We start from the raw sequence: 57,671 nt of genomic DNA on the forward strand, positions 1-57,671 counted from the left end.
CCGCCCCCTCGGCGTGGATCGCGTCGGTGAGCCTGCGCAGACCCGGCACCACCTCCGGCCGCATCCACAGCTGACCGCGCTCGGTACGCCCCTCGGGCTGCACCGCGCAGTACGCCACGGTCGTCATACCGACCCCACCCGCAGCGGGCCGGCGATGGAAGTCGATCAACGCGTCGGTGACCAGCGCCTGCGGGGTCCGCCCCTCGAACGTCGCGGACTTGATGATGCGGTTACGCAACGTGATCGGACCCAACTTGGCCGGTTCCAGTACATCGGGATGAGTGGGGCTCATGGTCTGCTCTCCGGGTGGCGGTGATCGGGGTTGGTCAGTGCCGCGGGCAGAAGACCTGGATCCCAGCCGGCACGTGTGTTACAAAATATGAATGCAGAATTTCAATTCGGCGGGTGATTCTAAGCACACTTCGCCCAACGCCTCAAGGGTCGGCCGCGGCGAATCCGGTACCCGGACCTCGGTCGATCGGAAGTCACCGCCGACCGAGCGGGTCGTCCAGATCCTCAACCTGCTGGCAGACGCGCCGCGCGAACGGCTCACGCTCACACAGGTCTCGGCTGCTCTCGGCCTGAACAAACCCACCTGTCTGGGTATCCTCACCGCGCTCACGGATGCGGAATTCGTCACTCGAGACGACGCGAAGTCGTACGGACTCGGCCCCGCGCTGTTACGCCTCGGGTCGGCCGCCGAATCCGGCCTTGCCAACCTCGATCTGGTTCGCCCGCTCATCACCGATCTGCACGACCGCCTGGGTGTCAGCTGCGTCCTCAGCGCCGTCCACGAGGGCCAGATCGTGATTCTCGACAGGCTCGGCGCTGCCATGATCGGCGACCGCCGTGACCTCGTCGGCGAAAGACTGCCGCTGGCTCCGCCCCTGGGGCTGGTGAACATCGCATGGGAGCACGACGCTGTGGTCGATGCGTGGCTCGGCCGGCCGTCACTGATCCCCCTCGCGACTGGCGACGAAAAGGTCCGCGCGATCATCGCCGATGGACGCCAGCGCGGCTACATCATCGAATGCCTACCCACGTCGAGCACCTCGACCGTCGTGCTCGCCAGCCTCCTGTCCTCAGGAATGCCGCAGCGAGTCATCGACGAACTCTGCCGACACCTCCCCGCGACCGACTGGTCCGAGTACCTCGCCACGATCCCACGCGATGCGACCACCACCCCGGTCGCTCACATCAGTGCCCCCATCTTCGATCGGCACGGCGCCCAGCAATACACCCTGACCCTGGTCCCCGAACGCGCCGACGCCACCCCGGCCCAATGCCGGGAGTGGACCACAGCACTCCTCGAGACGACGCGCCAGGCCACCATCGCCCTCGGCGGCCAGTAACCGAGTCTCGCTGTACCACTCGTGCACGGCGAATTCTGCAAAGTGTCTGACCCGCACCAGGCTTCGACCGGACTTCAACAACGAACACCGGGAAGGCGTCCCCGGCTCAGCGGCCAGCAGCAGCTGCAGGTTCATGGCCTACTTGTCCGAGCCACCTGGGATTCTCAAGATCTTCCACGACGCATGCCCGCCCCGACACCGTAAACGTATGACCCAGAACGAGATCGCCGAGATCGTTGGCGTCGGACGCATCGCTCTATCCGGGCGACTCTGGGTCAGGGCCAGGCCGGCCAGGAGCCAGTAGGCGGGACCACGATGGCGTGTGGGTTTCGCGTCCGTGAGCTATTGAGGCTCCGGTCCCTGTCTGCAACCGGAGGCGGACTAAGCTGCTGGGCGATGCCTGTCACTGTGCCGCGCGATCTTCCCGCCAGGGCCATCCTGGAGGCGGAGCGAATCTTTGTCATGTCCGACGAGCGTGCTGGACACCAGGATATTCGCCCTATGCGGATCGCCATCTTGAATCTGATGCCGATGAAGGTCAGCACCGAGACGCAGCTACTGCGGTTGCTCAGCAATACTCCTCTGCAGATCGAGATCACCCTGCTGCACATGGCCAGCCATGTCTCGCGTACCACCTCCGCAGAGCACCTCGAATCGTTCTACTCAACTTTCGATGACGTGGCCCACATGCACTTCGACGGCCTCATCGTCACCGGGGCGCCGATCGAGAAACTCGACTTCGAGGACGTCGACTACTGGCCGGAGATGACCAAGATCCTCGACTGGTCCCGCAGCGCCGTGCAGTCGACTCTGCACGTCTGCTGGGGTGCGCAGGCGGCCCTCTACCACCACTACGGTGTCCGCAAGCACGAAGTTCCACAGAAAATCTCCGGTGTATTCTCCCATCGAATCACTGGCGCGCGATCGCCGATCGTCACCGGGTTCGACGACGAGTTCCTAGCGCCGCACTCACGGCACACCGATGTCCACGCCGCCGACATCGAGGCCACCGGTGAGGTCGACGTGTTGGCGGTGAGCGAGGAGGCCGGAGTCTACTTGGCAGCCACCGCGGACGGCCGCCAGGTCTTCGTGACCGGTCACCCGGAATATGATGCGGACACCTTGGCACGTGAATACCGCCGCGACAGCGAGCAAGGACTGCCGGTCCCAGCTCCGGCGCACTACTTTCCCGGCGACGACCCCACCGCCATCCCACTCAACCGATGGCGCGGCCACGGGCACCTGCTGTACTCCAACTGGCTGAACTACTGCGTCTACCAGGAGACACCGTTCATTCCAGGCGAGGCCTGACCGGCTAAGCCCGTTCCCTCGGAGCTAGAGCTCTCGTGGTGACATGGGGATCTTCCTCTCAATCGGAAGACCCGACTGTCAACAACCTCCATCAGTTTTAGATCGCCGCACATCCCTCTCCCGCCTGGCACTCAGTGCCCGCCCTCCCGCTGCGCTGCTGCGGAGTGGTGGTAACTTACCCCCGCGCCATATCCACGAACCGCGAGTAGTGCAACTGGTGCGCGACGGTGATGGTGGCCGTCGGACCGCCGCGGTGCTTGCCGAGAATGATGTCGGCCTCGCCGCCGCGCGGATCGTCGCGCTCGAAGGCGTCGGGACGGTGCAGCAGCATGACCATGTCGGCGTCCTGCTCGAGCGAACCGGACTCGCGGAGGTCGGAAACCTGGGGGCGCTTGTCCGTTCGCTGCTCGGGACCACGGTTGAGCTGACAGATCGCGATCACCGGGACCTCGAGTTCCTTCGCCAGCAGCTTGAGGCTTCGGGAGAACTCCGAGACTTCCTGCTGACGGGACTCGACCTTCTTGCCCGACGACATCAGCTGCAGGTAGTCGATGACGATCAGCCGGATGTTGTGCTTCTGCTTGAGCCGGCGTGCCTTCGCGCGGATCTCCATCATCGTCAGGTTGGGGGAGTCGTCGATGAACAGCGGCGCCTCGCTGATCTCGCTCATCCGCCGCGCCAGACGCGTCCAGTCGTCGTCGGACATCTTGCCCGAGCGCATGTCCGAGAGCTTGATCTTCGCCTCCGCCGACAGCAGACGCATCACGATCTCGGTCTTGCTCATTTCCAGCGAGAAGATGACGCTCGCCATGCCGTGCTTGATGGAGCACGACCGCATGAAATCCATACCGATTGTGGAGTTGTGCGTCGGCACCATCGACCGACCGGCGAGATACAGGTGGTCGGCGTTGTCGACCTCGACGCACCGCACGGGCACGCTGTCGATCTTGCGGATGTCCACGATGTACCGCGAACCGATGCGGGCCGTGCCACCGGCAGCACGACGCTCCTTGTGCAACAGCGCCTTCCGCGGCAGACCGAAGACCTCGTCGTCCGCGCCGAACGTCAGCGTGAACGCGGTCGACGACGCTTCGGTGCGCCCGCGCACCGGCTTGGTGCTCGTTTGCACGCGGTACCCGAGGCTGACCACAAGTTCCGCGACGTCGCGGACGAGACGCTCGTTGGTCCCCGTGAACTGCACCGAGCCACCGTGGGTGACGGTGCCGTCCGTGTCGAGCAGGCCGGCCAACAGCGCCCGGCGCTGCGATTCCGAGGCACGCAGGTACTGCGTCGGAATGTGCTTGTCGCCCAGCACGCCGAGGGTGCGTAGACGGGATCGGACGCTACCGACAGTGTTCCGGCATGTCTGGCACATCCGCAGGCCGATCGACTTGCCGCCGCAGACCGGGCACGTGGGTGCCGGAACCGGCGCGGACACGAAACGGGCCTTACCGCCGCAGGATTGACCACATGTCCGCACCTCGCTGGTGAGGGGTACGAAACTCTTACCGCACACAACACAATCCCGAGCCTCGATCGGCTCTTCGGGCGCAAGCTTGAGGCTGTAGCGCATCCGAGCGGTCTCCGACGGCACGGCTACCAGTCCCTCGGCCTCGATCATCATGATGATCTCGGGGTCCGCGGTGGTGAACTGCGACGCGTCGGAGGTGCCGTCGCCCAGCCACGCGCCGAGCGTGTACGGCGGCATGAGCAGATCCTGTGCAGGCAACTGCAGCGGCTCGGTATTCGTCACCGAGTGATTGATCCGACGGTCCGCCGTCGCGCACCGCAGCGTCGTGGCGATCTCGCCCGTCGTCCGCACCTCGGCGAAGGTGCGCTGACTCTTGTATCCGTTGCGGCCGGTGGCCGCCTGCTGGGCGGAGCGCCGCGAGGCCCGCGTCTCCGTCAGCCACTGATGCTGCTCGTCGGCGACGATGACGGTGCCGTCCGAGAACTCCACCTCGTAGCAGGGCCGACCGGTCATGACGTCGGTGGCCGCCACGACGGTGGTGGGCTTGCCGTGCGCGTCGATCAGCTGATCGCCGACGCCGACCTCGCCCATCGTGGTCCAGCCGGTCGGCGTGGCCAGCGGGGTGTCGAGGGCGAGGGCCTTACCGACACCGGGCCGCGCCGCCACGATGATCATCTGACCGGCATGGAGGCCGTTGGTGATCTCGTCGAGCTCGCTGAAACCGGTGGGCACGCCGAGCGAGATGCCGCCGCGGCTGGCGATGGAGTCGATCTCGTCCATCGTGGGCTGCAGCAGCTCCTCGAGCGGCATGAAGTCCTCGGTGGTGCGGCGCTCGGTGACCTCGAAGATCTCGGCCTGCGCCCGGTCGACCACCGCGGCGACGTCCTGACCGTCCGCGCCGGAGTAGCCGTACTGGACGATGCGGGTGCCGGCGTCGACGAGGCGGCGCAGCACCGACTTCTCCGCGACGATCTCCGCGTAGAAGGCGGCGTTCGCGGCGGTGGGGACCGTCTGGGTGAGCGTCACCAGGTAGGGGGCGCCGCCGATGCGACGCAGTTCGCCGCGGCGGTCGAGTTCCGCCGACACCGTGACCGGGTCGGCCGGCTCGCCGCGGCTGTACAGGTCGAGGATCGCGTCGTACACCGACTGGTGGGCGGGGCGGTAGAAGTCGCCGGGCCGCAGCACCTCGAGGACGTCGGCGATCGCGTCCTTGCTCAGCAGCATGCCGCCGAGCACCGACTGCTCCGCGACCATGTCGTGCGGAGGCTGCCGCCCGAACTCCTCGCTCGGCTCCTCCGGGGGTCCCGGGTACTCGGAATGACCACGATCATCTACAACCGCCAACGCGACCGCCCTTCCACGCGACGCCGTCCGACGTCGTCGCGCACTGCACGACGACCGGCACGGAAGACGCCTTTCACACTCTTTGTACCCGTGTACCCCGACAAAACCGTGCCGCCTCGCGGGCGGCCGAGATACATGCTCGCGACGACGTTAGGGGCCGGACAACCCAGTCACCAAACCCACCTGTGTACACAGCTGTGGATGAATTGGGGAGGTGCGAGGTCAGGATGTTAACCGCCTGGGGAAAACTGGGGACAACCTGGGGACAGATGAACATCACACTGAACAATCCCCAGGTAGACGGCAGTTTTTGATTTCACACCCCTGTGGATGGAAAGTCATTCGGCGTGTCGTTCCGGTTGACAACCCGGGCGTGTTGGGTAAACAGCCACCCAATCCAGGTATGGCACAGGTCACAGAATCGGCGCCGAGTGGCGGATCCATCCACAGCCCGTCCCCAGCAGCACGAACGGCCCCGCGGACATGAAGTCCGCGGGGCCGTTCGATCGAACGGGTCGACTAGGCGGCGACGACGTTCAGGTGGAACTTGGCGGCAACCTCGGGATGCAGGTTGACCACGATGAGGTGCTTGCCGGTGGCCTTGATGTGGGCCTTCGGCAGCTCCAGGTTGCGCTTGTCGACGACCGGGCCGCCGGCAGCCTTGATGGCGCCTGCAACGTCGGCCGCGGTGACGGAACCGAACAGCTTGCCCGAGTCACCAGCGGTCTTCACCGACAGCGACACACCCTCGAGACCCTCGATGGCAGCCTTGAGCTCCTTGGCGTGATCGAGACCACGGACCGCGCGCGCCTCCTGGGCGCGACGGATGCCCTCGACCTGCTTTTCGGCGCCACGGGTGGCGACGATGGCCAGGCCGCGCGGGAGCAGGTAGTTACGGCCGTAGCCGTCCTTGACCTCAACGGTGTCGCCAGGCGCACCGAGGTTGTCCACGTCAGCGGTGAGGATCAGCTTCATGTCGTCCCTCCCTTTCCTTAGCGGGCCGTCGAGACGTAAGGCAGCAGGGCCACCTCACGCGAGTTCTTCACGGCGACCGCGATGTCCCGCTGGTGCTGGACGCAGTTGCCGGTGACACGGCGGGCGCGGATCTTGCCGCGGTCGCTGACGTACTTACGCAGCAGCGTCGTGTCCTTGTAGTCGATCTGCGTGTTCTTTTCCTTGCAGAACGTGCAGACCTTCTTCTTCATAACCTTGTCGCGCAGCGGCGGCTTCGGCATGTCTATCTCCGTTTTCTGGATGTTCCGATTCGATACGGATCAGAACGGCGGTTCGTCGTCCGAGCCCTGGGAGCCTCCGAAGGAGCCCGCCTGCGGCGCGCTGCCCCACGGATCGTCTCCGCCCTGGCTGTAGTTGGACGCCGGACGTCCGCCGCCGGATCCGCCGGAAGAACCACCGAAGCCACCACCGCCACCGCCTCCGCGGTTGGCCTTGTTGACCTTGGCAGTGGCGTAGCGGAGCGAGGGGCCGATCTCGTCGACCTCGAGCTCCACGACAGTGCGCTTCTCGCCCTCACGGGTCTCGTACGAGCGCTGCTTGAGCCGTCCGCTCACGATCACTCGCGAGCCGCGGGTCAAGCTCTCCGCGACGTTCTCCGCAGCCTCGCGCCAGATGTTGCAGCGCAAGAACAGCGCTTCGCCGTCCTTCCACTCGTTCGTCTGACGGTCGAAGGTGCGGGGCGTGGACGCGACGGTGAAGTTCGCGACCGCGGCACCCGCGGGGGTGAAACGAAGCTCGGGATCAGCCGTCAGGTTTCCGATGACGGTGATTACGGTGTCGCCTGCCATGTGGTTCCTCCTGCTGTGTGTGGAGTTCCTGTTGGTCCAGAGCCTAGGTGCTGGTACCGACTACCAGCGGCCGTGCCCGGATCAGACGGGAATCACTTGCCGTGGCGCAGGACCTTCGTACGCAGCACCGACTCGTTCAGACCCAGCTGACGGTCGAGCTCCTTGACGGTGGCCGGCTCGGCGGTGATGTCGATGACCGCGTAGATGCCTTCAGCGTTCTTGGCGATCTCGAACGCGAGACGACGCTTGCCCCAGACATCGACCTTGTCGACACTGCCGCCGTCCTTACGGACGACATTGAGGAACGTATCCAGCGACGGGGCGACAGTGCGCTCGTCCAGGCTGGGGTCGAGGATGACCATCAATTCGTAATGACGCATAAGACCTCATCACCTCCTATGGACTGTGAAACGGCCACGGACTGTCCGTGGCAGGAGGGTCGTTGCGTCAGCAACCTTTGCAGGGTACACGAGTGGCCTGTGACCTGGGAAATTGATCTGTGGGCGTGCCTCCGGCAGCCGCCGATCCCACATCGGCCCCGGATCGCCTTACGCTGGAATGCATGCGGACGGCGACCGGCTTCCGAGCCGGAACGATGGTCACGATCCTCACCGCCTGCCTGCTCACCCTCGTGTTCGCGTACCTGGACAAGGCCCGCTGCGCCGGTCCGCCGTTCGCCGCCGACGGCCGCAGCCTGATCTTCGACCGGATCCGGGACCGCGACGTCTGCTACTCCGACATCCAGTTCCTGTGGCTGGGCCGCGGCATCGACCAGCACCTGTTCCCGTACACCGGCGGGATCACCGGCGACGGCCTGCTCGTCCCGGGCACCGTCGAATACCCGGTGCTGAGCGGGCTCCTGATGTGGATCGGCGGCCTCGGCGCGCACACCGACGCCGCCTTCCTGCTGCACTCGGCGCTGCTGCTGGCGCCGTTCGGGCTGCTCACCGCCTGGCTGCTGGGCCGGCTCGCCGGCCGGGCGGCGCTGCTGTGGGCGGCCGCGCCGCCACTGGTGATGTACGGCTTCCACAACTGGGACCTGCCGGTGGTCGCGACGTCGGTCGGCGCGATCGCGGTGATGGCGTCGCAGCGGTGGTCGCTGCGCACCCGCGGGACGCTGGCCGCGGTCCTGCTCGGCGCCGGGTTCTGCCTCAAGCTCTATCCCGGCCTGTTCGTGCTGCCGCTGGCGCTGTACGTCCTCACCGCCGGACGCCCGCGGGGCCGCCTCGACGTCCGCGGTGCGGCCGCGGTGATCGCGGCCGCCACCGGGACGGTGGTGGCGATCAACCTGCCGTTCGCGCTCGCCGACTACCCCGGCTGGCGCGCGTCGTTCACGTTCCAACTGCAGCGGCAGGCCGATCTCACCAGCAACAGCATCTGGTACTGGGGGCTGCGGCCACTGATGGGCGGCGGCCGTCAGGGCTCCGACGCCTACCACCACCTCGTCGGCATCGCCTCGCCGGTGCTGCTGTTCGCGGCGCTCGGTCTCGCACTGTGGCTGGGCTGGAGGCGATTCGAACGGGAGGGCGTCTACCCGTGGATCGGGGTCAGCGGCGCGATGCTGTGCGCGTTCGTACTGCTGCACAAGGTGCACTCGCCGCAGTACACGCTGTGGCTGATCCCGTTCCTCGTCCTGCTGCGCGTGCCCTGGTCGCTCGTCGGCGCCTACCTCGCGGCCGACCTGACCCTCGGCATCGGCGTGTTCCGCTGGTTCGACGCGCTCACCCGATCCGACGCCGCCACAGCCGAATTCGTCGTCAAGCTCGGCGTGTGGAGCCAAGCCGTGCTCCTCGTGACGTTCTTCGTCCTGCTGCTGCGGGTGCCGTTGCGCCGCACCGTCGACGCGCCGGCGTCTGCGGCGCAGCGGTCACCCTCCGACGCGCGCCTTCTCGTCGGGCGCACCGGCTGACGCCCGTTCCGGGATCTTCGGTCGCAGCCACGCCGGCAACCACCGCGGCGGCGCGTCCTCGGCCTGGTCGAGGACGCCGCCGGCGGGATCGTCGATGAAACCGAATCGCACCAGGTCCTCCGACGGCCGGTAGATCTGCCGCAACACCAGCACGCACAGCATGACGACGGCGAGGTCCCGGATCAGGACGGTCCCGGTGAACCACACCTCGGGCAGGCCCTTGTTCGAGACGCCGAGGTAGTACATCATCCGCGGCACCCAGACGAGGGCGTCGATCGTCATCCACGCCAGCAGGATCCGACGGTGGGGGAGGGCCAGGACCGCGAGCGGGACCAGCCACAGCGAGTACTGCGGGCTCCACACCTTGTTGGTGAGCAGGAACCCGGCGACCAGCAGGAAGCACAGTTGCGCCACCCGCGGGCGCCGCGGGGCCGTCAGCGCGACGTAACCGATGCCGACGCAGACTGCGGCGAACAGCAGAAACGACACGGTGTTCAGCACGCTCGGCGACTCGCCGGGTGCCAGCGGACCGTCGAACCCGGCCCATCCGGTGAACGACGCGATCACGTTGTAGATCGAGTCGGGATCCGCCCCGCGCTCGGAGTTGAGCCGGAAGAACTCCGCCCAGCCGCGCGGAAACAGCAGCGCGATCGGCAGATTCACCACCAGCCATGCGGCCAGCGCGGCGAGCGTGGACTGCCACCACGCCCGCATCTTCCCGGCCCGCAGGCACAGCACCAGCAGCGGGCCGAGCAGCAGCAGCGGATACATCTTCGCGGCGCCGCCGAGGCCGAGCAGGACGCCCGCCAGCACCGGGCGTTTCCGCGCCCAGGCCAGCAGGCCGCCGGCCGCGAAGGCGGTCGCCAGCGGGTCGAAGTTGGTGAAGGCGTGCACGATCACCAGCGGCGAGCACGCGACGAGCGCGGCGTCCCACACGCGCCTACCGGCCAGCAGCGCGCTCGCCCACACCGTCACCAGCCACGCCATCGCCAGACCGAACGCGACGACGTTGAAGTAGATGACCACCTGCAGGCCGCCGGGCAGCCACGGCGTCGCGTGCCACGCCTTCGCGACCACCATGGAGCCGTACTGGTACAGCCCCGACAGCACCGGGTACTCCATGTAGCGGCGCTGCACCGAGCCGTCGGATCTGGACTCTTCCCACCACTTCTTGTACGGGAAGGCACCCTCGTCGAGGTGCTCGGCGCCGTAGAGCGGGACGGTGTCGGAGTAACACATCGCGACGTACTGACGGTTGCCGCCCCAGTCCAGTCCGAGGGCGCCGTTGGCGCCCACCGGGCCCTGCTGGATGCAACCCGCCTTGCTGAACCAGCCGAGGCTCAGGAACACCACGGCCAGCAGCAGGATCACCCGCATCGGCGTGAAGAAGCGGGTCCGGCCGATCAGCGCGTGCCGACCGACCGGACCACCGATCGTGGACGTCAGCCGCGCGGTCAGCGGATCCGTGTGGCCCGGCACGTCCCGCCAGTCCGCGGACCGGCGATCGGCGGCGAGCGGTGCCGGTGACACCAGCTCGACGCCGTCGCGGGTTTCTGTGCTGCCCGTTGTGTTGTCGGCCACTCCGCGAGGCTACCGGGAACGGTTACCCGGCGGGCACGGGCTGCGGGGCGAACCGCAGCTGGCCCTGACCCTGCCCCTGGCCCTGGCCGGTCGGCGGCTCGTCCGGCTCCGTGGTGGACGAGTCCGGTGTGTCCGTCGGCGACGACGGGGTGGTCCGGCCCGGCACGACGCCCGGAATCGGGATCGTCACGCCCGGCAGGATCTCCACGTTGGTCGTGGTGATCTCGATCGGCGGGAGTGTCGTGGTCGACTGCCCGGAGCTCGACGGGGCCGCCGACGTCGTCTTCGGCGCGGCCGGTGCCGAGTACTCCGGCACACCGGCCTGACCGGCGATGGGATCGGGCGTCGGGAACTTCTCGATGTCGGTGCCCTTCAGCGCGCCGTCCATCGTGGCCTTCCAGATGTCCGACGGCAGACCCGAACCGTAGATCATTCCGCCGTAGCTGTTCTCCAGCGGCAGACCCTCCTCGGTGCCGACCCAGACCGCCGTCGACAGCGACGGGGTGAATCCGACCATCCAGGCGTCCTTGTTGGAGCCGGTGTCGCCGAGCTGTGCGGTACCGGTCTTCGACGCCGACGGGCGTCCCCCGGCCAGCCCGTGCCCGCGCGAGTACGCGGCGATCGGGGTCATCGCGGCGGTGGTGTTGTCGGCCACGGCGGCGTCGATGCGGTCCTCACCGACCGGCGTGCCGCGGTCGAGCAGGACGGTGCCGTCGGAGGTGACGACCTTCTGCACGAAGTACGGCTCGTGGTACGTGCCCGATGCGGCCAGCGTCGCGTACGAGGACGCCATGTCGAGCGGCCGCGACTGGTACTGGCCCAGCACGATGCCGTTGTTGGGGCCGACGCCGCCCGGCTCTGTGAGCGTCTCGCCGACGCCGGGGAGCTTCTCGGGGATGCCGGCCTTGTGGGCCATGTCGGCGATGGCCTGCGGGCCGTCGTCCATCTGCAGCATCTGCCGGTAGAAGCTCGTGTTCAGAGACCGCTTGAGCGCCTCGGCGATGGTGCACGTGCCGCAGGACTCGCCCTCGACGTTGCCGATCGAGATGCCGTTGACCGTGAGCGGGCCGCTGTCGTACATCTGCGACAGCGGGATGCCCTGGTCCAGCGCGGCCGCGAGGCCGAACACCTTGAACGACGAGCCGGTCTGCAGGGCGGCCTGCGCGAAGTCGTAGCCGGTGCCGTCCTCACCGCCGTAGTAGGCGCGGACGGCGCCGGTGTGCGGGTCGACCGACACGACCGCGGTCCGCAGCTCCGACGGCTCGCCGTCCATGTACTTCTCGACAGCGTCGAGCGCCGCCTGCTGCGCCTGCGGGTCGATCGTCGTGGTGATCTGCAGGCCCTCGGTGTTGAGGTCCTGCTCGCTGATGCCCGCCGCCGACAATTCCTGCAGGACCTGCTGCTTGATCAGGCCCTCGGGACCGCCGCCGCCGGTGCCGTTGTCCATCTCCGCGATTGGGACGACCGGCGGGAACTGCTGCGCGGCGCGGTCGGTGGAGCTGAGTGTGCCGCTGTCGACCATGCCGTCGAGGACGTAGTTCCAGCGCGTCTCCGCGCCCGTCGGGTTGGATTCCGGGTCGAGGTTGGACGGCTGCTGGATGATTGCCGCCAACATGGCGCCCTCTGCGACAGTCAGTTCCTCGACCGGCTTGCCGTAGTACGCATCGGCGGCGGCGGCGATGCCGTAGGCACCGCGGCCGAAGTAGATGGTGTTGAGGTACGCGGCCAGGATCTCGTCCTTCGACCACTCGCGGGCCATCTTCGACGAGATGACCAGCTCCTTCATCTTGCGGGTGAGGGAGCGCTCGGAGCCGACCAACGCGTTCTTGACGTACTGCTGGGTGATGGTCGAGCCACCGCCGGCGCTCTCCCGGCCGAGCACGTTGTCACGCGCGGCGCGGGCGAAGCCGCTGATCGAGAAGCCGGGGTTGGAGTAGAACTTGCGGTCCTCGGCCGCGAGCACGGCGTTGCGCACGTGCACCGGGATCTGGTCGATCGAGACCTCGGTGCGATTGCCCTCCGGCGGCACGATCCGGGTGATCTCCGTCGACCCGTCCGAGGCGAGGACCGTCGCGACCTGGTTGGACTTCATATCGCCCGGCTTCGGGACGTCCGCGGCCACGTACGCGACCATGAACGTCAGCATCGGCACGATCAGGCCCAACGCGACGACCGCGTACGCGGTGCGGCGCGCGATCTTCCACTTGCTGGACTTGGCCTTCTTCTTCGGCGGCTTCGGCGGCTCACCACCGGATCCACCGCCGGGCTTGCGGCCGGTGGGCGGCGGGCCGGCCGGCGGACGGCCACCCGGACCGCGTCCTCCACCCTGCGCCGGACGTGCGCCCCCTGGGGCGGGCGCCCCCTGCTGGGGCCGACCACCCTGCGGCGGACGGCCACCCTGCCCCTGCGGCGGACGACCACCCTGCGGTGGGCGGCCACCCTGGCCCTGCGGCGGACGTCCGCCCTGACCCGGCACGGGTCCGGGGCGGCCTGCCGGCGGCGGGCCGGGGTTGCGACGAGGAGCCGGGCCCCCCATGGGACGGCCGGGCTGCTGCCCGGCCGGTCGTCCACTCTGCTGGGGCCCGCTGGGCCGGCGTGGTCCTGTGGGACGGCCGTCCTGCGGGTTGTTGGGGGAACTCACGTACGAATCTCCAGTAGTCGGGTGACTGCGGGCAGTCCTCGGTGACGTCGTGCTGTGGGCACAGCTTTCGGCTTCCTACTACTCACTCGCGGTGCGGCGGCGGGGAGAACGGGCCGAGGAGGTTCTCCTCGGCCGCTTCGGCGCCGGCACCGCACCGAGAACGTAGGACTGGACCAGATGGTTCCAGCTGCATGTGCGGCACACCTCGACCACGTGCACCGAGAATTCCTCCTCGGTTGCGGCCAGACGAACCAGTTCCTCGGGTGTCCGCGCCGAGCCCGACACCGGGCCCAGCTTGTCGCCGAAGACCCAGGACACGATGGTCAGTTCTTCCTTGCGACAGATCGGGCACATGACCTCGCTGCGGCGGCCGTGGAACTTCGCCGCACGCAGCAGGTACGGGCTCGCATCGCAGACCTCGCTCACGCCGGTCCGCCCCGAGTAGACCTCGGCGAGCAGGGACCGGCGCTGCAGCGCGTAGTCCACGACCTGCCGCTGTATCCGCACGGAGACCAGAGTACGTGCGTCGCCCGCCGACCGGGTGGGGTGGGAGTACGTGCACGTGGGGACCGACACAAGGTCTTGACACGTCGCAACTGGATCGGTTCGGACGCGGACGGTCGACATTCCGAACGGTTTCCTAGGATCGAGTGCGTGCCCGAGCAGGTTTCCCCCAGAACTCGCGCGCGCGACATCGACCGCGCCCAGACGTGCGGGCTCCTCGACGCCGGATACGGCGAAGGACAGCTCGACCCGACCGAATACGAGGCCCGGACCACGGCGGCCATGAAGGCCAAGACGCTCGGGGAACTCGACGCCTTGGTCTCGGACCTCCAGATTCCCGACCATCTCGTCGAGGCGGCCCGTGCTTCGGCAGCGGCGCCTCGACGGCGCGTTCCTGCACGCGGCGTGGCCGCCGGTGTCGCCGCGGCCGCGGTGATCGTCGGAATTGTGGTCTTGGTCACCCGCGAAGACGAACCCGCGCCCGAACCCGCCGAGGTTGTCGCCGCCCAGCAGGCTCCGGCGCCCGCGCCGATCCCGGCGGGCGAGCCGCAGCCGATGGTGATCGAGCCGATCGATACGGCGACCGCCGACGGGATCGCGGAGTTCCTGCGGCTGTTCCAGGCCAAGTTCGGCGATCAGGTCGTCGACGACCTGTACCTCGAACAGCGCCACGCCTCGTTCCAACGGATGCTTCCCGAGCAGCCGCATCGCGTCCAGCGTTGGGACTTCTACCGCGGTTTCGATCCGAGCGGTTCGCCGAGCTCCCGTTCGTCGGATACGGCGACGGTCGACCTCGCCGGCATCGAGATCGACCGGCTCGGGGACCTGATCCGGGAGGCGCCGTCCCTGGTGGGACTGCCGGCCGGACGGATCGACTACATCATCGTCCGCCCCGATCCGATCACCGCCGAACCCGAGATCGGCATCTACGTCGAGGATCCCGCGCTGCGCTCCGGCTACCTCTATGCGACGTTCGACGGTCGGGTCACCCACACGTCCGCCCCGACGCCCGAGGGAGGCTGACCGTGTCCGGCGCTCGTCGCCCGATCGCCGACTCGATGCGGCTGCGGGCCCGCGACTCCGACCGCGACGCTGTGCTGAAGGTGCTGGACGCCGCCTTCGCGAACGGTCAGCTGTCCGAGGTCGAGCACGAAGGCCGCCTCGAGTCCGCTGCGGCGGCACGCACCCTCGCGGATCTCGACGGGCTCGTGCGTGACCTGCAGATTCCGAGCGAACTGCAGGACTCGGTGCCCACCCCGCCGCGGGATCGGAGCGTGCGCTGGATCGCCGCCCTCGCCGCGGTGGCAGCCCTCGTGGTCGGAGGCGTCGTGGTCGCGTCCGGGCTGTCGGACTCGGGCAGCTCGGGCGACTCGGTGTCGTCGTCCGACACCGCGGCGAGTTCCGCGGACCTGACCACCGCTGCCGGACTCGGCCGACTGCTCGACGAGATCCCTCAGAAGTTCGGGGACTCCGTCGTCGACGAGCTGGACGTGTATCCCGAGTTCGCACAGGTCGAGCGTCAGGTGCCCGGAAAGCCCGGGATGTCGCAGTCGTACACGTACAAGGTCGACAAGGGCGAGGCACGGTTCGAGGAATCCGGTACTCCCTCGCCGCGAAGCGACAGCGAAGTACCGGTCGATCTGGCGCCCCTGCGCCCGAACGTGCCCACATTGATCGGCCTGCTCTACGGCGCCGATCGCACACTCGCCGTCGCCGATCCGACATCCACGCACATCTCGATCGAACAGGGCGAGCAGAGCCCGGAGGCCGAGATCTACCTGACCAACGCGGAACAGGGCACGAGCGGCTTCCTCACCATGGGTTTCGACGGCGAGGTCCGGGCCGTCCGCCGCGCCGACCGGTAGGCAACTCACGCCGATCTTCTCCGCCCGTGCGGGCCGCCGGTTCGGACGTGGTTGCTCGACATTCCGACCGGTTTCCTAGGATCACGGGCGTGTCCGGCCCCGCCTCTGTCAAAGCCCGCGCGCGCGACATCGATCGCGCCGAGACGTGTGGACTGCTGGACGCCGGGTACGGCGAGGGGCAACTCGACCCCGCCGAGTATCAGGCCCGAACCGCGCAGGCCATGCAGGCCAAGACGCTCGGGGAGCTCGCCGCCCTCGTCGCCGACCTGCAGATTCCCGAGCATCTCGTCCAAGCCGTGCGGGAGTCCGCGCCGGCACCCCGCAATCGTCTCCCGCGTAGCGCCGTGGCAGCGATCGCGGTCGCGGTCGCGGCGATCTGCGGGACGGTGATCTACACGAGTCGAGGCGACGACGCGGCCCCGGGCGCGACCGTCGCGGCCGCACCAGCCCCGGCCACAGCGCCGGTCGCCCCCGGCGAGCCGGAGCCGATCGTGGTCGAGGCGTACGACCCCGTTTCCCCCGACGGAATCCGCGACTTCCTGCGCCAGTACCAGGAGAAGTTCGGCGACCTCCAGGTGGACGACGTGATCTTCTACCCGACCTACGTGTTCCTCGCGCGGGCGGTTCCGGACCAACCGCATCGCGCGCAGGACTGGAGCTTCCGGGGCGGCTTCTCGAAGTCGCGGGGACTGGAGTCACGTTCCCTCGACACCGTCACGGTCGACCTCGCGGCACTCGACGTCGACCGACTCGCCGAGGTGCTCGCGACCGGACCCGGCCGTGTCGGCCTTCTGTCCGCCAAGGTGGAGCACATCTTCGTGCGCCCGGATTCGACCGACGACGTTCTCGTGTCGGTCCTGTTCGAGGACCAGGAGGAACGGACGGGCATGATCGACACCAGGATGGACGGCACCGTCGTCGACGTCTCGCCGGCCGAGGGGCGGTGAGCATGCCGAACCGGCGCAGCTTCGGGAAACCCGTGACGCAGATTCGCGCCCGCGACGTCGACCGCACCGCGGTGCGAGAGGCACTCGACTCGGCCTTCTCCGACGGCCAACTCTCACAGACCGAACACCGGAATCGGGTGGGGGCCGCCCGGTCGGCGCGCACCCTGGACGACCTCGATCGACTCGTCCGTGACCTGCAGGCGCCGCCCACACTGAGCGACACCGTCGCGTCGCAGCCGCCGCCACCGAGCACCCGCTGGATCGTCGCGGTGGCGGCCGCCGTCGTCGCAGTGTGCGGGATCGTGGTGGTCACCTCGGATCGGGATGTTGCCGGTCCGGCCGGCGCGGCACCCGCCACCGAGTTGATGACCGCGGCGGGGTTCGGGCAGATGCTCGACGACATCGCCCGGGGCCTGGGCGGCTCGCAGGTCGACCAGCTGACCGTCTACCCCGAGTACGCGTCGATCTCGCGCCCGGTGCCCGGGGCGCCCGGTAGCGAGCAGTCGTACACGTACGAGGACGGAAAGCTCACGGACGACGGCAGGTCACCCGGTCGCACCGAGGGCGTGCCCGTCGACCTGGCCGAGTTGCGTCCCAACGTTCCCCGACTGATCGGGCTGCTGTACGGCGCCGATCGCACACTCCGGGTGAGCGACCCGACCCAGATCTTCCTGGACGCGAAGCGCGGCGACGACGGGCCGGTCGTGAACATCCACCTGAAGAACGAGACCTCGGGCGCCAGTGGCTTCCTGACGGTCGGTTTCGACGGCGCCGTCCGCAGCGTCTACCGATCCGACCAGTAGGTCTCCGACCAGCAATTTCGCGGAACAGTGTGCCCGAATATATCGGTGCGATATAGTTGGCAATCGCATCTATCGGTTATGTTCGGGACACTCAGGGGGTGTGATCATGCTCGAGCTGGCAATTCTCGGGCTGCTCCTCGAGTCACCCATGCACGGATACGAGCTGCGCAAGCGGCTCACCGGGCTGCTCGGTGCGTTCCGCGCCTTCTCCTACGGTTCGCTGTACCCGACGCTGCGGCGCATGCAGTCGGACGGGTTGATCGTCGAGGGCGAGAACGAGGACGGCACCGTCAAGCGGCGGGCACGTCGCGTGTACGAGCTGACCCCCGCCGGCCGGAAGCGCTTCTCCGAGCTGGTGGCGGACACGGGGCCCCAGAACTACACCGACGACGGGTTCGGCGTGCACCTTGCCTTCTTCAGCCGCACCCCCGCCGAGGCGCGGATGCGAATTCTGGAAGGCAGGCGACGTCAGGTCGAGGAGCGCCGGGAAAGCCTCCGCGACGCCATCGGGCGGGCCACCGGGTCGCTCGACCGTTACACCCGCCAGCTCCATCAGCTCGGTCTCGAGTCGAGCGAACGGGAAGTGCGGTGGCTGAACGAGCTGATCGCCGCCGAACAATCATCAACAGCAACAGCACCCAAGAAAAAAGAAGGAGAACCCGACCATGGGTGAGAACAGCACCGCGGTGCGCGTAGCCATTGTGGGCGTGGGTAACTGTGCCTCGTCCCTGGTCCAGGGCGTGCAGTACTACAAGGACGCCGACGAGAACTCCACCGTCCCCGGCCTGATGCACGTCAAGTTCGGCCAGTACCACGTCCGCGACGTCAACTTCGTCGCCGCGTTCGACGTCGACGCCAAGAAGGTCGGGTTCGACCTGTCCGAGGCGATCAACGCCAGCGAGAACAACACCATCAAGATCGCCGACGTCCCGCCGCTGAACGTCCCCGTCCTGCGCGGCCCGACGCTCGACGGCATCGGCAAGTACTACGCCCAGACCATCGAGGTCTCCGACGCCGAGCCCGTCGACGTCGTGAAGGCCCTCGAGGACGCCGAGGTCGACGTCCTCGTGTCCTACCTGCCGGTGGGCTCGGAAGAGGCCGACAAGTTCTACGCGCAGTGCTGCATCGACGCCGGTGTCGCGTTCGTGAACGCGCTGCCCGTCTTCATCGCCTCCGACCCGGAGTGGGCCGACAAGTTCCGCGCGGCCGGTGTCCCGATCGTCGGCGACGACATCAAGAGCCAGGTCGGCGCCACCATCACGCACCGCGTGATGGCGAAGCTGTTCGAGGACCGCGGCGTGGTGCTGGATCGCACCTACCAGCTGAACGTCGGCGGCAACATGGACTTCAAGAACATGCTCGAGCGTGAGCGTCTGGAGTCCAAGAAGGTCTCCAAGACGCAGGCTGTGACGTCGAACCTGAACGGCCCGCTGTCCGGCAAGGTCCACGACCGCAACGTCCACATCGGTCCCTCGGACTACGTCGAGTGGCTCGACGACCGCAAGTGGGCGTACGTCCGCCTCGAGGGTCGCGCGTTCGGTGACGCCCCGCTGAACCTGGAGTACAAGCTCGAGGTCTGGGACTCCCCGAACTCGGCCGGCATCATCATCGACGCCATCCGCGCCGCGAAGATCGCCAAGGACCGCGGCCTCGGTGGCCCGATCCTGCCGGCGTCGGCGTACCTGATGAAGTCCCCGCCGGTCCAGATGGCCGACGACAAGGCTCGCGCCGAGCTCGAGGCCTTCATCATCGAGGCCTGAGTCTCTGCTTGAACCTCCTGTGGCGGTGGTCGATTCGTTCGACCACCGCCACAGGTGTCTTCGGGGGAAGCCTCTCCGGATAATCGGTGGTCGAGTGAATCCTCCGGTGCTACGGTGGCTTTCGTGGGCACTCTGAATCACTAGATCGGGACGCCGCGTCGAGCTTGCTCCGCGGCGGGTCCTGAGCGCGCGGACATCGGCACCCGGCTCGGCCGGGTCGATTGCGCGAGGGCACCTTTCCCCCGATCTCCCGGACACGTTCCGGGCGCAAGGAGCACGCCCATGCCCGTCTCCGAATTCTCCCTACGCTCCGTCTCGAAGCGCTACGGCGACCGCGTCGTCCTCGACGGTGTCGACCTGTCGATCCCGCCGGGCACGAAGGTCGGCGTCGTCGGCGACAACGGATCCGGCAAGTCGACACTGCTCGCACTCCTCGCCGGCCGCATCCACCCCGACAACGGCGAGACCCGTGTCGTCGCGGACGGCGGAATCGCTTATGCCGCACAGTCTCTGGACCTGAACGCGGGCGCGACCGTCCAGGACGCGATCGACCACGTCCTCCGTGACCTCCGCACCCTCGAGGCCCGGATCCGCGGTCTGGAGCAGCGTCTGGCCGATGCGGCCGACGACGACCTCCACGCCGCCCTGTCCGAATACACGGAGTCGACAGCGCTTTTCGAGAGCCTCGACGGGTACACCGTCGACGAGCGGGTCGATGCCGGCCTGCACGCGCTCGGGCTGCCGCATCTCGACCGGTCCCGGCGGGTCGGCACGCTGTCGGGTGGACAGCAGGCCCGGCTCGCACTGGCCGCCGTCCTGGCGTCCAATGCCGAACTGCTCCTGCTGGACGAGCCCTCCAACGACCTGGACGACGACGCCGTCGCCTGGCTCGAGCACCGCCTGATCGACCATCGCGGCACGGTGGTGGCGGTGACCCACGATCGCGTGTTCCTCGACCGGTTGACGCCGGTGATCGTCGAGGTGGCCGGGCGGGGCGTGCGCCGCTACGGCGACGGCTACGACGGATACCTCGCGGCGAAGGCCGCCGAGCGGCGGCGACGGGTGCAGGAGTACCGGGACTGGCGTCTCGAGCTCGACCGGAGCGAACACCTCGCCCGGGCGAATGCATCACGGCTCGAAGCGATTCCCCGCAAGCAGGAGAAGGCGGGATTCGGTCACGGCGCGTTCCGGGCACGCGGACGCGATCACGGGGCGATGGGGCGGATCCGGAACGCCAAGGAGCGGATCGACCGCCTCACGCGGGATCCGGTCATGCTCCCACCGGAACCGTTGCGGTTCACGCCGGCGCTGCCGACGGCGACCGCCCCCGCGCCCGAAGGCCCGCTCGTTCGACTGTCGGGCGTGCGTGTCGGGTCGCGGCCGGCGATCCCCGACCTGGAGGTGCAGCCCGGGGGTCGCCTGCTGGTGACCGGGCCGAACGGTGCCGGAAAGACCACGCTGCTCCAGGTGATCGCCGGCGAGATCGTGCCGGACAGCGGCGAGGTGCGCGCACCGACCAGGGTCGGGTACCTGCGGCAGACCGTCGGCTCGTGGCCCGGCGCGGTGACCCTGCTCGCGGCCTACGTCGCCGAGCGGCCGGGTCATCCGGACGATGCCGCGGCGGAACTGCTCTCGCTCGGGCTGTTCGTCCCCGACGACCTGCACCGGCCGCTCGCCGAACTGTCGTACGGTCAGCGACGGCGGCTCGAGGTGGCGCTGCTCGTCACCTGCGGCGCCGATCTGCTGCTGCTGGACGAGCCGACGAACCACCTGTCACCGGCACTCGCCGAGGAACTCGAGGACGCCCTCGGCTCGTTCGACGGCACCGTCGTCGCCGTCACCCACGATCGGCGGATGCGGGGACGCTTCCACGGCGAGCACCTGGCGCTGTGATCACCAGGTCGGGGAGACGCCGTTGCTGCGCAACCAGACCTGCGGGTCCACCTGGCGGCCACTGGGATCCCAGACCTCGAAGTGCAGGTGCGGGCCGGTCGACTGGCCGCGGTTGCCGACCGTCGCGATCTGCTGACCGGCGGCGACGCGCTGGCCGACACTGACGATGTAGGTGTCGACGTGACCGTACACGGTGATGGTGCCGTCGTTGTGCTGCACGCGCACCCACTGGCCGAACCCGGAGGCCGCGCCCGCCGAGATCACCTTGCCGGCGGCGGCGGAGTAGATCGGCGTGCCGAGGCTCGCCCCGATGTCGATGCCGTTGTGGTGGCCGCCGTCACGGGGGCCGTAGCTCGAGGTCAGTACACCGGAAACCGGCTGCACCACAGAAGAATTCGACCCGAACTTGTGGACGGATCCCGCCGACTGGGCGGGCTGCGGGGACGCGGACGCGGTGGCGACGCCGAGTTGCGTCCCGCCGACGAGGAGGGATCCGGCGATGGCGACGAATGCTGCCGTCTTCAGCGAACGCCGGCGAATACCGGACTTCGACGGATCGATATTGCGAGTGGAATTGTGCGATGACTGGTGGTGCTTGCCCACGGGTGTTACCTCATTTGTGACTTGCTCATCGGCCCGAGGAGGGTTCTCCCAGGAGGCCCGTCACAAAAGAGTAACGAAGCTATATCGATCCGTCGAGTGTTATCGAATTTTTATCTTTACCCGATATAAACCGACCGGTTTCGCGAAAGGTCCAGGTCAAGCCGGTTTCGTCGGCGAACTAACGACGGCGGGGAATTCGGCTCACGCCATTTTCGCAACCACCGACAATGGCAGCACCTTCATTGCCACGGACAGCGGCGCCCACGGCCACGCCGGGACATACGCCTTGTTCGGTTCCTTCTCGATGGCCGCGGCCAGGGCCCGGCAACCGGTCTCGGTGTCGACGATGAACGGCACCTTCTTCACCTTCTCGTTGATCTCCGACCGGATGAAGCCGGGGAAGACGGTGGAGACGTCGATGCGGGTCTTCGCGAGGTCGGCCCGCATGCCCTCGCCCAGGGCCGCGACACCCGCCTTCGACGCCGCGTAGGTGGTGAGGTTGCGGGGCATCCCGCGCATCGCGCTCATCGACGAGATCAGCACCACGTGGCCCGAGTTCCGGGGGCGGAACAGCTCGAGCGCCGCCTCGCTCTGCGCGAGCGCGCCGAGGAAGTTGGTGCGGGCGGTCGCCGCGTTGGCGCGAAAGTAGCCGGTGCCCAACGGCTGTCCCTTGCCGAGGCCGGCGTTGACGATCACCCGGTCCAGGCCGCCGAGTTCCTCGTCGAACTCCCGGAACACGCCGAACACCTCGTCGTGGACGTCCACGTCGAGCTTGCGAATCGCGACGGTGATCTGCGGATGCGCGGCCAGCAGTTCGTCGCGCAGTTCCTCGAGCCGCTCGATGCGGCGGGCCGCGAGCGCGAGATTGCGTCCCCGAGAGGCGAATTCGCGGGCCATACCGCGACCGAGCCCCGAGCTGGCGCCGGTGATGAGAATGTTCCTGCGCGGCGTGCGGCTGCCCACTACTTGCCCTCCGTCATGGTGTCGATCAGTTCGTTGCAGCGGGTGTCCAGGTATCCCACGGCGATCCAGAAGTGCTCGAACGCCGGGTTGGTGGTCTGCCCGTGGTGGTAGCGGTAGTAGATCTGCTGCGCGATCACCGCGAGCCGGAACAGCCCGAAGACCTCGTAGAAGCCCCAGTTGTCGATGGGTAGACCCGTTCGCTCGCCGTAGTATTCGACGATCTCGCGGCGGGTGAGCATGCCCGGCAGGTCCGACGGCTGACGCTTGGTGGCCAGCATCATCGGGTGGTCGTCGGCCTGTACCCAGTAGGCCAGGCTCGACCCGAGGTCCATGAGCGGGTCGCCGACGGTCGCGAGTTCCCAGTCCAGCACGGCCCGCGGCGTCAGGTCGTCGCCGAGGACGACGTTGTCGAGGCGGAAGTCGCCGTGGATCACCGCCGACGCGACGTCCGCGGGTCGGTTGTCCGCGAGCCACTTCGTCACCCGCGCGAAGTCGGGAACGTTGTCGGTGCGGGCGGCCGCGTACCGCTTGGTCCAGCCCGCGACCTGCCGGGCGACGTAGCCTGTGCCGCGGCCGAACTCGTCGAGGCCCGACTGCGCCGGATCGACGGCGTGCAGTTCGATCAGCAGGTCGACCACCCGCAGGCACAGCTCCCGCGTGTTCTCCGGGGTGAGCCCGAGTTCGGCCGGGGGAGCGGACCGCAGGATGGTGCCCTCGACGCGCTCCATCACGTAGAAGTCGGCGCCCAGCACCGCCGGATCGGTGCATAGGCCCACCATCGTCGGCACGTGCGGATACACCGGCGCGAGCAGCGACTGGATGCGGTACTCGCGGACCATGTCGTGCCCGGACGCCGGCTTGGCCCCCGCCGGGGGTCGGCGCAGCACCAGGTCGCGGTCCGGGTAGCGCAGCAGATACGTCAGGTTCGACGCGCCGCCCGCGAACTGGCGCACCTCGGGCACACCGCTCGACTCCCCGGAGGTGTTGTCCCGCAACCACCGGGCGACGGCATCGACGTCGAAGGCGTCCTCGTCGCGGACGGCGCGGGCGTTGCCCGGAAGCTGTGCGGTCACTGGTACTTGCCCAACTCGAACCGTGCCACCAGGCCCTGGTGCACCTCGTCCGGCCCGTCGGCGAGGCGCAGCGCCCGCGCCACCGTCCAGGCGCCGGCGAGCGGGAAGTCATCGGACAGGCCTCCGCCGCCGTGGATCTGGATGGCGAAGTCGATCACCTGCTGCGCCACGCGGGGTGCGGCGACCTTGATCTCCGACACCGCGGACCGGGCGCCGGCGATGCCCTGGGTGTCGAGCAGCCACGCGGTGTTGAGCACCAGCAACCGCAACTGGTTGATCGCGATACGGGCGTCGGCGACGCGTTCGCGGTTGCCGCCCAGGTTGATCAGCGGCTTGCCGAATGCGACGCGCTCGGTGCCGCGACGGATCGCCAGTTCGAGCGCCGCCTCCGCGAGGCCGACCAGGCGCATGGCGTGATGCACCCGACCCGGGCCGAGCCGACCCTGCGCGATCTCGAATCCCCTTCCGGGACCGGCGACGATCGCGTCCAGCGGCAGTCGGACGTTCGTGAACGACACCTCGCCGTGGCCGCCGGGTTCGTCGTAGAAGCCCATGGTCGACAGCATCCGCTCGACCTTGACGCCGGGGGTGTCGATCGGCACCAGCACCATCGAATGCCGTTGATATTTGTGCACTTCCGGATCGGTGAGGCCCATGAAGATCAGGATCTTGCAGTCCGGGCTGCCGATGCCGGTGCTCCACCACTTGCGGCCGTTCAACACCACCTCGTCGCCCTCGACGACGGCGGTCGCGGCCATGTTGGTGGCGTCGGACGACGCGACATCGGGTTCGGTCATGCAGAAGGCGGAGCGGATCTCGCCGTCCAGCAACGGCTTCAGCCAGCGCTCCTTCTGCGCGGCACTGCCGTAGTGGTAGAGCACCTCCATGTTGCCGGTGTCCGGGGCGTCGCAGTTGAAGACCGCGGCGACGAAGGGGGAGCGGCCCATCTCCTCGGCGAGCGGCGCGTACTCGACGTTGCTCAGGCCGGCGCCGAGTTCGGCGTCGGGCAGGAAGAGGTTCCACAGTCCCTGCGCGCGAGCTTTGGCCTGCAGTGCGCGGAACTCGTCGGACACCTGCCACATCGCGGCGCCGGACACGTCGGCGCGCTGCGCGAACTGCGCCGCCCGCTCGGCCCGCAGGCGTGCCTCGACCGGGGCGACCTCGGTCGCGATGAACTCGCGCAGACGGTCGAGGTATTCCTTCGACCGCGCGCTCTGGGCGAAATCCATGCCAGCCTCCGTGACGTCGACTAACTGAGCATTGCTCAGTTAACCTAAACGTAGACTTGCCTCGCAATCAAGATCCTGGACGGTGTCATCTCGTGTCGACCGAAACCGCAGCCCCCCGGCGGCGGCTCCCGCCGGAGGAGCGCAAACGGCAACTGGTCGCGATCGGCCTGCAGGAGCTGGCGACGCGCCCCATCCACGCGCTGTCGATCGACCAGGTGGCCGAGAAGGCCGGCATCTCCCGCGGCCTGCTGTTCCGGTACTTCCCGACCAAGCACGACTACTACGTCGCGGTCGTGGGCGCGGCCGCCCGGCGCCTGCTGCGCGCGGCGGTCGCCGATCCCGACGACGCGTCCGGTGAGCCGCTGCGCGCCGTCGTGTACGCGTTCGTGTCGTTCATCGACCGGCACGGGGCCAACTACCAGTCGTTCTTCCACGGCGGCTTCGGCGCCGACCCGCAGATCCGGGAGATCCGCGAAAGCATGAAGAACACCATGGTCGCCCGCACCCTCGAGGCCACCGGTACCGAACCGACGCCGGCCACCCGCCTGCTGCTGCGCGGCTGGTGGTCGATGGTCGAGAGCCTCGCCATCGACCGCACCGCCGAGCCGGTCTTCACCGTCGACGACGTCGTCGACCGAGCCCTCGCGGCGCTGCCGATCCCGCACGGCCGCTAGGCCTGTCCGGCGGTTCGGTCGTCCGGCGGTCCGGGGAGGCTCTAGCGTCGACGCCTGTGACCGAACCCTCCCAGCACCTTCGTGCGACGGCCGAGGCCTACGACGCCGTGGCCGTTCGTTACGCCGAGTTGGCGCGCGACGAACTCGACTCCCTTCCGCTGGATCGCGCGGTGCTGGCGGCGTTCACCGAACTCGCGCGGGACACCGACTCGGGGCCCGTCGCCGAACTGGGATGCGGCCCCGGGCGAGTGACCGCGCACCTGCGGGACCTGGGGCTCGATGTCTTCGGCGTCGACCTGTCACCGGTGATGGTCGAGTTGGCCCGCGACACGTACCGAGACCTGCGATTCGAGGTCGGCTCCATGGATGCGCTGGACCTGGCCGACGGCACGCTGGGCGGCATCGTGTCCTGGTATTCGGTCATTCACACCCCACCGCGGGACCTGCCCGCGTACTTCGCCGAGTTCCGGCGGGTACTCGCGCCCGGCGGCCACCTCCTGCTCGCCTTCTTCGAGTCGGAGGGCGAGCCGGTCGCGAGGTTCGACCACCGGGTGACGACGGCCTACCGGTGGCCGATCGACGGTCTCGCCAGGCTGGCCGCCGAAGCCGGATTCGTCGAGGTCGGCCGGATGCTGCGCGAGCCCCGCGCAGACGAACGGTACCGCCGGGGCCATCTGCTGATGCGCAGCTGCAGCCGACTCCCGTGATCAGCGCACGACGAGATCGGTGTCGGTGGCGCTGAGGGCGATCGGCGCAATCCGCTTGTCGCGCATCCAGTCCCGAACGAACGCGTCGAGCACCGGATCGCCGCCGCGCGCGTCGAACGCCGCCTGCGGGATCTCGATCGCACCGACGAGATGCCGTGGCTGCGAATCGAGTCCGGCGCCGCGCGGCGCGAACCGCAGACCGTCCGCGGTGTGCACGATCACCGGGATCCGGGTGCCGTCCGGCGCGGTCACCGTGGCCCCGCGCGTGGTCGCCACCGGATCGAAGTGGTCGATCGAGAGCCGGTACCCGGACGGACCGGCCTGCAGCCCGACCTGGTCGAGCAGGCGCGGATCGAGGATGGAGTACGGCAGCACGCTGTCCACGAGGACCTGACCGTCCACCCACGCGTCCCGCGACGGCAGGGTGGTCGACAGGTTCCACGGCGCCGGCGGCGCCAGCGTGTCGGCGGACCGATCGCGCTGCGAGTTCTCCAGCGGCGTCCCGGGCAGGTCCGCCCCGGTCGCGGCGAACTCCCACGACGGCGCGTTCAGGTGCTTGTGCCAGAAGCCGGTGACGCCGCCGCGGCTGCCGGCGACCCGCAGTTCCCGCGCGTCGGGACCGACGCCGGTGGAGTGGACGCTGATCGCCGAGGTGATCTCGCCGGGAATCTTGGGCTGACGCTTCCAGTCCTGTGCGGGCAACTGGATCGCGGCGTACCCCTTGAACCACGACTCGAACGCCGAGTTCGGCGCGGTCGGCCTGCCCGTCTGGTCGTCCCAGCTGTAGCGGAAGAAGATGGAGTCCGAACCGGATGCGTCGGGATCGAAGTTCCGCGTGTACATGTCGCCGTACTTGTTGACGACGAACGTCGTCGACGCGGACGACGACAGCGCCACCGACCGGAACCGGCCGCCCAGCGGACCCCCGATCTCGTAGCTGTCGTCGATAGGCAGCCACGGGTCGGCGTACGTGATGCGACTGCCGTCGCCCGTCAGCGACGGCACCATCGTCATCTTCGCCAGGCCGTAGTAGTGCAGGCGGCCCGCGACGTCCGCGTAGGTCTGGTTGTCCCACGGCGACGCGACGCTCAGCGCCCACTGCCCGGCCTCCCCGCCCAGCAGCTTCTTGCCGCCGCCGGTCCAGATCGGGGCCCCGAACGCGGACGTCCAGTTCCACGTGAGCGGGGTCTGCGACGCGTTGTCCATCGTGTAGATCCAGCCGTCGGCGTCGATGGCGGCCAGTTCGTCGTCGTCGGCCGAGATGCCGACCAGTCGATTGCGCAGGCACTCCGGCAGCGGCGCGTACCGCCACGGCTCGGTGTTGCCGCCGGTCCATGATCGCGGCCGGGTCAGCAGCGCGCCGTCGACCAGCGAGAAGTCCCAGAACTTGTTGAACTGTGTTGTCTGCGTCCGCAATTCGACCGATGCCGGGGCGTGGTCGCCGACGAAGACGGGGAGGTTGGCGAGGCCGTCGCGCGCCCCCATCGAGGGAAGGCCCGGAGGCAACTGCGCGGTGCCGAACGGGACACACGACGGCGGACCCGACGCGGTGTCCGCGGCGGCCGATGGTGCCGTCGCCAGCAGACCCGTCACTACGGCCACGGACACCACGGGGGCGCCGAGACGGGACAGGAAACGCTTGCGATGGGCACGATCTCTCACGCCCTGGAATATTGCCGCGTCAGGACCGGTCGTTACATTTCGGACAAAAGTGTGATCCAGACCATGGGTGTGCGCGGATCAGCGAATCACGAGATCCGCATCCGTGGCGCTGAGGGTGATCGGCGCAATCCGCTTGTCGCGCATCCAATCCCGGACGAACGCGTCGAGCACCGGATCGCCGCCGCGCGCGTCGAACGCCGCCTGCGGGATCTCGATCGCACCGACGAGATGCCGTGGCTGCGAATCGAGTCCGGCACCGCGCGGCGCGAACCGCAGACCGTCCGCGGTGTGCACGATCACCGGGATCCGGGTGCCGTCCGGCGCGGTCACCGTGGCCCCGCGCGTGGTCGCCACGGGATCGAAGTGGTCGATCGAGATCCGGTACCCGGACGGGCCGGCGTGCAGCCCGACCTGGTCGAGCAGGCGCGGATCGAGGATGGAGTACGGCAGCACGCTGTCCACGAGGACCTGACCGTCCACCCACGCGTCCCGCGACGGCAGGGTGGTGGACAGGTTCCACGGCGCCGGCGGCGCCAGGGTCTCGGCGGACCGATCGCGCTGCGAGTTCTCCAGCGGCGTCCCGGGCAGGTCCGCCCCGGTCGCGGCGAACTCCCACGACGGCGCGTTCAGGTCCTTGTGCCAGAAGCCCGTCGACCCGTCGCGGCTGCCGGCGACCCGCAGTTCCCGGGCACCCGGCCCGACCCCGGTGGAGTGCACGCTGATCGCCGAGGTGATCTCGCCGGGAATCTTGGGCTGATGCACCCAGTCCTGCGCCGGCAACCGGATCGCCGCGTAGTCCCGATTCAGGTACTCCGCGAACAGGTTGGGAGCAGTGGGCTTTCCGCCCTGGCTGTCCCAGCTGTAGCGGAAGAACACCGAATCCGAACCGGAGGCGTCGAAATCGAAGTTGCGCGTGAACATGTCGCCGTACTCGTTCGTCACGAACGTCGTCGACCCCGCCGACGACAACGCGACCGACTGGAACCGCCCGCCGAGCGGCCCGCCGATCTCGTAGCTGTCGTCGTTCGGCAGCCACGGGTCGGCGTACGTGATCCGACTGCCGTCACCGGTGAGCGACGGCACCATCGTCATCTTGCCCAGCCCGACGTGATGGATGCGGCCGTCGGCGTCGACGTAGGTCTGGTTGTCCCAGGGAGACGACACGCTCAGCGCCCAGGTGCCCGGCGCCGGCCCGGCGACGCGCTGCCCCGACCCGAACCACAGCGGTGCGCCGAACGCCGACGTCCAGTTCCACGCCAGCGGCGAGTGCGACGCGTTGTCGAGCGTGTAGATCCAGCCGTCGCCGTCGACGGCGACCAGTTCGTCGTCGTCCACCGAGATGCCCACCAGACGGTTGCGCAGGCACTCCGGCAGCGGCGCGTACCGCCACGGCTCGGCGTTGCCGCCGGTCCACGATCGCGGCCGGGTCAGCAGCGCACCGTCGACCAGCGCGAAGTCCCAGAACCGGTTGAACTGCGTTGTCTGCGTCCGCAGTTCGATCGACTTCGGTGCGCCGTCACCGACCAGGACCGGCAGCATCTCGAGCCCGTCGCGGGCACCGGTCGACGCCATCCCCGGGGGAAGCTGCGCGGTACCGAAAGGTACGCAGGAGGCCGGGCCGGTGGTGGGGTCGGCACCGGCGACCGGCGCGGACACCAGCAGCCCGGCCACCGCCACGGCGCCCGCCAGCGGCGCGCGCAGACGAGACACCGACAACACACGACGACGCGCAGGTTCGGACACGACCACGAGTAGACCCTCCGTTCATTGAAACTTCAATCAGAGATAGGCCACGTACGTCGTGGAACTTGACCCATGTCACTACCGCGGGTCGCCCCTCGGATCACCCCGGCAGGGTGATCTTGACGCCCGGCAGGATCTCGATGACACGGGGACCCGGCGGCGGAAGAGCCGGCAGCTGCAGCTCGGGCGGCAGGCCCGGAACCGGTGCGTTCGCCGCCGGGGCGGGAGCGGTCGTCGTCGGGCTGACGCCGGTGAAGGCCGGCACACCGGCCTGGCCACCGATCGGATCGGGCCACGGGAACTTCTCGACCGGAACGTCCTCGAGCGCGCCGTCCATCGTCTTCTTCCAGATGTCCGCCGGCAGACCCGAGCCGTACACCAGCCCGCCCCAGCTGTTCTCGATCGCCTTCGCGTCGGCCGTACCGACCCACACCGCCGTGGACAGCTGCGGCGTGTAGCCGACCATCCAGGCGTCCTTGTTCTTCCCGGTGTCGCCGAGCTGCGCGGTCCCGGTCTTCGACGCGGACGGGCGGCCGCCGGCCAGCCCGTGCCCGCGCGAGTACGCCGCGATCGGCAGCATCGCCTGGGTGACGTTCTCGGCGACCGCGGCCTCGAGCCGGCGCTCGCCCTCCGGTGCCGGACGGTCGAGCAGCACGACACCGTCCGCCGTCACCACCTTCTGCACGAAGTACGGCTGGTGGTAGATGCCCGACGCCGCCAGCGTCGCGTACGCCGACGCCATGTCGATCGGCCGGGACAGATACTGACCCAACACGATTCCGTTCTCCGGCGGTCCGCCCTCCTGCGTGAGCGTCGGGTACTGCCAGCCGGGAACCGTCTCGGGGATGCCGGCCTGGTGCGCCGCGTCGGCGATCTTCTGCGCGCCGTCCTCCATCCCCAGCGTCAGCCGGTAGAAGCTGGTGTTGAGCGAACGCTTGAGCGCCTCCGCGATGGTGCACTTGCCGCACGATTCGCCCTCGACGTTGCCGATCGTCACGCCGTAGACGGAGAGCGGGCCGCTGTCGTACGTCTGGGACAGCGGTATGTCCTGCTGCAGTGCGGCGACCAGACCGAAGACCTTGAACGACGACCCGGTCTGCAGGCCCGCCTGCGCGAAGTCGAAGCCCTTGCCGTCGGTGCCGCCGTAGTAGGCGCGCACCGCCCCCGACCGCGGGTCTATCGACACCACGGCGGTGCGCAGGTTCTCCGGTTCGCCGTCGAAGGTGTCGGCGACGGCCTCGATGGCGGACTGCTGCGCCCTGGGGTCGATGGTCGTGGTGATCTGCAGGCCCTCGGTGTTGAGGTCCTGCTCGCTCACCCCGGACGCCGCGAGTTCGCGCAGCACCTGCGTGCGGATGAGGCCCTCCGGCCCCGGCGCCTCGCCCGAGTCCGCGGCCGGGGCGGAGGGCAGCACCGCCGGGAACGCGATGGACTGGCGCTCGGCCGGCGGCAGCGCCGACATCGACACCATGCCGTCGAGCACGTAGTTCCAGCGGGCCGTCAGGGCTTCGGGGTTCGTGACGGGGTCGAGGCTCGACGGGCTCTGGATCACCGCGGCGAGCACGGCCGCCTCGCTCACCGTCAGGTCGGCGAGCGGCTTGCCGAAGTACGCGTTGGACGCGGCCGCGATGCCGTACGCGCCGCGACCGAAGTAGATGGTGTTGAGGTACGCGGCCAGGATCTCGTCCTTGGACCACTCGCGGGCCATCTTCGACGAGATGACCAGCTCCTTCATCTTGCGGCTCACCGACCGCTCGGATCCGACGAGGGTGTTCTTCACGTACTGCTGGGTGATCGTGGAGCCACCGCCGGCGCTCTCGCGGCCGAGCACGTTGTCGCGCGCGGCGCGGGCGAAGCCGGAGATCGAGAAACCGGGGTTGGAGTAGAAGTCGCGGTCCTCGGCCGACAGCACGGCGTTGCGCACCTGCACCGGGATCTGGTCGATCGAGACCTCGGTCCGGTTGCCTTCCGGCGGCACGATCCGGGCGATCTCGGTGGCCCCGTCCGACGCCAGGATCGTCGACACCTGGTTGGTCCGCATGTCGCCCGGCCGCGGAACGTCGGCGTCCCGGTATGCGACACCGAACGCGACGAGCGGTGTGACTATGAGCAGGACCAGCACGCACAGGCTCACGTACAGCGCGATCCGGCGACCCTTGCGGCGAGGTTTGCGAACTTTGGCCTTCGGGTTCGCCCCGGCCTTGTGCTTGCCGGTGTTGCCGGTGTTGGTTGAATTCACAATCAAACTTCCGTCTCAATAGTGCACTTGACACGAATTTTCACACTGGTCGGTACCTTCGAGCCACTTTTGGCACGACACGCGGCCCGCCGCAAACCCGTCGGACGAGTTGACAGCGGGCGTCACCTGCGGCAATCTCCATTTCACTATTGTTGTAGTGAAATGGAGATTCGATGGTCGAGTTCCACATCAACCGTCGATCCGGGATCCCCGCCTACGTCCAACTGGTCCTCCAGGTGAAGCAGGCGCTGCGCCTGGGAGACCTGAGGCCGGGCGACCAACTGCCCACCGCGAAGGAAGTGGTCGGGGCCGTGACGGTCAACCCCAACACGGTCCTCAAGGCGTACCGGGAACTCGAGAACGAAGGGTTGGTGGAGGCCCGACCGGGTCTCGGCACCTTCGTCACCCAGTCACTGCTCAAACCCGGGATGGCGGAGCGCAACGCGCTGCAGACCGCCCTGGCCGACTGGGCGCGTCAGGGCGCGGACGCCGGACTCGAGCGCTCCGACCTCGAGGCGCTCGTGGCGGCGGCATTGGACAACGAATTCGGTGAGGACACAGGGGGGTTCACGTGAGCGAGACGATGACGGCAGCGCTGAGGCTGCACGACGTACAGAAACGATTCGGGCGCAACGAGGCGCTGCGGGGGTGCACGTTCGACGTCGAACGCGGCAGCGTCACCGCCCTCGTCGGCGCGAACGGCGCAGGCAAGTCGACGCTGATGTCGATCGCGGTGGGCCTGCTCGAGCCCGACGCCGGGGAGGTGACCGTGCTGGGGCGCCGGCCCGACCGCCGCGGCATCTGCCCGGGACTCGCCTACGTCGCGCAGCACAAGCCGCTGTACCGGGGCTTCTCCGTCGCGGACATCCTGCGGTTCGGCGAGAAGACCAACACGACGTGGGACGCCGCGTACGCCACGCAACTGGTGACCGAGGCACAGATCCCGCTGTCGGCGCGGGTGAAGACGCTGTCCCCGGGCCAGCGCACCCGAGTCGCCCTCGCGCTCGCCCTCGGGCGGCGCCCCGACGTGCTCCTGCTGGACGAGCCGCTCGCCGAACTCGACCCGCTCGCCCGACGCTCCGTCGTCCGCACACTCATGGAGGACGCCGCCGACCGCGGCACGACGATCGTGCTGTCGTCGCACGTGCTGTCCGAGGTCGCGGAGATCGCCGACCGACTCGTGATCCTCGGCTCCGGCAAGGTCCGCCTGTCCGGGGCGCTCGACGACCTCCTCGACGACCACTACCTGCTCACCGGCACCGCCGACCCCACGCCCGTGATCGGCGCCGGCGCGCTCGTCGAATCGCATCAACGCACCCACCTGGTGCGCGGCGCCCGACCCGCGCCGGGCGACGGCTGGCGCGTGGAGGCGCCGAACCTGGACGACATCGTCCTGGCCTACCTGACCGAAACCGACGGAGCCGCAGCATGATCTGGAGCACTTGGCGGCAGCATCGGACGACGATCGTGGCCGCGGTCGGCGGAATCCTGGCCTTGGCGGTCGTGGCGTTGGTCTGCGGCGCGCTCGTACGGAAATCCGAGAACCCGGTGTTCTACGGCAGCGGTCTCGGATGTTTCATGGGGGAGCGGTCCGCGGAATGCTTGGCGCAGGCGGCTCTCACCTACCTCGTGCTCGCGACCGTCGTGCTGCCGGTGGTTCTCGGCGCACTCGTGGGTGTCACCGTGTTCTCACCCGACATCGAACGCGGCACCCATGTTCTCGGACTCTCACAGTCGGTCAGTCGGTCACGCTGGTACTGGACGCGCATTCTCGTGGTGTTCGTACCGATCACGATCGCTATGACGATCCTCGGAGCGGTGCTCGAATGGACTCGCTCCGTCGGAATCGAATCGAACTTTGCGTACGTGAGGCAGGGCGTGTGGGGCGGGTACTCGCGTCTGACGTTCCCGCTGTTCCAGTCGACGAGCGTGGTCGCGGGCGCCTACACCTTCCTCGCACTCGTCGTCGGCAGTTGCTTCGGCCTCCTGTTGCGCAACACACTGGCGGCAATGGCGATCACGGTCGTCGCGCTGGCCGCCGTGATGGTCGGATTCCAGGGTGGCGCTCGACCGCACTATGCGACTGCCACCGTCGAGGCACAGCCTCTGGCAGGCGCGAGCCGCGGCGTGGCGTATGTCAGCGACGACTCGTCCGGAAACGCGTGGTTGCTGAGCAACGGACACGTTGACGCTGAAGGCAACAGGGTCGACATCCCGTTCGACGTGTGCAACAGCTTCGGCGCGGAGGCGGAATGGAATCAGCGTCCCGACGAGACCGGGGCACAGTACGAAGCCCGCCGGGAAATCATCGTCGCCGAACAGGAACGCGAATTCGTCGAGTGCTTCCGCGCGCAGGGCGCCGACCACTTCGAGGTTCGCTACCACCCCGACAGCCTCTTCCGACGATTCCAACTCATCGAAGTGGCACTGGTGCTCGCGCTGTCGGCGCTGTTGTTGATCCCGTCGCTGTGGGCGCTGCGCAGGCTGCGCCCCTGACGCATCGTCCGTCGAGTGCTTCGTGTCGACATCGCAGTCTCCGACGAACCTTGCCGCCCTGCGCCTTTCGGTCGATCGTCCAGTGACGAAGAGATCGAATCGACTGACCGGCCGTGATCGGCGATCCTGTCAGCTACCACCCACCCCGAGGGCGGTCAGCAGCACCAGGATGACGGTCACGACGGCGAACACCCCGTGGCCGCCGACGACCGCAACAGGGAAGTGCTTCTCCGCCGGGTCCAGCGGCTCCTGGGGCTGTTCGCTGCCCGCACCGACCGCCGCTCTGGCGCGATAGGTGGGAATCCACCGCACCAGCATGGCGAACCCCAGGAGCGCGACCGGAATCAGCAGGCCGAACGCAACCCAGGCGAGCGCAACCTTGTCGACGATGAGGTAGACGATCCAGACGACCAGGCCGGCGACGGCGAGTGCGAAGTGTCCGAAGATCAGCGCGGGCGGGAAGTGGCTGGTGCGGGGTGACCGTGTCCCGCCTTTCGCGATCCAGGTGGCCAGCATGTAGAAGCCGCCGGCCGCCGTGAGTAGCCAGGTCACGAGCGCTGCGATACCCATGTCATCTCCTAACACGTGGTGGGCGAAGGGGCGATCACGGCTGCACCCGACGCGCCGGCCCGGCGGTGGGGCCGAAGCCCTCCGCCTGGTCTGCGTCGTAGACCACCCGGACCCCGTAACGGAAGGCGAGCTTGCCGCCGAGGTATCCGGAGACGCCCAGAGCGATGATGCCGACCACCGACAGCGCGATCGGTCCGATGTCCACCGGATCCGGCTGCCCATAGTCCGATCGGCGCCAGAGGAAGTTCACGGCAAACGACACTGTCACAGCCAGATTGAGCGCCATATGAACCAGGCCGGTACGAAATGCCGGCGTCCCCGTCGGTATCCCGAACAGGTCGAGGAATCCGACCATCGCCGCGGCCAGAGCGCCGAGCACCCCGATCGCGATCAGCCATTCCGACCCCTGGGCCAGGAATCCGGGCTGGTCGACGATCCGCGAAGCAAGGTCGAAGACCAGGCTGGCCACCCACGCCCCGATCGGGACCGTCACCAGGATCGGGTGGAACGGGTGACCGTACGGCCCGGCCAGCCCTGCGCTGACCGGACGCTTTCCGCGGTCTGCTTCGTCGGGCACACCGACCACCCACTTCACCCCCGCGAGGTTCAGTCACTTTCAGCGTGGTCCACTTGTCGAACCTGGTCAAGACCACCCGTTCGGATCCAACCCGGTGACCGCCACTCGCTCGCTCACCGGGCGGGCGGACGACCGGTTTCGGCGCAGTGGTTCAGGGCTCGACCACCTGGACCGTTTCGCCATCTTCCTGTTGTGGAACAACAGGACTCGGAAAGACGAACTTACGCATGGCCCACCAGCGGAACACGGTGGCGAGGAGGGTCCCGACGATGGTGGCACTGATGAAGTCGGCGAGGTTCTCCGCGAAGAGAGACACATGCGGTGTCTGGAGAGCGAAGACGTACCGTGAAACCGCAAGCGGCAACTGGTTGATTACGAGTCCGATGCAGGCAACCAGGAAGAACAGGGCTGCCTCGTGCCGACGCTCGCGACCACCACGGGAAGTGAAGGCCCACTCCCGGTTGAGCACGTACGACAGCACCGTGGCGATCAGTACCGCCACTACATTGGCCGTGACCGGCTTGGCCTCCAGGACTGTCCACTTCAAACCGAAGAACAGCACCGACGTGGCGACGAACGCGATCGAACCCACCGTCAAGAACTTCAACAGTTCCGCGTTCCGCACGAACATGGACAACAACGGTGTCGGCATTCGAGCAGCGACAAACCGAATCAGAACCATCTGATACAGCCTACCGATCGAAAGCGTGACGAAGGGACCAACTTTCGGGTGAAATAGGGGGTTGGATGTCGGACGGGCGATTACGGAAGCCCCACGAACCGACGGATCAAGATCGCAATCGGCCCGAGCACGCCTACCGTGGCGGATGGCGCGTCGACCGATCCGGCGACCGAATCCACCCATATCGGACATGCCCTAGCGGAGAACGGAATTCGTTAGGTAGAGCACCGATCCGACACCGGCCACGAAGTGTCCCACTGAACGGGCATGTGACTGGCGTCACTGTTTGGACGCCAGTGTGATGTGAGGGCACCGTCAGCCGGCCGAGGGTGCCACGGTGGGCGTGGTCGCACGCCCATCTGCTCCGGAGACTCCCCCATGGCCTGAAAACACTTGGGCCTGCTTCTTATTGGTTTCTGAAAGGATTCCACGGATGGTCACCACCCCGACCGGCGGCGCTACGCCGTCGCCCACCGACCCTGCGGGTCGGACCCACGAGGAAGGCTGGAGCCCCCGGCTCGCCCTCTCGCTGCTGTCGATCGTGCTTCTGCTCGAACTGCTCGCCGTCAGCTACATGATGATCTCGACGGCTCTGCCGGCGATCTCCATGCACTACCAGACCACCCAGGGTGCGTGGCTGTTGACCGCATTCCTGCTGGTCGGCGCCATGGCTGCGCCTCTGATCGGCAAGCTCGCCGACATGTACGGCAAGCGCAAGATGCTGCTGGCCTGCGTCGGGATCGCGCTCGTCGGATCGTTCCTCTCGGCGATTGCCACGTCGTACGCGATGATGATCGCCGGCCGCTGCCTGGCCGGCCTGATGGTGCCGACCCTGTTCCTGAGCTACTCGCTGATCCGTGACGTGTTCCCGCCGAAGACGGTCGCCCTCGCGGTCAGCATCGCCACCAGCGGCATGGGCCTGATCGCGATCGCCGCGCCCTTCCTCACCGGCTGGCTGCTCGACGACTACGGTTTCCGCGCCATCTTCTGGTTCTTCGTCATCTGCCTGGTCGTGCTCGGTGGCCTGATCCAGCTCACGACGCCCGAGTCGAATGTGCGCCTGCGCTCGCGGATCGACCTCGTCGGCGCGATCCTGCTCGGCGGCGGCATCGCGGGCATCCTCATCGCGGTCAGCTTCGGTCCCTCGTGGGGCTGGACGGACGGCGGCACCCTGGCCTACCTCATCGGCGGCATCGTGCTCCTGATCGGCTGGGTCGTGTCCGCGCGGATGATCAAGGAACCGCTCATCGACCTCGAGGTGCTCGGCAAGCGTCCCGTGCTGCTCACCACGATCAGCGCCGGCGTCGTCTACGGCTCGTCCGGCCTGTTCACCATCCTGCTGCCGATGATGGTCATGACCCCGGCACTGTTCGGCCTGGGCTACGGCTTCGGCGTCGACGCCGAGGGCTTCGCGCTGTACCAGGTCCCGATCGGTGGCGCCGTCGTCCTCGGTGGCCTGCTCGTCGGCACCCTGGTCGGCCGCAACATGCGTCCGCGGCCGCTGCTGGTGACCGGCCTGCTGCTCAACGCCGTCGCATTCGCCCTGATCGCCCAGACGCACGACACCAAGTCGATCGTCATGATCATCTGCGCGGTCTTCGGTTTCGGCATGGGCATGGGCTACGCCTCGATCCCGAACCTGCTGATCGAGGCCGTGCCGCCGCAACTGCAGGCCAGCTCCGCCTCCATGGTGGGCGTCTCGCAGTCGGTGTTCCCGGCCGTGCTCCCCGTCATCGCCTTCGCGGTGATGAACAACTCGCACATCGTCCAGTTCCCGCCGGAGATCCAGGCGACGCTGCAGGGTGCCGTGTTCTACGACGACGCCGGCTTCCAGGTGGCCTTCTGGATCGGCGCGGTCTTCGCCCTCGTCGGCGCGGTCGTGGCCTTCCTCCTGCCGCGCAACATCGCCCAGGTCGAGGTTCCGGCCTCGATGGCAGGCACGTCCACCGACGGCGACGAACTGGTCGCCGCGGGCTGACGGCTGAACGATTCCGAGTTATCCACTCGCCGAATCGAACTCAGCCTGGTAGGGGAATCGTCACCCCGGGGAGGATCTGAATCCCCGGCGCCGGAGCGGGGACCGGCGCCGGGGGAGGGGGAGCCGGTGCCGGTGCCTGCGGAGCGGGCACCGGCACCTGTTGTTGCGGCGCAGGGGCATTCCACTGCCGTTGCGGAGGAGTGCTCTGCGACTCGGGGACCGGCACCTGCGACTGGGTCCGGGCCGGGGGAGCGGACCACTCCGGCTCCTCCTGATACGTCTGCGCGGACCGCTGGCGCGTCGGCGCCTGCTCGGAGTAACCCTGCTCACTGGTGGCGACCGGCGAGTTCCCACCGGAGGAAGTGCCCGTCGACGGGGGCCGGGACTGCTGACCGCCGGCCTGCTGCGCCGTCGCGAACTGCTCGTTGGGCGTACCCGCGAGCGCGCCGTCCATCGTCTCCTTCCAGATGTCCGACGGCAGACCGGAGCCGTATATCGCTCCACCCCAACTTGTCTCGATGGCCTTGCCCTCCGCGGTTCCCACCCACACCGCGGTCGACAGCGACGGCGTGAACCCGACCATCCACGCGTCCTTGTTCTCACCGGTGTCGCCGAGCTGCGCGGTACCCGTCTTCGCCGCCGACACGCGTCCACCGGCGAGTCCGTGATTGCGCGAATACGCCGCGATGGGGACCATCGCCTGCGTGACGGCGTCGGCGATCGGCGGATCGATCCGCTGTTCACCGTCGTTCGGGGCCCGGTCGAGCAACACTCGACCGTCGGCGTCGACCACCTTCTGCACGAAGTACGGCGGGTGGTACTTGCCCGACGCCGCGAGCGTCCCGTACGCCGACGCCATGTCGATGGGCCGGGTCTGGTACTGACCCAACACGATTCCCGTCTCCGGGGGTCCCCCGAACTGGGTGAGGCTCTCGTGGTCGACGCCCGGGATCTGCTTGGGGATGCCGGCCTGGTGGGCGGCATCGGCGATCTTCTGAGCGCCGTTCTCCATCGACAGCGTCAGCCGGTAGTAGCTGGTGTTGAGCGACCGCTTCAGTGCCTCCGCGAGGCTGCACGTCCCGCAGGTCTCGCCCTCGACGTTCTTGATGGTCAAGTCGCCGACCGTCAGCGGCGCGCTGCTGAACTGCGTCGTCAACGGCACCTTGTCCTCGAGCGCGGCGACGGCGGCGAAGACCTTGAACGACGACCCCGTCTGCAGCCCGGCCTGCGCGAAGTCGAAGCCCGCGCCCTCCGCCCCGCCGTAGTACGCGCGCACCGCCCCCGACCTGGGGTCGACCGACACGACCGCCGCGCGCAACTGGTCGGGCTGCTTGGTGAGGGTCCGGTTCACCGCGTCCACCGCCGCCTGCTGCGCCTTCGCGTCGATCGTCGTGGTGATCTGCAGTCCGCCGGTGTCGATGTCGGTCTGGCTGATCCCCGCCGCCTGGAGTTCGTGGGCCACCTGCGTCCGGATGAGCCCCTCCGGTCCCGGCGCGACGTCGGACGGCGGCTCCGGCAGCACCGCCGGGAACTGGGTGTTCGCGCGCTCGGCGGCGGCGAGCACCCCCATGTCGACCATGCCGTCGAGCACGTAGTTCCACCGCGCCCTGAGCCCGTCCGGGTTCGTGGCGGGGTCCAGCGCGGACGGACTCTGGATCACCGAGGCCAGCACCGCGCCCTCCGCGAGGGTCAACTGGTCGACGGGCTTGCCGAAGAACGCGTGGGACGCCTCCCCGATCCCGTACGCGTTGCGCCCGAAGTAGATGGTGTTGAGGTAGGCGCCGAGGATCTCGTCCTTGGACCACTGCCGCGCCATCTTCGCCGACACCACGAGCTCACGGGCCTTGCGGATCACGTTCCGGTCGGTGCCGACCAGCGCGTTCTTGACGTACTGCTGCGTGATCGTCGAGCCGCCACCGGCGCTCTCGCGCCCCAGCACGTTGTCGCGACCGGCCCGCAGGAACCCCGAGATCGAGTACCCGGGATTGGAGTAGAAGTCGCGGTCCTCCGCCGAGAGCACCGCGTTGCGGACGTACCCCGGCACCTGGTCGAGCGGCACCTCGGTGCGGTTGCCCTCCGGTGGCACCACCTTCGCGACGACCGTCGATCCGTCCGACGCGAGGATCGTCGCCACCTGGTTGCGGTGCATGTCCCCGGGGCTCGGGACGTCGGCGAGCAGGTACGCCGCACCGAACAGGACGAGCGGGACGACCACCAGCAGCGCGACGATGCGCAGGGCGGTACGGGTACGGCGGCGGGATCGACGCCCGCGCTCGGGCCGTGACGGTGTGTCGGGCTTCGTGCTGCTCGTGGGATTCACGCGCGCAACTTCCGGTCCGCAGGCGGCGATCCAACCGGACCCCAACCGGGGTCAGTCGAATCCGGTCGTCCCTCGATCGTCGCACTTCGTCGCGTGGACGGCACGTGATTGTCGATCGGCCCAGGACGAACCGGGCATACCCGGCGTCGCTTCTTCCCCCCTCGTCCCATCCGCGTTTTGCGCACTTATCGCGCGCCCGTGGGCCGAATCCTCGCGATAAGTGCGCAAAACGCGGGGGAGGGGGAGATCGGGCGTCAGGTGCGGCGGTGCAGGACGAGCGCGCCGCCGAGCAGCACGACGCAGGCGAGGAGGACCAGCGAGGCCGTCACCGACGGCTCGCCGCGCACGATCGGGACGACCGCCGCGACGAACGCCATGAACGTGAAGAAGCCGAGAATGCCGATGAGCATCTCGAGGGACTGGCGTCCCCGCGACGGCCTGCCGGACGGCATGTCAGCTCTTCACGCCGCCGGCGGTCAGGCCCGAGACGATGCGGCGCTGGAACACGAGCACCATGATCACCAGCGGGATCGTGACGAGCGTGCCGGCCGCCATGATCGCCGCGTAGGGCTGCTCCCACGAGTTGGCGCCCGCGAAGCGGGCGATCGCGACGGTGACCGGTTCGGTCTTCTCGGTCGACAGCAGGCTGGCGAGCATGAACTCGTTCCACGTCGCGATGAAGGCGAGGATCGCGGTGGTGAACAGCGCCGGCGCAGCCAGCGGCAGGATCACCAGCCGGAACGCCTGGAAGCGGCTCGCGCCGTCGATCCGGGCGGCCTCCTCGAGCTCCCACGGCAGATCCGACAGGAACGACGTGAGCGTGTAGATCGTCAGCGGCAGCACGAACGAGATGTTCGGGATGATCAGAGCCTGGTACTGGCCGATCCAGCCGAAGTCGCCGAACAGCTGGAACAGCGGCGTCATGAGCGCGACCGTGGGGAACATCGACGCGCCCAGGATGATGCCGGTGACGATGTACTTGCCGCGGAACTCGATCCGGGCGAGCGCATACGACGCGAAGACGCCGAGCAGCAGACCGACGGCCGTCGTGACGACGCCGATGATGAGGCTGTTGACGATCGCGCCGAGGAAGTCGTTGCCCTTGTCCGTCGACAGCGCGGCCCGGAAGTTGTCGAGCGTGACGTACGTGGGCCACGGCGTGGTGTCGAAGGTGTGGTCGACCTGCCGGAAGGCGGTGACGACCATCCAGTAGAACGGCGCGAGGCCCCAGATGAGGATGATCGCGACGCCGAGATAGGTCCGCGTCATCTTGGCGCGGTCGCTGCGCCGACGGCGCTTGCTCGGGGCCGGCGGTTCCTGCTCGGCCGCGGCGATCGGGTCGGCGACGGCCACGGACATCGGCGTCGACGACAGTTCGTGCGGTTCGAGGTCCTCGGGCTTGCTGTGACGTCCCATCAGCGGTCCGCTCCCTTCCGCTGTTCGTCCTGGGTGCGCACGGCGTTGGCGCCGAGGAACTTCACCATCACGAACGCGACGGCGAAGATCAGCAGGAAGATCAATGTCGACAGCGCCGACGCGCTCTGGAAGTTGCCCTGCCGGATGTCGGCCATCACCAGGATCGACAGCGTCGTGTTGGGCGTCGCGCCGGAGGTGCCGGACAGGATCGCGGGCAGGTCGTACATGCGCAGCACGTCGAGGGTGCGGAACAACACCGCGACCATGAGCGCCGGCTTGACCAGCGGCAGCGTGATCTTGGTGAACCGCTGCCACGCGGTGGCGCCGTCGACCTTGGCGGCCTCGTAGACGTCCTGCGGGATCATCTGCAGGCCGGCGAGGATGAGCAGCGCCATGAACGGCGTCGTCTTCCACACGTCGGCGATGATCACCGCGAACCGCGACGCCCACGGGTCGGTGGTCCACGCGATGGAGGTGCCGAGCAGCTTGTTGGCGATGCCGTTCTCGGCGAAGATGAAGAACCACAGCTTCGCGGTGACCGCGGTGGGGATGGCCCACGGGATCAGCACGCTCGCGCGGAGCAGGGACCGGCCCCAGAACGTCTTACCCATCACCGTCGCCATCCACAGGCCGAGGAGCACCTCGATCGTGACCGTGACGACGGCGAAGAACAGGGTGACGCCCAGCGCGGGCCAGAAGTCGTGGGCCAGGGTGCCGGGCGGGCACGACCCGGCGCCCGCGCCGCAGTCCTGCACCAGCCACTGCGCGTAGTGCTTGAAGCCGGCGAACCCGCCCTCGGTGAAGCGGCCGGTGTCGGGATCGATGCCCTTGTTCGCCTGGAACGACAGCAGCACCGCGCGTATCACCGGGTACACGATGACGACGGCCAGGATCACCATCGTCGGGGCGATCAGCCAGATCGGGCGGAAGTCGCGCTTGCCGCGCGCAGCGACCACCTTCGGTTCGTCGTCGTGACCCGTGCGCCCGGTGTCGGGTGCTTCGCGCCCGGAAGCGCGACCGCCGTGGTCGGAGTCGTCGACCCCGACCACGGCGCGGGCCTCGTCTGCTCGCCTCAGCTCAGCAGAGTCAGCCATCGTGCGTTTACCTGATCTCTCGTGTTGGACGTGCCTACTTGGCGGCGTTGTTGATCGCCGCGGTCATGTCGGTGACCGCCTGGTCGACCGTGACCTTGCCGTTCAGCGCCGCGCTCGCGTTGTCCTGGATGGCCTTCGAGATCGCGGTGTAGTACGGCGTGACCGGACGCGGCTTGGCGTTCTCGAGAGCCGCCTTCAGCGCCGGCAGGTACGGGTACTTCGCCTGCAGGGCCGCGTCGTCGTAGACCGACTTCAGGACCGGCGGGAACGACGCGTCCGCGAAGGACATCTGGTTTTCCTGGTTCTGGATGAACTCGACGAAGTCGTGCGCGGTCGCCTTGTTCTTGGAGAAGACGTTGATGCCGTTGTTGTAGCCACCCAGGGTCGACGCACCGGCGCCGGTCGGGCCGACGATCGGGGCGACGCCGACGTTGCCCTTCACCTTCGACTCGTCCTTCTGGGCGTTGTCCCACATGTACGGCCAGTTGTAGGCGTACATCGCCTCGCCGCCGACGAACGCGAGGTTGGTCTCCTCCTCGGTGAAGCCGGTGGAGCGCTTCGAGATCTGTCCGGCCTGGTAGGCGTCGACCATGGCCTGGATGCCGGCCTTGGACTGCGGCGACTCGACCTCGGGGGTGCTGCCGTCGGCGCCGACGACCGCGCCGCCCCACGAGTTGATGAACTGCGTGGTGTTGACGGTCAGGCCCTCGTACTGCTTGAGCTGGGTGACCATGCAGTCCTGGACGCCCTTGTCCTTGGCGACCTGGCAGCTGTCGGTGAGCGCCTTCCAGTCCGCGGGGGCCGCGGGCGTGAGGTCGGTGCGGTAGTACAGCAGCTGCGCGTTGGTGTTCTGCGGTGCCGCGTACAGGGTGCCGCGGTAGGTGGCGGACTCGACGGTGGCGGGCAGCAGCGGCGCGGTATCGATCGCGAGCGCGCCCTCGAGCGGCTGCAGCCAGCCGTTCGCGGCGAAGCCCGCGGTCCAGACCACGTCGAGCGCCATCACGTCGTAGTCGGCGTTGCCGGCCTGCAGCGACTGCTCCAGCTTGTTGCGCTGGTCGTCGGCCTCACCGGGCAGTTCCTTGAGCGAGACCTGCTCGTCCGGGTGGGCCGCGTTCCACTTGGCGATCACGGGCTGCAGCTTGTCGGTGTCGTTCTTGCCCATCGCGAACGAGATGGCGCCGCGACCGTCGAGGTTCTGCTTGACGGCGTCGTCGGCGCTGGTGCTGCCGCCGCCGTTGTCGCTCGAGCAGCCGGTGAGCGCGAGCAGCGCGACAGCCGAGGCCGCGACTGCGATCCGTGACCGCGTGTTGAAGGAACGCATGGTCCACCTTTCAGATAGACGTCTCCGGCCCCCGCGGACGGGAACTCCACCGGACCGAGGCATATGTCGCCGCTCACTCTCGCACGAACGGGACCCGATTTCGGTCATTACCCCCAGACTGGATCGGTCAGGGTCACCCGAGCCGACGGCCGTCGGTGACGGAGAACAGGTGCACCTCCGACGGGTCGACGTGCAGATTGACCCGCTCCCCGCGACGCGGGGGATTGCGCCAGTCGGCCCGCGCGACCATCTGGTGCTCGCCGGGACCGCCGACCCCGGTCCGTCCGTACACATAGGCGTCCGAGCCGAGCTCCTCCACGACGTCGACGTCGAGCGGGATACCCGCGTCGCCGGTGGTCGGCTCGAGGTGCTCCGGGCGGATGCCGAGCACGACCTGCCCCTCCGGGATCTCGGCGATGGTTTCACGGGAAACCGGGATCACCGCGTCGCCGAGCGCGACACCGGCGTCGGTGACCGGCAGCGTCAGCAGGTTCATCGCCGGCGAACCCATGAACCCGGCCACGAACTGGTTCACCGGGCGGCTGTACAGCTCGCGCGGCGACGCGCACTGCTGCAGGACGCCGTCCTTGAGCACCGCCACGCGGTCACCCATGGTCATCGCCTCGACCTGGTCGTGGGTGACGTAGACGGTGGTGGTGCCCAGCCGCCGCTGCAGCTGCGCGATCTGGGTCCGGGTCTGCACGCGCAGCTTCGCGTCGAGGTTCGACAGCGGCTCGTCCATCAGGAACACCTGCGGCTGCCGCACGATCGCGCGGCCCATCGCGACGCGCTGGCGCTGACCGCCGGACAGCGCCTTGGGCTTGCGGTCCAGGTAGGGCTCGAGGTCGAGCATCCTGGCCGCCTCCTGCACGCGCGTCTTGATCTCGTCCTTGGGCGTCTTGGCCAGCTTGAGCGCGAAGCCCATGTTCTCGGCCACCGACATGTGCGGGTACAGCGCGTAGTTCTGGAACACCATCGCGATGTCGCGTTCCTTGGGTTCCTGGGCGGTGACGTCCCGGTCGCCGATGAGGATGCGGCCGTCGTACACCTCCTCGAGACCCGCGAGCATGCGCAGCGAGGTGGACTTGCCGCAGCCCGACGGGCCGACGAGCACGAGGAACTCGCCGTCCTCGATGTGCAGGTCCAGCTTGTCGACCGAGGGGGTCGTCGCGCCCGGGAACAGGCACGTGGTCTTGTCGAACGTCACCGAAGCCATGGTGGAGCGATCCCTTCACCGGCAGGAACGTGCCGGACGATCCGAGTGAGGGTGCACGGGTGTGCGGGCAAAGCATAGGCGCCCGAAGTGTCGGGAAACCATCACCCGTGCACGGGCCGCAGCCACACGAAACGAATGTTCCGGCCCGCCTCGCGGAAGTCGGCCTCGCTGCCGTCGACGTCGAAGCCCATGCTCTTGCAGAGGCGGACGCCGATCTTCCGGTGCACGCGGCCGTAGTGCGCCATCAGGTCGCCGCCCTCCTCGGCGCCCAGGAAGTCGGCCTCGACCGCGGATCTGCGTCGGCCGACCTGCACCCGCGCCCTCGGATGCGCCGTCAGGTTCCGGTACCAGTCCGACGTCGTCCCGTACCCGGCCGCGACGATCCACCCGTCGGGCGCACCGTGTCCCACCTCGTCGTGGTCGACCACCTCGAGGACCACCTGCCGGGTCTTTCCGCTGCGGCGCCCGACGTGTTCGACGAGCACGAACCGGTGCCCGAGCAGCGCACCGAGGTGCCACCGGTACAGGGTGACTGGCATACGGAGAACCCGGCGCTTCCAGCCGGTCGGCGGGCTCGGGCGCTGCGTGATCCGCACGCCTCCAGTCTGCGCCTTCAAGTGCGTGCAGCGGATCGATCACGGGGATACCGTGAGATGCGAGTCCCGGCGCGAAGGAGTCCCGCATGACCCGTCCCGTGCGTATCGGCCTGCAACTGCAGCCCCAGCACGCCCCCGACTACGGCAAGATCCGCGACGCCGTGATGCGCGCAGAGGACGCCGGCGCCGACGTCGTCTTCAACTGGGATCACTTCTTCCCGCTGTACGGCGATCAGGAGGGCGCGCACTTCGAGTGCTGGACGATGCTCGGCGCGTGGGCCGAGCAGACCGAGCGCGTGGAGATCGGCGCGTTGGTGAGCTGCGCCGGCTACCGGAACCCGGACCTGCTCGCCGACATGGCCCGCACCGTCGACCACATCAGCGGCGGACGACTGATCCTCGGCATCGGCGCCGGTTGGTTCGAGAAGGACTACGACGCCTACGGCTACGAGTTCGGCACCCCCGGATCGCGGATCAAGCTCCTGGGGGAGTACCTGCCGCGCATCACTTCTCGTCTCTCGAAGCTCAATCCGGCTCCGACACGGCACATTCCGCTCCTGATCGGCGGCAGCGGCGAGAAGAAGACCCTGCGGCTGGTCGCCGAGTACGCGGACATCTGGCACGGCTTCGGCGAACGCGACGAGTTCGTCCGCAAGTCCGCGATCCTCGGTGAGCACTGCGGCGACGTGCAGCGCGATCCGCACGAGATCGAGCACTCGACGTGGTGGCCGGGGGCCGACCTGGCGCCGGCCTACGTCGACGCCGGCGTCACCCTCTTCACCGCGAACACCAGCGGACCCGACTACGACCTCACCACGCTCCGTGAGGCGGTCGCGTGGCGCGACGAACACACGCCACCGCAACTGTCCGGACTCGCGTAGACCCGGACCAGCCCGATGCCCGCCGCCGCGTCCCGACACCGAGCGGCAGCGGTGCTGCTGGTGCTGCTCCTCCCCGTGCTCGCGCTCGCGGGGTGCTCGTCGGGCCGGAACGCGGCGGGGCCCACCGACCTGTGCTCCCCGCCCGGCGTGGACAGCGCCAACGCGCTGCCCGCCAACCTCGACACCGCGGCCGCGGCGGCCGCCGAGGACAAGTACACGACCCCGAACACGCTGCCGCTCGGCGCCGTCGACGCCTCGAAACTGCGCCTCGTCAAGCCGGGCACGCTCACGGTGGGGACCCTGTCGGACGCACCGCCGAGCGTCTGCGTCAACTCGCAGAACGTCTTCACCGGCTTCGACAACGAACTGCTCCGGGCGGTCGCGGAGAAGCTGGGGCTGAAGATCGAATTCGTCGGCACCGACTTCGCGGGCCTGCTCGCGCAGGTGGCGGGCCACCGGTTCGACGTGGGGTCGTCGTCGATCACCACCACCGACGCGCGCCGCGAGCTGGTCGGGTTCACCAACGGCTACGACTTCGGGTACTTCGCGCTGGTGGTCCCGAACGGCAGTGCCGTCAAGGGGTTCTCGGACCTGAACTCGTCCGTCCGCATCGGTGTCGTGCAGGGCACCGTGCAGGACGACTACGTCGTCAACACCCTCGGCCTCGACCCGGTGAAGTTCCCGGACTTCAACACCGCGTACGCGAACCTCAAGACCGGGCAGATCGACGCGTGGGTGGCGCCGTCCCAGCAGGCGCAGGGCGCGATCGCGCCGGGCGATCCCACGTCGATCGTGCAGAACACCTTCAGCCTCAACAACTTCGTCGGGTGGGCCGTCGCGAAGGACGATCCGGCGCTGGTCGACGCGCTCAACTCGGGACTCGACGCGGTCATCGCCGACGGGACGTGGGCGCGGCTGTACTCGGACTGGGTGCCCCGCGAACTGCCGGCGGGCTGGAAACCGGGCAGCAAGGCCGCCCCCGAGCCGCAACTGCCGGACTTCGCGGCCATCGCCGCGGCGCAGCAACCGCCGGAACCGTCCTCCGCGCAACCGAAATCGACGCTGCAGCAACTCGGCGAGACGTTCTTCGACTGGCAGTTGTACCAGCGCGCGTTCCCGGAACTGCTGCGCACCGGCCTGCCCAACACGTTGATCCTGGCGCTGTCGTCGGGCATTGCGGGCACGGTGATCGGGATGCTGCTCGCGGTGGCCGGGATCTCCCGCACCCGCTGGCTGCGCTGGCCCGCCCGGGTCTACACCGACATCTTCCGCGGCCTGCCCGCCGTGGTGATCATCCTGTTGGTCGGGTTGGGTGTCGGCCCGGTCGTCAAGGGACTGACCGGCAACAACCCGTACTGGCTGGGCGCGGCCGCGCTGTCGCTGCTGGCGGCCGCCTACATCGGCGAGATCTTCCGGTCCGGCATCCAGAGCGTCGAGCCCGGACAGATGGAAGCCGCTCGCGCCCTGGGATTCTCGTACCGGCGGTCGATGTCGCTCGTGGTGATCCCGCAGGGCGTGCGCCGGGTGCTGCCGGCCCTGATGAACCAGTTCATCTCGCTCATCAAGGACTCGTCGCTGATCTACTTCCTGGGCCTGCTCGTCACGCAGCGGGAACTGTTCGCCGTCGGCCGGGACCTCAACGCGCAGACCGGCAACCTGTCGCCGTTGGTCGCGGCCGGCCTGTTCTACCTGGCGCTGACCATCCCGCTCACGCACCTGGTGAACTACATCGACCGGCGCCTGCGGACCGGGCGGGCCGACACGTCGGGCACGCTCGACGACCTCGAGCAGTCGATCGTCGTGGAGAGGGGCTGAGGCATGCCCGATTCGGTCTCCCTCACCGGCACCGGACTGCACCTCGCGTTCGGCAGCAACAGGGTGCTGCGCGGGGTGGACCTGCACGTCGACGCCGGCAAGACCGTCACGGTCATCGGCCCGTCCGGCTCCGGGAAGTCGACGCTGCTGCGCGTGCTGAACCGCCTGCACGAACCCGACGCCGGCGACGTCCTGCTCGACGGCCGCTCGGTGCTCCGCGACAATCCCGACCACCTGCGCCAGCGGATCGGGATGGTGTTCCAGCACTTCAACCTGTTCCCGCACCGCACCGTCGCCGACAACATCGCCCTCGGACCGCGCAAGCTGAAGAAGCTGTCCAGGGACGCCGCACGACAACTCGCGCTGGGCCAGCTCGAGCGGGTGGGGTTGGCGCACAAGGCCGACTCGCGCCCGGGGAACCTGTCGGGCGGGCAGCAGCAGCGCGTCGCGATCGCGCGGGCGCTGGCGATGCAGCCGCAGGTGATGTTCTTCGACGAGGCCACCTCGGCGCTCGATCCCGAACTCGTCAAGGGCGTGCTGGCGCTGATGGCCGACCTCGCGAAGGGCGGCATGACGATGGTGGTGGTGACGCACGAGATGGGGTTCGCACGGTCGGTGTCGGACACGGTCGTGTTCATGGACCGCGGCGCCGTCGTCGAGTCCGGTGCTCCCGAGCAGGTGTTCGACAGCCCGGAAACGCCCCGGCTGCAGGGCTTTCTGTCCGAGGTGCTCTAGCGGGGGGAGCGGCAAGTGGCGACACGGAAAGTCCAACGGGCGTTGTCCTGCCGTTCACCCGGGCGTCGTCGGTCACTCGTTCCCGGAATCTACGGTGCGTGCGTCATCAGCATTGTCCGTCAGCCGACCTCGGGAGTCCCACGGTGAGCCTGAAACCCCTCGCACTGTTCGTCAAGCACGACGGCATGTCCTCGCGCGCCTCGATCACCTGCCAGTACAAGTGCGGGAACGCCTGCTCCCACGACGTTCCCAACGACTCGGACGGCGAGTACTTCGGCGACATCGTGCGCGCCGCGGTCTCGCGCCGCGGCGTCCTGCGTGGCGGCGCGGCCGCGGTCCTCGCCGTCGGTGCCGGCACCGCCCTCGCGGGTAACGCCGCGGCCGCTCCCGGATCCGTCGATTTCGGTTCCCTCGGAACCGGTTCCGCGTCGGGTTCGGCCACCGGTTCGTCCACCCCGGGCACCGATTTCGCCCCGGTGGCCCCCAACAAGCAGGACGCGGTGGTGACCCCCGCCGGCTACGAGCAGGCCGTCGTGATCCGGTGGGGTGACCCGCTGTTCGCGGACGCCCCGGCCTTCGACTTCGACAACCAGACCGCCGCCGCGGCGGAGAAGCAGTTCGGTTTCAACAACGACTTCGCGGGCCTGCTGCCGATCCCCGGCCGCCCGAACGGGTACCTGCTGGTGGTCAACCACGAGTACACCACGGAGCCGTCGATGTTCCGCGGCTACGACGCCGCGAACCCCACCGAGGAGCAGGTGCGCATCGGCTGGGCCAACCACGGGCTGTCGGTGGTCCAGGTGCAGGGCGAGCCCCGCTCCGGCAAGCTCACCCCGCAGTTCGGCCCGTTCAACCGCCGCATCACCGCGCTCACCGAGTTCGCGGTCACCGGCCCCGCCGCCGGCAGCCCGCTGCTGAAGACGTCGGCCGACCCCACCGGTACCCGCGTGAAGGGCACGCTCAACAACTGTTCGGGCGGCCTGACCCCTTGGGGCACCGTGCTTTCCGGTGAGGAGAACTTCAACCAGTACTTCGCCAACGCCGGGCAGGTCACCGACGCCACCGCCGCGGCCCGCCTCGCGCGGTACGGCATCGGCGGCAACGCGTCCGAGCGCAAGTGGGAGCGCGTCGACTCCCGCTTCGATGTCGTCGCCGAGCCCAACGAGGTCCATCGCTTCGGCTGGGTCGTCGAGGTCGACCCGTGGGACGCGTCGTCCACCCCGGTCAAGCACACCGCGCTGGGTCGCTTCAAGCACGAGGCCGCGACCATCCACGTCACCAAGGACGGCACCGTCGTCGCCTACAGCGGTGACGACGAGCGCTTCGACTACATGTACAAGTTCGTCTCGTCCCGCAAGATGCAGCGCGGCAACAGCCGAACCGCGATGCGCCACAACATGACCCTGCTCGACGCCGGCACGCTGTACGTCGCGAAGCTCACCGGCAACGAACCCGACGCGATCGACGGCTCCGGCACGCTGCCGCCGTCGGGCGTGTTCGCCGGCACCGGCCAGTGGATTCCGCTGCTGCGCACCGGCGAGGACGGTCGCGGCGAGTCCCTCGTCGACGGCATGAGCGCCGACGAGGTGGCCGTGTTCACCCGCATCGCCGGCGACAAGGTGGGCGCCACCAAGATGGACCGCCCCGAGGACTTCGAGCCCAACCCGCGCACCGGCAAGGTGTACGTGGCGCTCACCAACAACACCAAGCGCGGCACGTCCGGCGCGGCCCCGGCCGACTCCGCGAACCCGCGCAACAACAACAAGAACGGCCAGGTCCTCGAGATCGACGACAACCACGCGGGCACGTCGTTCACGTGGAACCTGCTGCTGGTGTGCGGCGATCCCGCGACCGCCGACACCTACTTCGGCGGTTTCGACAAGTCCCAGGTAAGCCCCATCTCGTGCCCGGACAACCTGGCGTTCGACCCGTACGGCAACCTGTGGATCTCCACCGACGGCAACGCCCTGAAGTCCAACGACGGCCTGTTCTCGGTCGTCCTGGAGGGGGAGCGGCGCGGCGAGACCAAGCAGTTCCTCACGGTGCCGGTCGGCGCCGAGACGTGCGGCCCGATCGTCGACGAGCACCGCGTGGTGGTGTGCGTCCAGCATCCCGGCGAGACCGACGGCGCGAGCATCGAGGCGCCGTCGTCGCACTGGCCCGACGGTGGCAGCGCGCAGCCGCGGCCGTCCGTGGTGGCGGTGTGGAAGTCCGGCGGCGGCCGGATCGGCATCTGACGCCGATCTGACGACTACCGAACAGCCGAACGGTTCGACCGGGATCGGATCCCGGTCGAACCGTTCGTCGCCCGCTACGTGACTACGCCTGCGCGGCCGCGAGCGCGCCGGCGATGTCCGCGATCGACGGATTGCGGCGGAGGGTCTGCCCGCCGCTCACGTGCAGGACCTGGCCGGTGACGAAGCCGGAGCCGTCACCCGCCAACCACGTCGCGGCGTTCGCGATGTCCTCGGCGAGACCGACCCGCCCGAGCGGGATCTCGCGCAGGTAGAGCGACTGGATCGGCGGATAGTTCAGCCCACCCCCGGACATCGGCGCATCCGCGACGCCGCCGGGAGCGATGGAGTTCGCACGGATTCCCCGGTCGCCGTATTCGTTTGCGATGCAACGGATGACGTGGTCGATTCCGGCCTTGGTGCCCATGTAGGCCGCGTGGTTCTCGAACATGATCGACGCCGTGACCGACGAGATCTGGATGATCGAGCCGCCGTCCGAGATGGCGCCGACCAGGCGCTGGAAGAACTGGAACGGCCCGACGAACTGGGTCGCCGCCATCTTCTCGAGGTCCGCCCTCGACGTCTCCTCGAACGGTGCGAGCAGGCCCCACCCGGTGGCGTTGACCCCGATGTCGATGTGGCCGAGCTGGTCCCGCGCGGCGACGAAGAGGGCATCGAGATCCTGCTCGGAGGTGATGTCGCACCGCTGCCACCGAGCACCGATCTCCGCCGCCACCTCGGCGAGCGCGTCCTCGCGACGGCCCGCGATCAACACCGCAGCGCCGTCGTCCACGAAGCGGCGGGCGATGGCGTGCCCCACGTTGCCGGGCGCCACGCCGAGCACGACCGCGGTCTTTCCAGTCAGATGATGTGTCATGCGACAACTCTCGCCGATCCCGGACCGGATTCCCACCGACACACGAGGGCGCCGGAGGAGCCGGGCGTCCGGGAGGGTGGTCGGCGGCCCCGAAGAAGGACCGGTGCGCCTGAACGCCCGCCGTCGGTGATCCGTATTCCCTCGTGCCGGCCGCCCCTCGCGGCCGGTCGGCACGACTGCCGGTAACCCGGAATACGAACGGAGATCGATGATGGCGAAGAGGGCGATTCTCGCGGCGCTCGGCATCGGCGCGGCAATGGCGGTGGCGGGGTGCAGTTCGCCCGCCGAACCCGCGGCGACCGAGGAGGGCACCTCGACCTCGGCACCGCAGTCCACCACGACGCAGGCGGCGGACGGGTCCGCGGCGGCCGCGGCGACCGGGCTGGAACTCGCGGCCGCGGACACCGCGCTGGGGACCGTGCTGACGGACGGCGACGGTTTCACCCTCTACACCTTCGACGAGGACACCCCCACCGAGATCAAGTGCGTCGGTCAGTGCGCCGAGATCTGGCCGCCCTCCCTCGGGGCGCCGCAGGCCGCCACCCCGTTGCCCGGCAGCCTGGGCACCATGGCTCGGCCGGACGGCACCGCGCAGGCCACCTACGACGGCCGCCCGCTGTACCGGTTCGCGAAGGACACCGCACCCGGCCAGACCGGCGGCGACGGCGTCAAGGGCACGTGGCACGTAGTGGTGGTCGACCCGGCCGCCGGCTGACGACACGGGCACACTGAACGCCGCGACCGCCGCGCCCGTACACCCCGGGGACGTCGGGCGGACCGGCGGCGGATGGTTCAGGAGGTGAGGGCGTGCGGCTACGCATCTCGCGCAAGCGCGCGGAGCGGCCGGTCGACGACTTGGACGACGACTCGGTCCTGCGGGCCGCCTACGACGACCACGGCGGTGAACTGTTCGCACTCGCCTACCGGTCCCTGGGAGACAGGGGCCGCGCGGAGGAGGCGGTGCAGGAGACGTTCCTCCGGGCCTGGCGCAGCGCCGATCGATACGATCCACAGCGGTCCACGCTGCGCACCTGGCTGTACGCGATCTGCCGCAACGTGGTGATCGACGCGAGCCGGGCCCGGGCCGCCCGTCCCCAACTCGTGGACTCCGAGCCGCCGGACGTCCCCGTCGAGGAGCGCCCGCTCGAGCAGTTGCTGGTGGGACTGCAGGTCGAGGAGGCCCTCCGGCGGCTGTCCGAAGAGCACCGCGTCGTGCTGGTCGAGGTGCACCTGCGTGACCGGCCCGCCACCGAGGTCGCCGCGCAACTCGGTATCCCTGTGGGGACGGTACGCAGTCGCGTGTACTACGGGCTGAAGGCGCTCAGGCTCGTACTGGAGGAGATGGGGTGGCACGGTGACCAGTGATCGCTGCCGACAGATGCACACCCGGCTGGGGATGTACGCGCTCGGCCGGCTCGACGAACCGGAGACCGTCGCCCTGCAGGCCCACCTGGACGGCTGCCCGGACTGCCGGGACGAGCTGCGCGAGTTGACCCCGGTGGCGTCGGTCCTGTCGCTGGCTGACCCGGATCGGCTCGCCGGGCCGGTGCCCGCACCGCCGGCGACGTTGCCGGCCACGATCTTCGCGACCGTCGACCGCGAACGCGGCCGGCGCCGTACCCGCCGAGCGGGTCTGGTCGCCGCGGCCGCCGTGGCCGCCGTCGCCCTCGTGACCGGGGGATTCCTCCTCCGCGGCGTCGTCCCCGATACCGCCCCCGTGGGACGCGCGGTGGCCTTCGACGTCGCAGCGACCGGGGTGGAGGCGTCGGCGCGGGTGGAGAACCGCGCCTGGGGCACCGGGATCAACCTCGCCGTCGCCGGGCTTCCGCCGGACCGGACCTACAACGTCTGGCTCGCGCGTGCGGACGGAAGTCGCATGAACGCAGGCAGCTTCATCGCCAAGGGAGATCGGACGGTGTCGATGGACCTCGCGGTCGGGCTGCCGATGTCCGACGCGGCGACGCTCGGTGTCAGCGCCCTCGGCGACGACCGCACGCTACTGCAGGCGCCCCTCGGCCGATAGCGGGCTCACCGAGCCGCGACGTGTTCGTCGAGGAATTGCTGTGTCATCTCGGCGATCTCGGCGGCCCTCGCGTGGAACAGGTAGTGGTGACCGTCCAGAACCGCGACACGCTGGATCGAGGGATCGGTGACGGCCGCGTGGTGGGCGGACTCCCATTCCGGATCCACCGTCAGCGAGGAGGACGCGAGGATCGACAGGGCCGGCATCGTCGGGGGGAACCGGGCACCCTCGATCGCCCGCACGTTCTCGGCCTCGTGGGCGGATTCGGCGAGCATGGTCGAGTTCAACACCCACGAGTACGAACGCAGATACAGATCCTGCTGCTCCGGGGTGTACTCGTCGGCGTCGCCGAGGCTGTCGCGGTAGTCGGCCGCCAGTCCCAGGTAGTCGGTGGCGTCGTCCAGGGCGATCAGGTCGCGCACACCACCGACAGCCGTGACCGCGGACATCCAACCCGGCCACTCCGGGGATCCTTCGGCCAGTTCGGTCGTGTAGCGCTCGTCGTCCAAGCCCACCACGGCGGCGACCTCGTCCGGCCGGTGGGTGGCCCACCACATCGCGTACAGACCCGAAATGGAATGGGGCATCAGGACGTACGGACCGTTCAATCCGAGAGTTCCGAGCGCGGAACGAATCTCGTCGACGATGGCCTCACTGGTGCGGGGTGCGTCGGTGCCGTCGCTGAGGCCCAGGCCGAGGTTCTCGACGGTGACCACCGTGTTCTCCGCTGCCAGGCGTCTCGCCAACGGCGCGAAGTCGAGGATCGGCTCCGGCGTGCCCATACCGGGCATGAGGACGAGGGTTCGTGGGCCCGAACCCTGGACCGCGACGCTCATCCGGCGTCCGTCCACGTCGACGTAGCGGTGATCGGGTCCGATGGCCTGTTCGATGGCCCGCTTGTCGCGGGGCGTCTGCCACCGGTGAACGATCGCCGACACCGCGACGGCACCGACGAGCAGCGCCACCACACCGACGAGCACCCACCGCACCACACGAAGCAGCCTGCGCCGCGGCTTCCGTGCCGTCGAATCCTTTACGCCCCTGTGCCGATCGTCGGTCAGACCTGCCGAGTCGAGGTCGATGGTAACCGGATCGGGCCCCCCAGCATCCGTCACGCGAGCAACGTAGCAGACGGCGTCCGCCGCGCTCGACGAGCGCGCACCGGGCGCGAACACGGCCGTCTCGTAGCGCAACTGGGCTGTTCGGTCCTTCGTGGAGCGAACTATCGGGTAGCGTGCCGGGCGGGAGAACGCAGGGGGAGATATGCATGATTTGTCGTACCGTTCCGGCCGCGACGGCCGCCGCTGGAGCCCGCACCATCGGCTCCGGAGATTGAGAGCGCCACTGCTCTTCATGGCGCTTTCCGTGGTGCCCGGGGTGGTCTCGTTCCGCGTGTACCACTCGCTGCTGGAGGCGGCCGTCGTCACGGTCCTGACCGCGGCGAGTGTCGGTGCGGCCGCGATCCTCTTCCGTCCGCGCTGAGGCTGAGGTCGGCGGCGGGTTCCTCAGCTGCCGAAGAAGTTCCGCGCGTACATGTTGATGTCGCCCATCGATCCGCTGTAGACGTTGAGATCGACGTTGCCGTTCACACCCGGAATCCGTCCGCTGTCGGTGTACTGCCAGAACGCCCAGGTCTGCCATCCGCCCGGCAGCGGTCCGGGTTCATTGCGGCCGTTGTAGTCGGCGATCCACAGCGGGTAGCGGGTGAACTCGTTGGTGTTGGCCATCGCCGTGCGCCAGAAGTTGGGGTAGGTGTAGATGATCGGCGTGCGCCCGGTGAGCGTCTGCACGGTGTTGAGGTACCGGTGGGTCCAGTCGATCAACTGCGGCGCCGCCAGTCCGCCGGTGCTCTCCAGGTCGAGGACGGGCGGTAGCCCACCGAACTGGTTGACCGCGAGGGCGTTCGTCGCGAAGAACGCGGCCTGCGCCTCCGGGGAGGCCGAGGGGTCGGCGTAGTGGTAGGCGCCGCGGGCCACGCCAGCGAGTCGCATCGCGAGGGAGTCCTGCGCGAAGAACGGGTTGGTGTAGAACAGGCCCTCGGTCGCCTTGACCATCGCGAAATCATGGCCGGCGGACCGCACCTGGAACCAGTTGATCGGGGATCCGGCGGAGTGCTGCCACGAGGACACGTCCGGCCCCTGCGGATTGGCCGCGGCCACAGCGGGGCCCGCCACGGTCACCGCCCCCGCCAGGAGCACTGCAGCGACACGGACGAGGGATCGGCGCGAGTTACTCGGCATCGCCCGAGACTAAATGACTTCTCCACCGCGCGCGGCGATTTCACCCCGATGTTCATCCTCTCCCAGCCACCTCCCAGCGAGTTGTCAGCCGAGCCAGTCGAGCACCGCGGCCGCCGTCCACGACTGCTGCATGCTGCCGAGCGGCCGACCCGTGAACGGCTCGTAGTACTCCGCGAAGCTGCCGTCGGCGGCCTGGCGCAGCCCCTCCGCCCGCAGCAGCGACGAGCGTTCGGCCCACCCGCGGCGCGCGAACGCCCACGAGAACAACCACGTCATCACCGGCCACACCGGTCCGCGCCAGTACTCGCGGGGGCGGAAGTCACGGGAGACCGGCGACGTGGACGGCGGAACCGCGTACCGCAGGTCGGGGTGGGTGCAGAACCGCGGGCCCTCGAAGATGTGCATCAGGTTCCGCTCGACGTGCCGGTCCAGCCCGCCGCACAGCAGGGGGGCGAACATCGCGATCGTGTCGGTGCCGATCCACCGTCCGCTGCGGACGTCGAAATCGCGTGCGGCCCCGCTCC

The 57,671-nt window shown here is 68.6% G+C and carries 54 protein-coding genes (1 of these 54 running past the window's edge); 24 read left to right on the plus strand and 30 right to left on the minus strand.

Going from position 1 to position 57,671, the window contains the following annotated elements; all coding sequences use genetic code 11:
- The coding region (locus EGT67_RS19485) for an oxidoreductase (protein WP_476742041.1) at nt 1-292 on the minus strand (292 nt) is incomplete at its 3' end.
- Nucleotides 293-383: 91 nt separating this feature from the next.
- Between EGT67_RS19485 and EGT67_RS19490 the strand changes: the two genes are divergently transcribed.
- Nucleotides 384-1,352 carry an IclR family transcriptional regulator gene (locus EGT67_RS19490; RefSeq protein ID WP_127917756.1) on the plus strand — a complete coding sequence of 323 codons (969 nt, stop codon included), beginning with the start codon at nt 384-386 and terminating at the stop codon, nt 1,350-1,352.
- 396 nt (nt 1,353-1,748) lie between these two features.
- On the plus strand, nt 1,749-2,663 hold the full coding sequence (metA, locus tag EGT67_RS19495; protein ID WP_127917757.1) for a homoserine O-acetyltransferase MetA: 915 nt from the start codon (nt 1,749-1,751) through the stop codon (nt 2,661-2,663).
- Between the two features lie 175 nt (nt 2,664-2,838).
- Here the strand turns inward: metA and dnaB are convergent, their stop codons facing one another.
- From dnaB to rpsF, 5 genes are all read right to left on the minus strand, one after another.
- Nucleotides 2,839-5,478 carry a replicative DNA helicase gene (gene dnaB, locus EGT67_RS19500; RefSeq protein ID WP_127917758.1) on the minus strand — a complete coding sequence of 880 codons (2,640 nt, stop codon included), beginning with the start codon at nt 5,476-5,478 and terminating at the stop codon, nt 2,839-2,841.
- A 519-nt stretch (nt 5,479-5,997) separates the two neighbouring features.
- Nucleotides 5,998-6,453: a 50S ribosomal protein L9 gene (gene rplI, locus EGT67_RS19505; protein WP_127917759.1), complete on the minus strand. Its 456-nt coding sequence runs from the start codon at nt 6,451-6,453 to the stop codon at nt 5,998-6,000.
- A gap of 17 nt (nt 6,454-6,470) precedes the next feature.
- Nucleotides 6,471-6,713: a 30S ribosomal protein S18 gene (rpsR, locus tag EGT67_RS19510; RefSeq protein WP_127917760.1), complete on the minus strand. Its 243-nt coding sequence runs from the start codon at nt 6,711-6,713 to the stop codon at nt 6,471-6,473.
- A 39-nt stretch (nt 6,714-6,752) separates the two neighbouring features.
- Nucleotides 6,753-7,280 (minus strand): single-stranded DNA-binding protein, encoded by a 528-nt coding sequence (locus EGT67_RS19515; protein ID WP_127917761.1) that lies wholly within the window; start codon nt 7,278-7,280, stop codon nt 6,753-6,755.
- A gap of 92 nt (nt 7,281-7,372) precedes the next feature.
- Complete coding sequence (gene rpsF, locus EGT67_RS19520; protein ID WP_031936843.1) at nt 7,373-7,660, minus strand: 30S ribosomal protein S6; 288 nt, start codon at nt 7,658-7,660, stop codon at nt 7,373-7,375.
- A gap of 182 nt (nt 7,661-7,842) precedes the next feature.
- Here rpsF and EGT67_RS19530 point away from each other — a divergent pair, with 182 nt between their 5' ends.
- Nucleotides 7,843-9,189: a glycosyltransferase 87 family protein gene (locus tag EGT67_RS19530; protein WP_127917762.1), complete on the plus strand. Its 1,347-nt coding sequence runs from the start codon at nt 7,843-7,845 to the stop codon at nt 9,187-9,189.
- On the opposite strand, the gene EGT67_RS19535 is transcribed toward EGT67_RS19530, so the two are convergent.
- From EGT67_RS19535 to EGT67_RS19545, 3 genes are all read right to left on the minus strand, one after another.
- Nucleotides 9,148-10,770 (minus strand): glycosyltransferase family 87 protein, encoded by a 1,623-nt coding sequence (locus EGT67_RS19535; protein ID WP_127917763.1) that lies wholly within the window; start codon nt 10,768-10,770, stop codon nt 9,148-9,150. The two genes, EGT67_RS19530 and EGT67_RS19535, sit on opposite strands and share 42 nt — an antisense overlap.
- 22 nt (nt 10,771-10,792) lie before the next feature.
- Nucleotides 10,793-13,246, minus strand: coding sequence for a transglycosylase domain-containing protein (locus tag EGT67_RS19540; protein WP_338324877.1), 2,454 nt, complete (start codon nt 13,244-13,246; stop codon nt 10,793-10,795).
- 243 nt (nt 13,247-13,489) lie between these two features.
- Complete coding sequence (locus EGT67_RS19545) at nt 13,490-13,918, minus strand: DUF5318 domain-containing protein (protein ID WP_127917764.1); 429 nt, start codon at nt 13,916-13,918, stop codon at nt 13,490-13,492.
- A gap of 147 nt (nt 13,919-14,065) precedes the next feature.
- Here EGT67_RS19545 and EGT67_RS19550 point away from each other — a divergent pair, with 147 nt between their 5' ends.
- From EGT67_RS19550 to abc-f, 7 genes are all read left to right on the plus strand, one after another.
- Nucleotides 14,066-14,938: a DUF1707 SHOCT-like domain-containing protein gene (locus EGT67_RS19550; RefSeq protein ID WP_127917765.1), complete on the plus strand. Its 873-nt coding sequence runs from the start codon at nt 14,066-14,068 to the stop codon at nt 14,936-14,938.
- Nucleotides 14,939-14,940: 2 nt separating this feature from the next.
- Nucleotides 14,941-15,780: a DUF1707 SHOCT-like domain-containing protein gene (locus EGT67_RS19555; protein WP_241566127.1), complete on the plus strand. Its 840-nt coding sequence runs from the start codon at nt 14,941-14,943 to the stop codon at nt 15,778-15,780.
- An 89-nt stretch (nt 15,781-15,869) separates the two neighbouring features.
- Nucleotides 15,870-16,727, plus strand: coding sequence for a DUF1707 SHOCT-like domain-containing protein (locus EGT67_RS19560; protein ID WP_127917766.1), 858 nt, complete (start codon nt 15,870-15,872; stop codon nt 16,725-16,727).
- A gap of 32 nt (nt 16,728-16,759) precedes the next feature.
- On the plus strand, nt 16,760-17,530 hold the full coding sequence (locus tag EGT67_RS19565; protein WP_241566128.1) for a DUF1707 SHOCT-like domain-containing protein: 771 nt from the start codon (nt 16,760-16,762) through the stop codon (nt 17,528-17,530).
- A gap of 106 nt (nt 17,531-17,636) precedes the next feature.
- Entirely contained in the window at nt 17,637-18,203 is a 567-nt protein-coding gene (locus tag EGT67_RS19570; protein WP_127917768.1) for a PadR family transcriptional regulator, read from the plus strand.
- Complete coding sequence (locus tag EGT67_RS19575; RefSeq protein WP_127917769.1) at nt 18,196-19,290, plus strand: inositol-3-phosphate synthase; 1,095 nt, start codon at nt 18,196-18,198, stop codon at nt 19,288-19,290. Before EGT67_RS19570 ends, EGT67_RS19575 begins: the two co-directional genes overlap by 8 nt.
- A 282-nt stretch (nt 19,291-19,572) precedes the next feature.
- The gene (gene abc-f / locus EGT67_RS19580; protein WP_127917770.1) at nt 19,573-21,183 is read left to right on the plus strand and encodes a ribosomal protection-like ABC-F family protein; all 1,611 of its coding nucleotides are present in this window, start codon (nt 19,573-19,575) and stop codon (nt 21,181-21,183) included.
- Here abc-f and EGT67_RS19585 read toward each other — a convergent pair whose 3' ends face one another.
- From EGT67_RS19585 to EGT67_RS19600, 4 genes are all read right to left on the minus strand, one after another.
- Nucleotides 21,184-21,786 (minus strand): M23 family metallopeptidase, encoded by a 603-nt coding sequence (locus EGT67_RS19585; protein WP_127917771.1) that lies wholly within the window; start codon nt 21,784-21,786, stop codon nt 21,184-21,186.
- A 201-nt stretch (nt 21,787-21,987) separates the two neighbouring features.
- Entirely contained in the window at nt 21,988-22,749 is a 762-nt protein-coding gene (locus EGT67_RS19590; protein WP_127917772.1) for an SDR family oxidoreductase, read from the minus strand.
- Nucleotides 22,749-23,822, minus strand: a complete 1,074-nt coding sequence (locus EGT67_RS19595) for a phosphotransferase family protein (protein ID WP_127917773.1) — start codon at nt 23,820-23,822, stop codon at nt 22,749-22,751. The genes EGT67_RS19590 and EGT67_RS19595 overlap by 1 nt, the downstream gene beginning before the upstream one ends.
- Nucleotides 23,819-25,051 carry an acyl-CoA dehydrogenase family protein gene (locus EGT67_RS19600; RefSeq protein WP_127917774.1) on the minus strand — a complete coding sequence of 411 codons (1,233 nt, stop codon included), beginning with the start codon at nt 25,049-25,051 and terminating at the stop codon, nt 23,819-23,821. Before EGT67_RS19600 ends, EGT67_RS19595 begins: the two co-directional genes overlap by 4 nt.
- Before the next feature lie 92 nt (nt 25,052-25,143).
- Here EGT67_RS19600 and EGT67_RS19605 point away from each other — a divergent pair, with 92 nt between their 5' ends.
- Entirely contained in the window at nt 25,144-25,725 is a 582-nt protein-coding gene (locus tag EGT67_RS19605; protein WP_127917775.1) for a TetR/AcrR family transcriptional regulator, read from the plus strand.
- 56 nt (nt 25,726-25,781) lie between these two features.
- On the plus strand, nt 25,782-26,432 hold the full coding sequence (locus tag EGT67_RS19610) for a class I SAM-dependent DNA methyltransferase (protein ID WP_127917776.1): 651 nt from the start codon (nt 25,782-25,784) through the stop codon (nt 26,430-26,432).
- On the opposite strand, the gene EGT67_RS19615 is transcribed toward EGT67_RS19610, so the two are convergent.
- From EGT67_RS19615 to EGT67_RS19625, 3 genes are all read right to left on the minus strand, one after another.
- Nucleotides 26,433-28,064 carry a hypothetical protein gene (locus EGT67_RS19615; protein ID WP_421958151.1) on the minus strand — a complete coding sequence of 544 codons (1,632 nt, stop codon included), beginning with the start codon at nt 28,062-28,064 and terminating at the stop codon, nt 26,433-26,435.
- 108 nt (nt 28,065-28,172) lie between these two features.
- Nucleotides 28,173-29,804: a hypothetical protein gene (locus EGT67_RS19620; protein WP_421958148.1), complete on the minus strand. Its 1,632-nt coding sequence runs from the start codon at nt 29,802-29,804 to the stop codon at nt 28,173-28,175.
- Nucleotides 29,805-29,937: 133 nt separating this feature from the next.
- Nucleotides 29,938-32,076 (minus strand): transglycosylase domain-containing protein, encoded by a 2,139-nt coding sequence (locus EGT67_RS19625; RefSeq protein ID WP_127917777.1) that lies wholly within the window; start codon nt 32,074-32,076, stop codon nt 29,938-29,940.
- 173 nt (nt 32,077-32,249) lie between these two features.
- On the opposite strand from EGT67_RS19625, the gene EGT67_RS19630 reads away from it, so the two are divergent.
- Genes EGT67_RS19630 through EGT67_RS19640 form a run of 3 tightly spaced genes read left to right on the plus strand, consistent with a single transcriptional unit; the run spans nt 32,250 to nt 34,572 of the window.
- Nucleotides 32,250-32,651, plus strand: coding sequence for a GntR family transcriptional regulator (locus tag EGT67_RS19630; protein ID WP_127917778.1), 402 nt, complete (start codon nt 32,250-32,252; stop codon nt 32,649-32,651).
- Entirely contained in the window at nt 32,648-33,508 is an 861-nt protein-coding gene (locus tag EGT67_RS19635; protein ID WP_127917779.1) for an ABC transporter ATP-binding protein, read from the plus strand. The genes EGT67_RS19630 and EGT67_RS19635 overlap by 4 nt, the downstream gene beginning before the upstream one ends.
- Complete coding sequence (locus tag EGT67_RS19640) at nt 33,505-34,572, plus strand: ABC transporter permease (RefSeq protein WP_127917780.1); 1,068 nt, start codon at nt 33,505-33,507, stop codon at nt 34,570-34,572. The genes EGT67_RS19635 and EGT67_RS19640 overlap by 4 nt, the downstream gene beginning before the upstream one ends.
- Before the next feature lie 129 nt (nt 34,573-34,701).
- Here EGT67_RS19640 and EGT67_RS19645 read toward each other — a convergent pair whose 3' ends face one another.
- The 3 genes from EGT67_RS19645 to EGT67_RS19655 all read right to left on the minus strand — a co-directional run bounded on the left by EGT67_RS19645 (nt 34,702) and on the right by EGT67_RS19655 (nt 36,401).
- Nucleotides 34,702-35,142: a hypothetical protein gene (locus EGT67_RS19645; protein WP_127917781.1), complete on the minus strand. Its 441-nt coding sequence runs from the start codon at nt 35,140-35,142 to the stop codon at nt 34,702-34,704.
- Between the two features lie 34 nt (nt 35,143-35,176).
- The gene (locus EGT67_RS19650) at nt 35,177-35,719 is read right to left on the minus strand and encodes a DUF2231 domain-containing protein (RefSeq protein ID WP_127917782.1); all 543 of its coding nucleotides are present in this window, start codon (nt 35,717-35,719) and stop codon (nt 35,177-35,179) included.
- Between the two features lie 151 nt (nt 35,720-35,870).
- Nucleotides 35,871-36,401: a GtrA family protein gene (locus EGT67_RS19655; protein ID WP_164877617.1), complete on the minus strand. Its 531-nt coding sequence runs from the start codon at nt 36,399-36,401 to the stop codon at nt 35,871-35,873.
- Nucleotides 36,402-36,834: 433 nt separating this feature from the next.
- On the opposite strand from EGT67_RS19655, the gene EGT67_RS19660 reads away from it, so the two are divergent.
- Entirely contained in the window at nt 36,835-38,379 is a 1,545-nt protein-coding gene (locus EGT67_RS19660) for an MFS transporter (RefSeq protein WP_127917783.1), read from the plus strand.
- A gap of 40 nt (nt 38,380-38,419) precedes the next feature.
- Here the strand turns inward: EGT67_RS19660 and EGT67_RS19665 are convergent, their stop codons facing one another.
- The 7 genes from EGT67_RS19665 to EGT67_RS19695 all read right to left on the minus strand — a co-directional run bounded on the left by EGT67_RS19665 (nt 38,420) and on the right by EGT67_RS19695 (nt 46,342).
- Entirely contained in the window at nt 38,420-40,699 is a 2,280-nt protein-coding gene (locus EGT67_RS19665; RefSeq protein ID WP_127917784.1) for a transglycosylase domain-containing protein, read from the minus strand.
- A 254-nt stretch (nt 40,700-40,953) separates the two neighbouring features.
- Nucleotides 40,954-41,151, minus strand: a complete 198-nt coding sequence (locus EGT67_RS19670; protein WP_127917785.1) for a hypothetical protein — start codon at nt 41,149-41,151, stop codon at nt 40,954-40,956.
- Between the two features lies 1 nt (nt 41,152).
- Nucleotides 41,153-41,968 (minus strand): carbohydrate ABC transporter permease, encoded by an 816-nt coding sequence (locus EGT67_RS19675; RefSeq protein WP_206612448.1) that lies wholly within the window; start codon nt 41,966-41,968, stop codon nt 41,153-41,155.
- A gap of 146 nt (nt 41,969-42,114) precedes the next feature.
- Nucleotides 42,115-43,209: a carbohydrate ABC transporter permease gene (locus EGT67_RS19680; protein ID WP_127917787.1), complete on the minus strand. Its 1,095-nt coding sequence runs from the start codon at nt 43,207-43,209 to the stop codon at nt 42,115-42,117.
- A gap of 34 nt (nt 43,210-43,243) precedes the next feature.
- Nucleotides 43,244-44,530 carry an ABC transporter substrate-binding protein gene (locus EGT67_RS19685; RefSeq protein ID WP_127917788.1) on the minus strand — a complete coding sequence of 429 codons (1,287 nt, stop codon included), beginning with the start codon at nt 44,528-44,530 and terminating at the stop codon, nt 43,244-43,246.
- A 133-nt stretch (nt 44,531-44,663) separates the two neighbouring features.
- Nucleotides 44,664-45,746 carry an ABC transporter ATP-binding protein gene (locus tag EGT67_RS19690; RefSeq protein ID WP_127917789.1) on the minus strand — a complete coding sequence of 361 codons (1,083 nt, stop codon included), beginning with the start codon at nt 45,744-45,746 and terminating at the stop codon, nt 44,664-44,666.
- Between the two features lie 101 nt (nt 45,747-45,847).
- Nucleotides 45,848-46,342: a nitroreductase family deazaflavin-dependent oxidoreductase gene (locus EGT67_RS19695; protein ID WP_127917790.1), complete on the minus strand. Its 495-nt coding sequence runs from the start codon at nt 46,340-46,342 to the stop codon at nt 45,848-45,850.
- Between the two features lie 86 nt (nt 46,343-46,428).
- Between EGT67_RS19695 and EGT67_RS19700 the strand changes: the two genes are divergently transcribed.
- The 4 genes from EGT67_RS19700 to EGT67_RS19715 all read left to right on the plus strand — a co-directional run bounded on the left by EGT67_RS19700 (nt 46,429) and on the right by EGT67_RS19715 (nt 52,010).
- Nucleotides 46,429-47,223, plus strand: a complete 795-nt coding sequence (locus EGT67_RS19700; protein ID WP_127917791.1) for an LLM class F420-dependent oxidoreductase — start codon at nt 46,429-46,431, stop codon at nt 47,221-47,223.
- 15 nt (nt 47,224-47,238) lie between these two features.
- Complete coding sequence (locus tag EGT67_RS19705) at nt 47,239-49,038, plus strand: ABC transporter substrate-binding protein/permease (RefSeq protein WP_127917792.1); 1,800 nt, start codon at nt 47,239-47,241, stop codon at nt 49,036-49,038.
- Nucleotides 49,039-49,041: 3 nt separating this feature from the next.
- Complete coding sequence (locus EGT67_RS19710; RefSeq protein WP_127917793.1) at nt 49,042-49,773, plus strand: amino acid ABC transporter ATP-binding protein; 732 nt, start codon at nt 49,042-49,044, stop codon at nt 49,771-49,773.
- Nucleotides 49,774-49,916: 143 nt separating this feature from the next.
- Entirely contained in the window at nt 49,917-52,010 is a 2,094-nt protein-coding gene (locus EGT67_RS19715; protein ID WP_127917794.1) for a PhoX family protein, read from the plus strand.
- A gap of 82 nt (nt 52,011-52,092) precedes the next feature.
- Here the strand turns inward: EGT67_RS19715 and EGT67_RS19720 are convergent, their stop codons facing one another.
- The gene (locus EGT67_RS19720; RefSeq protein ID WP_127917795.1) at nt 52,093-52,884 is read right to left on the minus strand and encodes an SDR family NAD(P)-dependent oxidoreductase; all 792 of its coding nucleotides are present in this window, start codon (nt 52,882-52,884) and stop codon (nt 52,093-52,095) included.
- A 208-nt stretch (nt 52,885-53,092) separates the two neighbouring features.
- Between EGT67_RS19720 and EGT67_RS19725 the strand changes: the two genes are divergently transcribed.
- The 3 genes from EGT67_RS19725 to EGT67_RS19735 all read left to right on the plus strand — a co-directional run bounded on the left by EGT67_RS19725 (nt 53,093) and on the right by EGT67_RS19735 (nt 54,907).
- On the plus strand, nt 53,093-53,599 hold the full coding sequence (locus EGT67_RS19725; protein ID WP_241566129.1) for a COG4315 family predicted lipoprotein: 507 nt from the start codon (nt 53,093-53,095) through the stop codon (nt 53,597-53,599).
- 92 nt (nt 53,600-53,691) lie between these two features.
- Nucleotides 53,692-54,249, plus strand: a complete 558-nt coding sequence (locus EGT67_RS19730; RefSeq protein ID WP_127917796.1) for a sigma-70 family RNA polymerase sigma factor — start codon at nt 53,692-53,694, stop codon at nt 54,247-54,249.
- On the plus strand, nt 54,239-54,907 hold the full coding sequence (locus EGT67_RS19735; RefSeq protein ID WP_241566130.1) for a zf-HC2 domain-containing protein: 669 nt from the start codon (nt 54,239-54,241) through the stop codon (nt 54,905-54,907). The genes EGT67_RS19730 and EGT67_RS19735 overlap by 11 nt, the downstream gene beginning before the upstream one ends.
- A 5-nt stretch (nt 54,908-54,912) precedes the next feature.
- Here EGT67_RS19735 and EGT67_RS19740 read toward each other — a convergent pair whose 3' ends face one another.
- Nucleotides 54,913-55,899, minus strand: a complete 987-nt coding sequence (locus EGT67_RS19740) for an alpha/beta fold hydrolase (RefSeq protein ID WP_241566131.1) — start codon at nt 55,897-55,899, stop codon at nt 54,913-54,915.
- A gap of 361 nt (nt 55,900-56,260) precedes the next feature.
- Between EGT67_RS19740 and EGT67_RS25495 the strand changes: the two genes are divergently transcribed.
- A complete protein-coding gene (locus tag EGT67_RS25495; RefSeq protein ID WP_277750162.1) occupies nt 56,261-56,389 on the plus strand; it encodes a hypothetical protein in 129 nt (42 codons plus the stop codon).
- Nucleotides 56,390-56,412: 23 nt separating this feature from the next.
- Here the strand turns inward: EGT67_RS25495 and EGT67_RS19745 are convergent, their stop codons facing one another.
- Complete coding sequence (locus EGT67_RS19745) at nt 56,413-57,147, minus strand: glycoside hydrolase family 25 protein (RefSeq protein ID WP_164877618.1); 735 nt, start codon at nt 57,145-57,147, stop codon at nt 56,413-56,415.
- An 84-nt stretch (nt 57,148-57,231) separates the two neighbouring features.
- Nucleotides 57,232-57,671: the 3' end of a glucosylglycerate hydrolase gene (ggh, locus tag EGT67_RS19750; RefSeq protein ID WP_127917797.1), read on the minus strand. The gene runs 898 nt beyond the window's last position; only the last 440 of its 1,338 coding nucleotides appear in the window; its start codon lies beyond the right edge, outside the window; its stop codon occupies nt 57,232-57,234.

It is taken from the genome of Prescottella agglutinans, assembly GCF_004011865.1.
Taxonomy (GTDB): Bacteria; Actinomycetota; Actinomycetes; order Mycobacteriales; family Mycobacteriaceae; genus Prescottella; species Prescottella agglutinans.

Bases quoted from the DNA above. Each gene is read 5' to 3' on its own strand.
- rplI (WP_127917759.1), bottom strand. From the start codon at position 6,453: ATGAAGCTGATCCTCACCGCTGACGTGGACAACCTCGGTGCGCCTGGC.
- EGT67_RS19515 (WP_127917761.1), bottom strand. From the start codon at position 7,280: ATGGCAGGCGACACCGTAATCACCGTCATCGGAAACCTGACGGCTGAT.
- EGT67_RS19645 (WP_127917781.1), bottom strand. From the start codon at position 35,142: ATGGGTATCGCAGCGCTCGTGACCTGGCTACTCACGGCGGCCGGCGGC.
- EGT67_RS19575 (WP_127917769.1), top strand. From the start codon at position 18,196: ATGGGTGAGAACAGCACCGCGGTGCGCGTAGCCATTGTGGGCGTGGGT.
- EGT67_RS19490 (WP_127917756.1), top strand. From the start codon at position 384: ATGCAGAATTTCAATTCGGCGGGTGATTCTAAGCACACTTCGCCCAAC.
- EGT67_RS19660 (WP_127917783.1), top strand. From the start codon at position 36,835: ATGGTCACCACCCCGACCGGCGGCGCTACGCCGTCGCCCACCGACCCT.
- EGT67_RS19700 (WP_127917791.1), top strand. From the start codon at position 46,429: ATGACCCGTCCCGTGCGTATCGGCCTGCAACTGCAGCCCCAGCACGCC.
- EGT67_RS19745 (WP_164877618.1), bottom strand. From the start codon at position 57,147: ATGCCGAGTAACTCGCGCCGATCCCTCGTCCGTGTCGCTGCAGTGCTC.
- metA (WP_127917757.1), top strand. From the start codon at position 1,749: ATGCCTGTCACTGTGCCGCGCGATCTTCCCGCCAGGGCCATCCTGGAG.
- EGT67_RS19655 (WP_164877617.1), bottom strand. From the start codon at position 36,401: ATGGTTCTGATTCGGTTTGTCGCTGCTCGAATGCCGACACCGTTGTTG.
- EGT67_RS19630 (WP_127917778.1), top strand. From the start codon at position 32,250: ATGGTCGAGTTCCACATCAACCGTCGATCCGGGATCCCCGCCTACGTC.
- EGT67_RS19570 (WP_127917768.1), top strand. From the start codon at position 17,637: ATGCTCGAGCTGGCAATTCTCGGGCTGCTCCTCGAGTCACCCATGCAC.
- EGT67_RS19725 (WP_241566129.1), top strand. From the start codon at position 53,093: ATGATGGCGAAGAGGGCGATTCTCGCGGCGCTCGGCATCGGCGCGGCA.
- EGT67_RS19720 (WP_127917795.1), bottom strand. From the start codon at position 52,884: ATGACACATCATCTGACTGGAAAGACCGCGGTCGTGCTCGGCGTGGCG.
- EGT67_RS19670 (WP_127917785.1), bottom strand. From the start codon at position 41,151: ATGCCGTCCGGCAGGCCGTCGCGGGGACGCCAGTCCCTCGAGATGCTC.
- EGT67_RS19530 (WP_127917762.1), top strand. From the start codon at position 7,843: ATGCGGACGGCGACCGGCTTCCGAGCCGGAACGATGGTCACGATCCTC.
- EGT67_RS25495 (WP_277750162.1), top strand. From the start codon at position 56,261: ATGGCGCTTTCCGTGGTGCCCGGGGTGGTCTCGTTCCGCGTGTACCAC.
- rpsF (WP_031936843.1), bottom strand. From the start codon at position 7,660: ATGCGTCATTACGAATTGATGGTCATCCTCGACCCCAGCCTGGACGAG.
- EGT67_RS19640 (WP_127917780.1), top strand. From the start codon at position 33,505: ATGATCTGGAGCACTTGGCGGCAGCATCGGACGACGATCGTGGCCGCG.
- EGT67_RS19685 (WP_127917788.1), bottom strand. From the start codon at position 44,530: ATGCGTTCCTTCAACACGCGGTCACGGATCGCAGTCGCGGCCTCGGCT.
- EGT67_RS19680 (WP_127917787.1), bottom strand. From the start codon at position 43,209: ATGGCTGACTCTGCTGAGCTGAGGCGAGCAGACGAGGCCCGCGCCGTG.
- abc-f (WP_127917770.1), top strand. From the start codon at position 19,573: ATGCCCGTCTCCGAATTCTCCCTACGCTCCGTCTCGAAGCGCTACGGC.
- EGT67_RS19600 (WP_127917774.1), bottom strand. From the start codon at position 25,051: ATGGATTTCGCCCAGAGCGCGCGGTCGAAGGAATACCTCGACCGTCTG.
- EGT67_RS19710 (WP_127917793.1), top strand. From the start codon at position 49,042: ATGCCCGATTCGGTCTCCCTCACCGGCACCGGACTGCACCTCGCGTTC.
- rpsR (WP_127917760.1), bottom strand. From the start codon at position 6,713: ATGCCGAAGCCGCCGCTGCGCGACAAGGTTATGAAGAAGAAGGTCTGC.
- EGT67_RS19705 (WP_127917792.1), top strand. From the start codon at position 47,239: ATGCCCGCCGCCGCGTCCCGACACCGAGCGGCAGCGGTGCTGCTGGTG.
- EGT67_RS19675 (WP_206612448.1), bottom strand. From the start codon at position 41,968: ATGACGCGGACCTATCTCGGCGTCGCGATCATCCTCATCTGGGGCCTC.
- EGT67_RS19690 (WP_127917789.1), bottom strand. From the start codon at position 45,746: ATGGCTTCGGTGACGTTCGACAAGACCACGTGCCTGTTCCCGGGCGCG.